The sequence below is a fragment of the Martinezella paranaensis genome (assembly GCF_014200235.1).
GTDB classification, from domain to species: Bacteria; Pseudomonadota; Alphaproteobacteria; order Rhizobiales; family Rhizobiaceae; genus Rhizobium; species Rhizobium paranaense.
Map to the genome: position 1 here is coordinate 114698 of NZ_JACHBI010000011.1, position 57466 is coordinate 172163.

Consider the following 57466-nt stretch of genomic DNA (forward strand, 5'->3'; position numbering starts at 1 on the left):
ACGATGCATCCCCAAACCGGCGAGTTCCTGATCGTCAAAAGGCAGGTTCAGATACCTCGCGACACGTCCGAGCTTGCATATAACGCTTCCAACCACCGTCACCTTCACCCTGCCATGAGCCTGTATCTTCAGGATTGTCTGACCGGCAAGGAGGGAACGCGCGGCCGCGATTTCAACATGCGTTGGCTCGGATCGGCAGTCGGAGAGCTCCACCGGATCCTGATCAGGGGCGGTGTGTTCTTCTACGCCGGCGACAAGCGACCCGGCTTTGAAAATGGGCGCCTTCGCCTGGTGTATGAAGCGAATCCGATCGCGTTCCTGATGGAGCAGGCCGGGGGGCGGGCCACCGACGGCACGACCGCCATCCTGGACAAGATCCCGACCTCTCACCATTGCCGCACGCCGCTGGTTTTCGGTTCGGCGACGGAGGTCGACGTGATCGCAAGCTATCTCAATTCCAATCCAACCAGCGAGTAACACGTCATGGCCAGGATTACTCTCCGCCAGCTGCTGGATGATGCCGCCGAACACGGCTACGGCGTCCCGGCGTTCAACATTAACAACATGGAACAGGCGCTTGCCATCATGGAAGCGGCCGACGGAACGGATTCGCCTGTGATTCTCCAGGCGAGCCGTGGGGCCCGAGCCTATGTCAACGACATCATGCTCAAGCACATGATGGAGGCTGTGACGGAAATCTATCCGCATATCCCCGTTTGCGTCCATCTTGACCACGGAAACGAACCGAGCACCTGCGTCACCGCGATCCAGCATGGTTTTACGTCCGTCATGATGGACGGATCGATCCTTGCTGACGGGAAAACCGCGGCGGATTGGGACTACAACGTCAAGGTCACGAGAAGCGTCAGCGACACGGCCCATTGGGCAGGGGTTTCGGTGGAAGGGGAGCTTGGCGTTCTGGGCTCGCTTGAGACCGGTACGGGCGAGGCGGAAGACGGTCACGGCGTCGAAGGCAAGCTCGATCCGCATCAGCTTTTGACCGATCCGGAGGAGGCGGCGAAATTTGTCGCGGAGACCAAGGTGGATGCGCTTGCCGTCGCAATGGGCACCAGCCATGGCGCCTACAAGTTCTCACGCCGGCCGGACGGTGACGTGCTGGCAATGGATGTTATCGAGGCGATTCACCGGAAACTTCCGAATACCCATCTCGTCATGCACGGTTCGTCAAGCGTGCCGGAGGAGTTGCAAGAAATTTTCAATCGCTTCGGCGGGCGGATGAAGCCCACCTGGGGCGTGCCGCTCGAGGAAATCCTGCGCGGCATTCGGCATGGTGTGCGAAAGGTCAACATCGACACTGATTGCCGCATGGCAATGACCGGGCAGGTGCGCCGAGTGCTGTCCGAAGATCCGACAGAATTCGACCCTCGCAAATATTTGAAGCCTGCAATGACGGCGCTTTCAAAGCTGTGCCGCGAGAGATTCGAAGCTTTCGGAACGGCAGGACGCGCAAGCTCCATTCATGTTGTGCCGCTCGCGGAAATGGCGAAGCGGTATCGAGCCGGCTCGCTCTAGGTCGGCCAACATCCATTTGAACGCAAACGTGGTGAAGCGGCGATGACCGAGAAGAAAACCCTCTGGATTGGCACCAGCTGGAAGATGAACAAGACGCTTGCCGATGCCGCGCAGTTTGCGCACGGTCTCAGGGCCGCAGACATCACGTCCCATCCGCGCATCCAGCGCTTTGTCATCCCTCCTTTCACTGTTGTCCGGGAAGTGAAGACCACGTTGGCGGGCACGTCGGTGAAGGTCGGCGCGCAGAACATGCATTGGGACGAGGAGGGCGCCTGGACGGGCGAGATTTCACCCTTGATGCTCAAGGACTGCAACCTCGACATCGTCGAGCTTGGTCACTCCGAGAGGCGTGAACATTTCGGTGAGACGGACGTGACGGTAGGACTGAAAGTCGGGGCGGCGGTTCGCCACGGCTTGATCCCGCTCATCTGCATAGGGGAGACACTTTCCGAACGCGAGGCCGGGCGAGCCCGCGACGTCCTCGAGCGCCAGGTTCGCGGCGCGTTGGGAAGCCTTTCTACCGACCAGAAGCACAAACCGATACTGCTTGCCTACGAGCCTGTTTGGGCCATTGGCGTCGATGGGATCCCCGCGACAGCGGACTACGCCGACGCCCGCCAGGCCGAGATCATCGCGTTCGCGGAAGCCGTGCTCGGCCGGCGCATTCCCTGCCTTTACGGCGGTTCGGTCAACGCGGACAACTGCGAAGAGCTCATATCCTGCCCCCATGTCGATGGGCTGTTCATCGGCCGCTCGGCCTGGAAGATCGAGGGCTACCTCGACATCCTCGAAAAGTGCGCGGCCAAAATCTGAGGAGTGATGAAGATGAAAATTGCAGTAGCAGGCGACAGCGCGGGCGAAGGCCTCGCCAAGGTCCTCGCCGATTATCTCAAGGACCGTTTCGAGGTGTTCGAGGTCTCCCGGACGGACGCCGGTCTCGACGATTTCTATGCGAACCTCTCCGACAGGGTCGCCAACGGCGTGCTCGACGGCACCTATGACAAGGCCATCCTGGTGTGCGGCACCGGGATCGGCGTCTGCATTTCGGCAAACAAGGTGCCGGGTATTAGGGCAGCCCTCACACACGATACTTATTCCGCCGAGCGGGCGGCGTTGTCGAACAACGCCCAGATCATTACCATGGGCGCCCGCGTCATTGGATCGGAACTTGCGAAGACGATCGTCGACTCCTTCCTCGCCCAGAGGTTCGACGAGAACGGTCGCTCGGCCAGCAATGTTGCCGCCATCGACGAGGTCGATACGAAATACCACACCCGCTAGTTGGAAGGCTGGGCAAGCATTGCTCGCGGTCGACGCGCCAGGCGCAATCAGCCTGGCGCATTATCGTTTTCTGGCAATTTTCAGAACCCGGCGAATAGGCCGGGCGGCATACGGTATCCGGGCTTCGCGTCCGCCTTCAGATGCCGCCGGTGATGATCGCAGTGCGACCTGCGGGAAATGCAAGATGCGCCACGCCTTGACGTGATGCCCTGGCTGTCATTTCAGCAGGGATGTGCGGAAGTGTTCCATGTTTTCCTCGACGCTTTCGCGGCTGAGGTCACCGGTCTTTCTGTCCCGGATCATCTGAAACATGTGTTCGTGGAGATCGACTGCGCGCCATTTGCCACTGACCTCTAGCGATTTTTGCACCCAAGGCGCGACCATCGTCAGCACGAAGTCGGCGATCACGACGATCAACGGGTTTCCGGCAGCTTTGTATATTGCTCGGTGGAAATCGAGATCGGCCTTGAGGAGATCTTCGATCGCGGAGTTCGCATCCTCCGACAGCCTTTTTAGTCGGTCGATGCACTCTCTCATCGTGGCGAGGTCTTCGTCCGTACGCCGCAGCGACGCGAGTTCTGAACAGTTGCGGTCGAAAATGTATCGCAGTTCCATCAGCATCTCAGGCGTCGAGCTCTGAAGATAGAGCTGAAACATCGCGAGCGGCATCGCCGGAAGGCCTTCGTCCTTACGGATGTAATTTCCAAAGCCATGACGCGTCTCGACAAGACCCGAGACCGCGAGCGTTTTGATCGCCTCTCTGATTGGAGTGCGACTGATCCCGAGAAGCTGGGCCAGCTCTTTTTCATTGGGAAGTTTGTCACCAGGCCCGAGGTTGCCTTTGGCAATTTCGCCCGTAATGTAGTCGAGCGCTATGTCCAGCCGGCTTGGGATTTTCTTTGGGTCAACAGACAGCATTCCTGGTCACGCTCCAATCAGAAATCGAAAAGGTACGAGGTCATACCGCGTTTTACCGCTTGCGACAAATGCCGAACGTCGAACTGGCCACTTCTCCAGGTTATTCGCTGATTTGTCCCAGCCGCTTCGAGGCTTTTGGATCGAATGGGAACATGAGGCCAGCGGCCAGGAAGCCGCCGTCGACGTTCAGGGTGTGCCCCGTAATATAGGCAGCATCGTCGCTCGCCAGGAACACCGCGGCATCAGCGATTTCCGATGGTTCGCCATAACGGCGTTGCGGAACTAGCCGATGATAGGCGTCACGCGTTTCGACCGTGTGCATGACTTTCGAGACCTCGGTCAATATCGGGCCCGGTGCGATGTTATTCACGTTGATTCCCGATTCCGCGAGTTCGACCGCCATAACCTTCGTGAGGAGTTCGACGCCGGCCTTTGAGGCTCCATAGGCCGAACGTCCGACACCGCCCTTCTGACCGGACAGCGAAGCGATATTGATGATCCGCCCATAGCCTTTGGCGGCCATGATCCGAGCAAAGGCTTGCGCCACGAGGAATGTTCCGGTCAGATTGATCCGGACGACGCGTTCGAATTCCTCCCTTGAGCTTTCGAGAAACAGAGTGGTTGCGCCCACGCCCGCGTTGTTCACGAGTATGTCGACCGTGCCGAACCGGCCAATCGTTTCCTTAACGATCGTCTCAACGTCTTCGTTGACCGAAATATCGGCGCGGACGGCCAAAGCCCGCTCCCCAAGCCGCTCGGCGGCTTCGTTCGCCACTTCCAGATCGCGGTCGACGATAACGACATTCGCGCCTTCGCGAACATAGGCTTCAGCGATTGCCAGTCCGATGCCCCGGCCAGCGCCCGTCACCACGGCAGTGCGTCCAGAAAGTCTCATCTCGTCGTCCTCCAATTTTCTCGATATGAGGTATAAGGTATAAGGTATGACCTTGACAGAGTTATGAGCTGCTTCTATGAGTATTGTCAAGAGTGAAGCCCGGCTGATGTATGGAGGAAGATATCCTCGGCCGGGATATTGGGAGGATCCGATGACATCAGCTGGCAAGCTCAAGGCCGTGTTTTACGGCGACGACTTCACGGGTTCTTCCGAAAACCTGGCGCAGTTCCATCGCAGTGGTGTGAAGGGAAAACTCTATCTCGCACGCCCTTCAGCACGGACGGCGTCAACAGATTCTCTGTCTTATGATGTGCTTGGCTTCGCCGGTACCGCAAGGGCGTTGTCCGGCGTCGAGCTCGACGAGGAGCTTGACAGTGCGTTTTCGATCATGCGCACCCTCAACAGTCCGCTTATCCAATACAAGATCTGCTCTACGTTCGACTCATCGCCCACCGTTGGAAGCTATGGTGCTGTTCTGGCGCGCGCTGCGGCTCACTTCGGCAAGAGGGATGTTCCAGTCCTCGCCGCGACCCCGGACTTCGGGCGCTACACCTGTTTCGGAAATCATTTCGCGCGCTTTGCCGACAGGATTGAGCGGCTCGACCGGCACCCGAGCATGTCGCGCCACCCCAGGACGCCGATGCACGAGGCGGATCTGCGCATGCATCTGGCTGGGCAGACAGATAAGGAATTCGTCAACGTCACGCTTCCCGCAATCCGGAGCCGCTCGGCAATGGAGGAGCGTGTCTTCAAGGCCTTCCAAGAGGGGGCAGGGGTCATTTTCGATGGGCTCGAAAATGCGGATCTTGCGGCTGTCGCCGATCTGCTCTGGGCGCGGTATCCGACACGTCCGATGTTCGCGCTAGCAGCTCAAGGCTTGGCGCAACACCTCGGCGCTCTTTGGGCCCGCTTGGGCCTGCTATCGTCGGCGGAGCCCGTCAAGACGGAGATTGCCGGCGTCGAAAATCTACTCGTCTTATCAGGCAGTTGCGCCCTGCAAACCGGGCGCCAGATCGCGGTGGCCGAAGCTTCCGGGTGGAACCTTGTCCACTTGGATGTCTCGACAATCCGGTCCGATGATGATGCTGAGGCAGTTGCGCGGGAGGCTGCTTTGAAGGCGATCGAGAGCCTTGTGCGCGGTCGACCTACAATCATCTACACGGCTCGCGGGGAAACCGGCCGTCTGCCCGGCGGCGATGTTCCCGCGGAACGCTTGGGCGCCATCTACTGTGACGTTGCGCGTGCCGTGCGCCGCGCGGTTTCCTTGCCGCGGATCGTGTTTTCGGGCGGTGACAGTTCGAGCTATGCGGTGCGGACAATCGGCGCCGAAGCGCTCGAGATCGCCGTTTTTGACGAAGTTCAAAATTGCCATGTCTGCCGCCTGGATGCGCCGGGCGACGCCGAAGTCGATGGCCTCGAAGTCATGCTGAAGGGCGGGCAGATTGGTGCCGATGACTTCTTCCTGCGGGCAAAGGCGGGCACCTCTGGTTATCTGGCGGCGTAAGGAGCGAAAGATGCAAAAGAAAATCATCCTCGAAGCCAGGGTCAACGAGTACGCGCCGCGCACATCCAACCCTAATATCCCATACACCGCCGACGAGATCGTTGAGGCCGCCGTTGCAGCCCGCAAGGCGGGAGCGGCGATTCTGCACTATCATGCCAGGACAGCCGACGGCGGTGCGACAAACACCGTTGAGGCAAACGCCGAAATCATCCGCGAAGTCAGGCAGGCGACCGATCTACTCATCCTTCCCACGCTCGGCTTTATCTCGAATGATGCCGACGCCATGAAGCGCATCGACACGGTCGCAACCCTGGCATTGGACCCTGCTACGAAGCCCGATATTGCGCCCATCGATACCGGTTCGGCCAATCTCGAGCTTTGGGATGCCGAGACGCGCAGGTTCGAAAATCCAGAACGTTTGTATCTCAACACGACCGAAAGTCTCGCGCACTACGCGCGTACCTTGGCCGAAAAGGGCGTAAAGCCGAAGCTAGTTTCCTGGTCTGTTGGGTTCACGCGCCGCGCGATCGCCCTGATGGACGCGGGCCTTGTGAGGGGGCCCGCCTACTTTCTCCTGCACCTAACGGGAGGGCGATACATTACCGGGCATCCGCCGACCGAGGCGGGTCTCATGGCGCATCTTGCATTTCTGCCCGACGACCGGCCGATCGAATGGACGGTCAATTGCCTTGGGGGCAATCTGTTGAACATTGCTCCTGCGATCTGCCGTCTGGGCGGCCACATGGCTATTGGAATAGGCGACTATCCCTATCGCGAGTTCTGCACACCCACGAACGCGGAAGTCATATCGCGCGCTGTTGAGATTGCCCAAAAGGTCGGACGTGAGCCGGCTACACCCCAGGAGGCACGCGCGATCCTCGAACTGGACGGCGCGTAGAACCAATACGGCATGCGATCCGCACACACGCGGCATAGATTTCGATTTTACGAGGTATGACGTCATATCATGGTCAACGCAACTGAGAAGATAACAGTTCAGGGAACCGCGCAGTCGTTTTCGGCACGCGTGCTTCTGCGGGCCGAGGGCGTGGAAAAGTCGTTCAACGGCGTCCCAGCGCTCGTTGATGGCCGACTAACTCTAAAGGCCGGGACCGTCCATGCCTTGTGCGGCGGTAATGGCGCCGGCAAGTCGACATTCCTCAACATCACGATGGGACTGCTCCGCCGCGATGGAGGGATAGTGGAGATCGATGGCGAGCAGGTCGACTTCAAAAGCGCCGCTGACGCCTTGCGTCACGGCATCGCGATCATCACGCAGGAGCTTTCCCCCGTCCCCGAGATGACCGTCGCCGAGAACCTTTACCTTGGCCGCGAGCCGAAGCGACTTGGCGTGCTCGTCGATTTTAGCCAGATGCGCAGGGACGCCCAGGCATTCCTCGATGAACTCGGCTTTGAAGTCGACGCTGCCAAGAAGATGGGGGAGCTGAGCCTCGCCCAGATTCAGCTCGTCGAAATTGCGAAGGCTCTCAGCTATCGGGCACATATCGTCATCATGGACGAGCCGACATCTGCTATCGGCGAACACGAAGTCCATGTCTTGTTCAACGCGCTCCGCAAGATCACCGCGCGCGGTTCCGCAATTATCTACGTGTCTCACAAACTCACCGAAATCTTCGAGATCGCGGATGAGTACACAGTCTTCCGCGACGGCCGTTTCATCGAGACTGGAAACATCAAAGACATCGACCGCCGCCATCTTGTGACACAGATCGTCGGCCGTGAAGTCAAGCTGGTCGAGAAGGGCAAGCCTCTCGAAGACGCGCCAATCCTGCTTTCGGTCTCGAACTTGGCGCGCGGGCCTCATTTCCGAGACATCTCGCTAGACGTGGCGTCCGGCGAAGTGGTCGGGATCTACGGGCTGCTTGGGTCCGGGCGGACCGAGTTCCTCGAGACAATATTCGGGCTGCACTCACCAACGGGAGGCGAAGTTGTCTTCAACGGCGGTAAGGTCAAGCCAGGCAGTCCTAAGGACGCAATTCAACGTGGAATGGCGATGGTGACCGAGGATCGCAAGGACAGTGGTCTCGTGCTCTCGGCATCGATCGCCCACAACATCACGCTTTCATCGCTGGCCTTGATGGCCATCAGCGGTTTCATCCGCGGGGACAAAGAGCGCAGCGCGGTTCAAGACATGATCGTCTCGCAGAGGATCAAGTCGGCGTCGCCAGATGTTGCCGTCGAAACTCTGTCAGGGGGCAACCAACAAAAAGTCGTGCTGGCCCGGTGCCTTCTGACAAATCCAAAGCTTCTCATTTGCGACGAACCGACGCGTGGCATCGACGAAGGTTCCAAGCAGGAGATCTACGCGTTCCTGCGAGACTTCGCGGCGAAGGGCAACGGCGTCCTCGTGGTCTCCTCGGAGGCACCGGAGATCATGCAGCTCAGCGACAGGATCGCGATTTTCAAACAGGGGCAGCTCCTCAACATCATCGCCGGTGCCGAAGCAACGCAACAGACGCTTATGGACATGGCGAGCTGATGAGCGGTCATAGCCCCATTCACGGGAGGACTTGAGTAATGAATACCATCGCTGCGGCGAAGCCCGGAAACTTCCGCGCCGGGGAAATGATCAGGCAGTTCAGCATCGTTCTCGTGTTTTTCCTGATCGTCGCGTTCTTCGCGTTCGCGAACCAGTACTTCATGACATGGTTGAATTGGCTGAATCTCGTTCGCCAGTCGTCGATCAACGGCATTCTGGCGATCGGAGTGACCTTCGTCATCCTTACTAAAGGCATCGACCTATCGGTCGGCTCCGTAATGGCGCTCGCGGGCATGATCGCCGCCAGCCTCGTAACGGAGACCAACGAGCAGTTCGTGCTTTTCGGTATCTTTGCGGGCCTCGCGGCGGGAGCCGGCCTCGGCTTGGTGAACGGAGTGCTTGTTGCCGCGGTCAAGGTCCCGCCGTTCGTAGTGACGCTTGGCATGTTGAGCGTGGCCCGCGGGCTCACCTTGATCTTTTCGGAAGGACGCCCCATCCCGAATCTGTCGGATCCCTTCAAGTGGATTGGCTCCGGGCAGATCATGTATATCCCGGTACCGATCGTCATCCTGTTCGTCGTCTTCCTGATTGGATGGACCGTTCTAAACTATACGACTTTCGGCCGTTATGTGTACGCAGTTGGCGGCAACGAGAAGGCGGCTCGCACGAGCGGCATTTCCACCAAGGTGATCGTCGGTGCGACCTATGTGATCTCGGGCCTCCTGGCTGGTCTTGCGGGGCTTGTCCTGACGGCTCGCACTACCGCTGCGCTGCCGCAAGCGGGCATCGGTTATGAACTCGATGCGATCGCCGCCGTCGTGATCGGCGGGACGAGCCTTGCGGGCGGCCGCGGATCGCTGCTCGGCACACTGATCGGCGCGCTCATCATCGGCACGATCAACAACGGCATGGACCTCATGGGCGTGTCTTCATACTACCAGCAGGTCCTCAAGGGCACGATCATCGTGGTCGCGGTCATCGCCGACCAAATCCGCAAATAAGACCAATCCCGAAATTGCCGCCGGGGAAGGCCGGCGACAATGTCCGGCCCAGCGTGTCGCGTCCGGACGTATCTTAAACCAGAGGAGAATATGAAATGCAGATGTCTAGGAGGAACCTGCTCAATGCGGGTGTGGGTATGGCAATCGCCGTAGCGACGTTGGCTGGCGGGAACTTCGCCTTCGCGCAGGACAAAATTCGGATCGCGGCTCTCTCGTTCGGTGAGTCCGGCGAGTACATGAAGGCTTGGTCGACGGAAATCCAGAACCATCCCGCCGTCAAATCGGGCGAGGTCGAGATCACCGTTTTCGACGGCAAGTATGATCCACTGACACAGGCGAACCAGATCGACACAGCGATCACCCAACAATTCAACGCGATCATCATGTCACCGTTCGACCTCGAGGCCTCGGCACCGCCGATCGAAAAGGCCGCCGAAGCGAAAATCCCGCTTATCGTGTCGGCGCTCAAGACCAAGTCGACGAAATACACCGCGTCCATCATCGTTAACGATACCGAAGGCGGCCGGATCATCGCTGAGGAACTCGCCAAGCGCCTTCCGAACGGCGGCAACGTCGTCCTCATGGAGGGTCCGATCGGCCAGTCGGCCCAGATCGAGCGCCGCGCAGGCATCGACGCTGGTCTCGCCAAGTTCCCGAACCTCAAGCTCATCGAAGACAAGACAGGCAACTGGAGCCGCGCCGAGGGTCAGGCGCTCATGGAGAACTGGTTGCTCGCGCACCCGGGTGAGATCAACGGCGTCCTTGCGGAAAACGACGAGATGGCGCTTGGCGCGATCGAAGCCATGAAGAGCGCCGGCATCGATCTCAAGACCGTTCCCGTTCTTGCGATCGACGGCATCCCGGACGCAAAGCGCGCCGTGAAGAAGGGCGAGATGGCGGTCAGTCTCTACAAGTACGCCCGCGCCGAAGGCCAGGGCGCGGTCGACCTCGCACTGCGGGCGATCAAGGGCGAGAGCTACAAGCCACAGTCCGAAATCTGGGGCTCGCTGATGGAATGGAAGGGCGGCACCGAGAAGGACTACGTCGTGCCGTGGCTCGTGCTCGATTCCACCAATGTCGAGAAGTACATGTAATCGGACAACGGCGGACGGCCCATACGGCCGTCCGCCTTACACCAGGGAAATAGGATCGACCATCATGTTGAAGAGAAAAGTTGGAAAGACCGATGTGACGCTGACCTCGCTAGGGCTGGGTACCTCGCCGCTCGGCGGGTGCAATGTCGATGTGAGCTTCCAGACTTTCGAGGCGGTCGTCCTCAAGGCATACGACTTGGGTGTCCGCTATTTCGACACCGCGCCCCTTTACGGCCTTGGAAAGTCCGAGCATTCCCTCGGCCATGTCCTTCGCAACAACGATCTCATCGGCAAGGTCGTGGTCAGCACCAAGGCGGGGCGGATACTCAAGCCGGAAAGCCGCGCAAAGCGCGCCGAGAGCCTTTACGGCATCGACTGGGTGAAGGCGCTGCCATTCGTCGATGACTACGACTATTCCTATGACGGCATCATGCGCGCTTTCGAAGATAGCCAGCAGCGCCTGGGTATGGACCACATTGACATCCTCTATCTCCACGACGTGAGCGGCGAATGGCACCGCGAGGCGTATAGCACCCACCTTTCGGCGCTGAGATCGAGCGGTTACAAGGCGTGTGACGAGCTGCGCAGCACAGGCTCCGTGAAGGCCATCGGCCTCGGCGTCAATGAAACCGCGTCGGTCCTGCAGGTGGCAGAGGAATTTGATCTCGACTGCTCCATGGTCGCCGGGCGCTACACCCTGCTCAACCACGGCGCTCTCGATCATTTCTATCCAGAAATGCAGCGTCGCGGCATCGGTATCATTGCGGCTGGCATCTACAACTCCGGCATCCTCGCCGAGGGTAGCAAGTCGATGACAACCACCCGCACCTACGATTGCCAGCCCGCGCCTGAAGCGATCGTCCGCAAGGTCGAGGCGCTCGAAGCCGTCTGCGAGCGCCATGGCGTCTCGCTTGCGACTGCAGCGACACAATTTGTCTACGCACATCCTGCAGTGACCGCGGTGGTTCAGGGAGCGCTGGCGCCCGAACACGTCGCCGCAAACGTCGCCGCGATCTCGACGCCGGTTCCGGCTGCGTTCTGGGCCGACCTGAAGTCGTCCGGCCTCATCCCTGAAGCCGCGCCAGTTCCGGAGGCATGATAGCGATGGATCTGGCTCAGCGCAGGCCCTCGGACATTCTGGTCACCTATCGGATTGAGACCGCCGGGAGCGCTGAGGCCTTGGCGGTCAAGATCGGAAGCGACCAGTCGACGGGTACATTTGTTGACCTGCCCGGAGAGACGCCGCAACTGAAGGCGCGCGCGGCCGCGCGCGTGGTCGCTTTCGAGAAACTGGACTCTGTTGAGGTTCCCTCGCTCCCTGCAGCGGGCGAAGTCTTCAACCGAGCGGAGACAACAATCGCCTATCCCCTGGAGGCTGTCGGAACTGACCTCGCGGCAGTCACCACGGTTGCATTGGGCGGGGTCTGGTCGATCAAGGAATTCACCGGGCTGAGGGTCATCGGCCTGCAGCTGCCTCCAGAGTTTGAAGGCGTCTACCCGGGGCCTCAATTTGGGATCGAAGGCTCCCGGCGTCTGACAGGCGTCTACAATAGGCCAATCATCGGCACGATCATCAAGCCCGCGCTCGGCCTCACCCCGGACGAAACGGCGCAGGTGGTTGCTGAACTCGTCGCGTCCGGTGTCGACTTCATCAAGGACGACGAGAAACTGATGTCGCCACCGTACTCCTCGTTGGAGGCGCGGGTGAAAGCGATCATGCCGATCATCCGGGATCAGGAGCAGCGCACCGGCAAGAAGGTGATGTATGCCTTCGGCATTTCCGACGTCGATCCCGACGAGATGGTTCGCAAGCACGACCTGGTCGTGCGCGAGGGTGGAAACGCCGCTGTCATCAACATCAATTCGATCGGCATGGGCGCTTTTCTGTTCCTGCGTCGGCGGTCGTCCCTTGTCTTGCACGCCCATCGCAACGGCTGGGATCTTCTCACCCGACATCCTGGTCTTGGGTTCGATTTCTCGGTCTACCAACAGCTTTGGCGACTTCTCGGCGTCGACCAATTCCAGATCAACGGCATTGCCGCCAAATACTGGGAGCCGGACGCGTCTTTCGTTCAGTCGTTCCATGATCTCCAGAAACCGATCTTCAGTGATGCCGACCGCCCGTTACCGGTCGTTTGTTCGGGTCAATGGGGTGGACAGGCGCCTGAGACCTATCGAAGGACGGAGCAGACGCTTGACCACCTTTACCTTTGTGGTGGTGGCGTCGTCAGCCATCCCGGCGGGCCGTCGGCGGGTGTCAGAGCGGTTCGTGCGGCCTGGGATGCCGCGGTCGCCGGAATCGATCTCCATGAATATGCCAAATCTCATCCAGAGCTGGCGCAGTCGCTCGCCAAGTTCGGCTCTAAAACCGTATCAGAAGGAAGATGACAGATGGAATATCGTCGGCTTGGCCGGTCAGGTCTCAAAATTTCGCAACTGGTTCTTGGTTGCATGAGTTTCGGCGTCGCCGATCGCGGCAACCATGCTTGGACCTTGTCCGAAGACGACAGTAGGCCATTTATCAAAGAGGCACTCGAACAGGGCATAAACTGCTTCGACACGGCCAATGCCTACTCGGACGGCACCAGCGAGGAGATCATCGGCAAGCTGCTCAGGGAGATGGTGCAGCGTGATGAGGTTGTCATTGCCACCAAGGTCTACGGCAAGATGCGCAACGGAGCGAATGCGGTCGGACTTTCCCGCAAGGCAATCATCGCGGAGGCTGAGGCCAGCCTCAAGCGGCTGGCGACCGACTACATCGACCTCTACCAAATTCATTTCTGGGACAATTCGACCCCGATCGAAGAGACGCTGGAAGCGCTGACCGATCTCGTTCGAAGCGGCAAGGTTCGCTACATCGGAGCCAGCAATTGTTACGCATGGCAATTTGCGCGCGCGCTCTACAAGTCGGACGCTGCCGGATGGTCGCGTTTCGTTTCGATGCAAGCTCAGATGAACCTCCTTTATCGCGAGGAAGAGCGGGAGATGTTGCCGCTCTGTAAAGCTGAAGGGGTGGGGATCATCGCGTTCAGTCCGCTGGCTCGCGGGCGCCTCAGCCGGCCTTGGGAGGAAAGCAGTTTGAGGTCCGAGACCGACAATGTCACCGCTCGGTTCTACGGTCACGCGGACGAGGCGGATCGCCGCGTCGTAGACGTCGTCGCAAAGATTGCAGACGACAAGAACGTCCCACGATCCCTCGTTGCGATGGCGTGGCTTAACACAAAGGCGGGCGTGACGGCTCCTATAATCGGCGCAACGAAGCTACAGCATCTGAAGGATGCCGTCGCTTCCTTGGCCGTCAAGCTAAGCGACGACGAGGTCCGCGAACTCGAGGAGCCATACGTGCCGCATAGCGTAGTCGGCTTGAACTGAGTTTGGCTCAGCGGGGACGACGTTGAGGCTGTCAGGAGGCACGCCGAACCGGGCCTCCTGAGCCAATGGCTTTGGTCGTATCGATCTCTGCTCCCTTCCAGAACCAGCGCGAGGAAAAAAGATGACCACCACCCGTCATTTTGACGTCAGCGACAGCGCGATTGAAGCTGCCGCCCGGCTCATGCGAAATGGCGAAGTTGTCGCGTTTCCGACGGAGACGGTTTACGGGCTCGGCGCGGACGCCAGCAGCCCCGCCGGGATCGAGCGCATCTATGAAGCCAAAGGACGCCCGCGGCATAATCCCCTGATTATCCACGTTTCGGACGTGGAAATGGCGCGCAGGATGGCACATTTCAATCCGGAGGCAGAGTTGGCTGCTGCCAGCTTTTGGCCGGGACCTCTGACATTGCTCCTGCCAAAGCGGGAAGACGCGGGGCTCGCAACCGCAGTTACCGCGGGCATGAAAAATGTCGCAATCCGATTTCCCTCGTCGAGTGTCGCCCAACGGCTGATCCGGGCCGTCGGATTTCCGGTGGCAGCGCCTTCAGCCAATCGTTCCGGGAAGGTCACCTCGACCCGCTTCGTGGAAGTTGTCCGCCAGTTGGACGGACGGATTTCGGGAATCGTGGAAGAAGACATATGCGATCACGGCCTGGAATCGACTATTCTGTCTTTGGTCGGATCTCCGATCATTCTACGCCACGGGTCAGTTCCGCGGGAGGCACTGGAAGCTTTACTCGGCCCGATTGACGAGGACACTGGGCCCCAAAAAGTCTCGGCACCAGGCCAGCTAAAGAGCCATTATGCTCCGGAAGCCGCCGTTCAGATGAATGTCGACCGTCCTGCCGCCAATATGGTCTGGGTCGGTTTCGGACCGGAGTGCGAGGGCTGTCAATTGACGCTGTCTTCTTCCGGTGACCTTCAGGAAGCTGCCCGCAACCTCTACACCGCCATGAGTGAAGCCGACGCCTTGGCCGGCGCGAGTGACATGATTGCATTCGCCCCTGTGCCTCTGATTGGCCTTGGCAGGGCAATCAACGATCGGCTGAGACGAGCTGCCGCGCCCCGTTGCGCGTAGGCGGCATTTTTAAGCAATTCGCAAAATGCGGATGGCGGCATGCAAAAAACGCTTGCCTCTATAGGTATGACCTTATACCTTACACCTTGCCGATTGAGGAGTCAGGCCACGGAGGTCCATCAAGCATTTCTGGTGTGGTTGGCGGCAGACGCCGGCGACATGACACGCATTTGGGACACGGGCTTTACCCGAACAATGACGGCATGGCGGAAGCTACATCGCTTCGACGCCTCCTATCGACATCTAGGGATGATCACATGACCGAACTTGAAACTAGGCCGCTCGGAAAAAGCAAAGTGCAGGTAACTTCGCTTGGGCTAGGCACAGTGCCGCTCTCTGGCTTCAACGCCGATGTCTCCTACGACGAATTCGAAGCGACCATCCTCGCCGGGTATGCGGCCGGCATCCGCTATTTCGATTGCGCGCCGATGTATGGATTCGGCAAGTCGGAGCATTATCTTGGCCATGCCCTCAGGGCGAACAAGCTGCGCGAAAACGTGGTGGTAAGCACCAAAGTCGGACGCGTATTGAAGCCCGCAAGCAGGACGAAGAAGTTAGAGACCGTCTACGGCATCGAGTGGATCGACCCGCTTCCGTTTCTCGATACCTACGATTACACCTATGACGGCGTGATGCGCGCATTCGAAGACAGCCAACAGCGCCTCGGCCTAGACTATATTGACGTTCTTCTCGTGCATGACGTTGGTCGGGCATGGCACGGCGACCAGAGCGAATTCTATTGGAACCAGTTGCGGGCCTCCGGTTACAAGGCACTGGACGAACTTCGCTCCAGCGGAGCCGTATCGGCCATTGGTCTGGGTGTCAACGAGGCCGAGTCTGTCGTGGGTGTCGCCCGTGAATTTCCGATCGACTGCTCGTTGATCGCCGGCCGCTACACCCTTTTGAATCATGCCCCGCTTGAGGCCGCGTTCGACGAGTTGCTCCAGCGGAACGTCTCCGTGATCGCCGGCGGGATCTTCAATTCCGGGATCCTCGCGACCGGCGTAAGCGGTCCCGCGGCCACTTACGATTACGGCAAGGTTCCGGCGGCCGTCGTCGAAAAGGTCAAGGCCATCGAGAGCATTTGCTTAAGATATGCGGTGAGCTTGCCTGCAGCGGCGATGCAATTCGTCTATGCGCATCCGGCAGTGGCCACGCTGGTCATGGGTGCAAAGAGCGCATTGGAAGTCGAGCAGAACGTCAAGGCGATCAACGAGACAATACCCGGTGCATTTTGGGACGCTTTGACTGAGGCGAGCCTTCTTCCGTCAAACGCTCCGCTGCCGACGGCTGTACGATGATGGCCAGCGGAGGCACCGTTTTCGGCGGCTTCCGCTGTGAAGCGCTCGTGGGTTCGGTTCCATCGCCGGAGGCGCGCGCATGCCTCGAGGCGCTCGTCAGGACATATGGCGAGCTCCTCGCGATCTACTCCTTCATGCATATGGCATTGAGGGAGAAGAGCATGCGCCTCTTGATTGGAGAACTCGCCAATCGCGCCACAGAGATAAAGCGATCCGTCCGTTCCTCGCTTGCGGGCTTGCGCGGTCTCGCGGGGCAGGGCCACGCACTCTCCCATCTTGGACGGGCAGATGGCCTGCTTGTCGAGGCGGAGGAGCACCTGCAGCGCGGTGTCCTGGTTTCAGATGCACCCCTGCTGGGGCTGCTTTCAAATGCGGCGATCGAGCTGAAACGATCGGCCGCCATCTTAGGCACGTCGACCTTCGACACGACAGCATGCTGTGGAGGGTCCCTACTTGGACATGGGGAGGAAGACCATGGGAACGCATTCGATCTGGGTGCTTGAATACTCTCGAAGCCCGGTGCACCCGGTCAGCGGGGTTTTTTACGGCGCCCATAATCAGGGCACGATGAACCTGCCGTTCGCATACATACTCATCAAGTCAGGAGATGCAGTCGTTCTGGTCGATGCCGGTCACGACGTCGCCGATTTCGGAGGCCAGATCGCCAACTCAATCGGCGTTACCGGTTGGACGCCTCCGGAAATCGTTCTCGGGGAATGCGGGATCAGGCCCCAAGACGTCACGCATGTCATCCTCACGCACGCGCACTTCGATCACATTGGCGGCCTAAAGTTCTTCCCAAATGCTAAGATTTTCATTCAGAAGAAAGAATTGGAATCCTGGATGTGGATTCTGGCAAAGGGTCGGCGCTTCCGTTCATTGCAGGCCGGACTGAATCCGGCGGATATCCTCTATCTGACCCAGGCAAATATCGAAGGCCGCCTGGAACTGGTGGAGGGAGAGCGGGAAAACCTAGTGCCAGGCGTTCATGTCTATCCGGCATTCGACACCCATACCGCAGGATCGCAATATGTGGTGGTGGAGACGGGCGGTGGAGACGGCAAGTTTGTCCTGTCCGGCGACGTCATCTACACCTACAGCAACCTCACGGGTGAGGACGCCACCGATCCCTGCTTTGTGCCGCCGGGCCTTGCCAATGGCAGCCAGACACGTCTGATCGAGTCCGCCGAGGAGATGCTCAAAATCGTTGGTATGGACGAACGACGAATCGTTCCCATGCACGAGGAGCAGCTGTCAAAAATCTATCCGTCGCGCCTGACGGATCGCCAGCTCATGCTCGTCGAGATTTGTGTGGCCGACGGAGACGTATCAAGAGTTTGATCGATTTGAAGCAGCGCGAACACCAAGCTGCATCGTTCACAATCGTCCTTCCAAGGCGATAAGCAGAGAAAAGGCCGGGTGTCAGTGACACAGGCCTTTTCCAAACACCTTGCCCGCTGCGGTGATCTGCCCGGTGAAGAAGCCCTATATTCGCGCCCGCTTTGATGACGGCCCGGTAGCCCACGATGTTGACCATGGAGGACAAGGCCTCCATCTTCCGTGCGCGGCTGACGCGCGGGACCATCTCCATGGCGATGACATTTGCGCTTGAACCCCCAAACCATCCTGTTTCGTTACAAAATGAGCGCCTTCGGCCATGCATGGAGCGGTGCAATCGCGCCATCATGCGTCTTCACGTGTCCCAGTATGCCAGCAGCGTCAGTGGCGTTGTCGAATAGAGCAAGACAAACTAACGAAAAATGATGTTTGCATGTGATTTGTAGCGGCGGATCTTGATGTTAAAGGATCGGATTAGTGCGCCGGAGGACTAAAATATGAAGAGAGATGATCGGAGGCAGGCCATTATGGACCTGTTGGTCGCGCAGAGGGTGGTGGATCTCGACGACCTATCCGATCGGTTCGCTGTATCCAAGATGACCATCCACCGGGATCTGGATGATCTTGAGCAGGCAGGGATGCTTCGCAAGGTCCGTGGCGGGGCAACGATCGAGGCAGGAGGCCATTTCGAAAGCGATTTCCGGTTTCGCCAGCAGCAGGAGGGCGAGGCCAAGCGCCGGATGGCCGAGGCCGCCCTTGAACTCGTCGAGCCCGGCATGACGGTGATGGTCAACGACGGATCTATGGCGTCGGTGCTCGGGGAATTGCTGCCACAGAGGAGGCCGCTGACGGTGATCACCAACAATGCGGCGGTCATCGATCGGCTCAAGACGGAATCAGGGATCAACCTGATTGCGGTCGGTGGACGCTATTCGATGAAGTTCAATGGTTTTTTCGGCGTCGTCGCCGAACAGGCACTGTCGCGTCTCAGCGCCGACATCGCCTTTATCTCAACGCCGGCAGTTTCTGGATTGCGCGTCTACCATATGGATGATGACGTTGTCCGCTCGAAGCGAGCGATGATTGCAAGCGCCGCGCGTCGCTGCCTGCTCTTAAACCATAAGCGCTTCAATCATACCGCTCTTCATGTCCTGGCCACCATTGACGAGTTCGAAGTTATCATCACCGACCAGGAACCGTCAGTCGACGTCCGCGCGGCTTTGGAAGGAGCCAATGTGCCACTTCGAGTGGCATCGCAGGAGAGCAAGTGAATATCGCCATCCTTCGGATAGATGCCGCGCAAGGCGGCACCTGTCCATCTCAAGCTGGGCCCTCCGATTGGGGGGATCCCTTCTACAGTCTTCTCCTATGGACGTCTCCTACGGACGTCCAACGCGATATCTCAGATGGACGGAGCCGAGGCCAGCGGCTTCGGCGCTGATAAACGTGAGCCTCGCCCCGCCGGCAAGCCCATCCTCACCGCCCTCGAATATGGCCGGTGTATTCGACTTGCCTCCGATCGCAGGGAAGATGACTAGGCTGACCTCGTCAACAAGACCCTCATTCAAGAAATGGCCATTGGTTTGCGCCCCGCCTTCCAGCATCAAGCGCTTCACACCGAATTCGGTGCCGAGAACATCGAGCGCGTTTTTCAGATCGACGCCATCTTTCTCCGATACGATATAGGAAACGCCAGCCTGGGTGAGGCCCGCCAGGTAAGCATCATCCACGTCAGATCCTGTCAGGACGATAAGTTGAGCACCCTCAATGTCGTTCTTGTCCCAGCGTAGCCGACCGTCCTTATCAACGATAACAGCGAACTCGTTGGCATCCGGGTTGGCGTTATGGATCGGCCGCGGTGCTGTGCCGGTTGTTTCATAGGGACGGTCGACGGCGTCTGCGAATTCCTCGCCTGTCGCTCTTCCCGAAAGCCAGGCGTCGGCACCAATCTTCTCATGCAGGTCGTCATAGACCTTCACGAGTTCCTCCACCGAATGGCCGGTCGCCTCGGCCCAATCATTGACGATCAATCGACCGTCCAGTGGCGACATCATGTGACAGATTACATGGGGTCTGGGCATTGGATTACTCCTCTACAAACATTCCACCGTCAGTGGTCTGCCTTCAACCAGGCTGCGAATTTATCCATCCAGTCGGGGTGCCAGCGTGAAAGCGCCGGCCGGTTCAGGATCATGTCGTCGGCCGCCCAGCGGATCCGTCTGGCATCGATCGCAGACGTGACCGCGTTATCAGGACAAATGATGTAAAAGTCCTCGTCGAGCAGACGGGCCAGGAAGTATTCCACCAGCTGCTCTGCGGTCCATGCCTCATCGGGCATGGCAGCGCCCTTCGGCTTGAGTGCGATGTTCATGGGTGTCCACGTGTAGCCAGGGACGAGGAGATGAGCCGATACACGACCTCCCGTCTCCTTCAAAAGCGCGTGCGACAGCTGTTCGGTCAGCACCTTGACAGCTGCCTTTGCCACCGAATAGGCGGCATTGCCTGGAGGAGTTGTAATTCCTTCCTTGGAGCCGAGGTTGACGACCGCCGATGGTCGGGCTGCCTTGATCAGGTAGGGCACGAAGACGTGTTGTGCGGCTAGAACACCTCCGAAGTTTACATCGATCTGGCGTCGCCACTTTACAGGATCATCCCAGGGGCCGGCTCCTTGCGTAATGCCCGCGTTGTTTACAAGGATGGCCACGTCGCCAAACCGAGAGAGCGTTTCGTCCTGCAACCTCGTCAGTGTCGATAGATCCGAGACGTCGCCGCTCACAACCAGAGTGTCCGTATCGAGTGTCGAGGTAACATCATCAAGTGCGTGGGTGTCGAGATCCAACAATGCGAGCTTCATGCCGCGGGCCGCGAGAGCCCTCGCGATTGCCAAGCCGATGCCCTTCGCAGCTCCCGTGATGACCGCAACGCGGCCAGGAGCAACGATACTGTTCATTCTCTCGCTCATCTTTGTCTTTCCCGTCATTGGACGTCACCGCTGGAAGGTGTGCCGGACACGCCGTCGCGGTGGATTTTCTCAGCCGAAGGCACCAGCGCAAGAAGCGCACCAGCGCTACGCGGGCGCTTGTGTGGTCGGACCATATCTGCTGGCTGCGAACGACAGCTCATCCTCCTAACAACATAGGCCACTCCGCCGACCACTTGAAGTGAGCTGGATCGCACGCACCGATGAGGGGTGTTCACTCTTGGGTGCCTTCGTGACGTCGGGAATGCCTCGTCAATTTGGCTGCGGACGCGACCAAAAGGTCCCTCACTCCTGGTATCTGCCAGATCGGTGGTTGATTTTTGCTCACCGCCCCGATCGATTTTGCTCATGTAACCAACCGGCTCCACGGGCATTAGGTCACCGGCGCCTCGAGGCGATCGTGGTGCTGATAAAACCAAAGGAGTGAAATCATGACTGGTAATAAACCACTCGCAATGGTCACGGGCGGCTCATCTGGAATAGGCTTCGAGCTTGCCAAACAATTCGCCAAGAATGGATTTGACGTTGCTATTTCAGGCTCAAGCGACAAGGTAAACGAGGCCGCCGATGCGCTACGAAGCCTTGACGCCGAAGCGTATCCGTTCAAAGCGGATGCCTCGACATACGATGGCGTTGAGGGGTTCTGGACCTTCACGGAGGGGCTGGGGCGCCCACTGGAAGCCGCGGCTCTGAACGTGGGTATCGGTATCGGCGGCGCCTTCGTCGATAACGATCTCGAGGATGAGTTTCGCCTGCTTGCAATCAATGTCACTGGGACCGTCCATATGGCCAAACGCGTCGTCCAACATATGGTCAAGAACGGCCGCGGCAGGATCCTCATCACCTCCTCGGTTTCGGCGACCCTGCCCACGCCATACGAAACCGTCTACGGCCCGTCGAAGGCATTCGGTTACATGTTCGCGGAATCTCTGCGCGAGGAGTTGCGCTCGACCGGGGTCACGGTGACGGCACTCCTTCCGGGCGCCACCAACAGCGACTTCCACGCGCACGCTGGGATGGGCGATACGAAGCTCGGTGGCCAGCAGAAAAACGACAAGACGCTCGTCGCCAAGCAGGGCTTCGAGGCCCTCATGAACGACATCGACCATGTCGTCGGCGGAGACCAGAAAACCAAGCGGCAGGTGTTGGAAAACCGGACAACCCCAGAGCCTGTTAAAGCCGCCCGGCAAGCCGAACTGACCCAACCGCAGTGAAGGAGCACATCATGGCACATCTGAAAGACAAGGTCGCAATCGTCACGGGAGCTTCCTCGGGCATTGGAGCAGCGACCGCCAGAGGATTGGCGGAAAAAGGTGCGCGCGTCGTCCTTGCCGGCCGCAATGAGGAACGCCTCAGTCAGATTGTCGAAGACATCGCCGGTTCCGGAGGTATTGCCAGCTACAAGGTTGCCGATGCCACGGATTTTGAGAGTACCAAGGCCCTCGTCCCGTTCGCCACGACGACGTACGGCCCGGTCGATATATTGGTCAACAATGCGGGCCTCATGCTCTTTTCCTATTGGAAGGATGCCGCGGTCGGCGATTGGAACAAGATGATCGATACCAACCTGCGTGGCTATCTACATGCGATTGCCGCCGTGCTGCCGTCGATGTTGGAGCGCCGGTCCGGCCGCATCCTGAATATGAGCTCTATCGCCGGCGTTCATGTCGGCGAGGCGGCAGGCGTTTATGGAGCCACGAAGTTCTTTATACGCGGTATCACCGAAAGCCTCAGAAAGGAGGTGGGCGTGGGAAGTGGGATCCAGGTGTCTATGATCAGCCCTGGCGTGATCGATACCGGCTGGGCCGACAAGGTTCATGACGAGACGGGCAGAAAGATCGCCGGAGAGCTCAACAAGCAAGGTATTCCGCCGTCGTCGGTGGCTGAAGCCGTGGTCTATGCCCTAGATCAGCCCCCGGAGATCACGATCAACGACATTGTCGTCCATCCAACCCGGCAGGACTGGTAGCCGGCGTTTTCGAAAGCTCAGAACTTGAACCTCCGGGACCGTCAGGCCGCCCGCGCGGAGGTGGTATCCGTTCCAACCGGTGCCGTCTCTCGTGGCTGTGGACAAGATGATCTTCATTGCATGACGATTAATCCCGGAGGTGCTATTATTCAACGACCCGGCCCATCTCCCGTCGTAGCTCCCCGAATCCGACATGGATCAACTAATGTCAAATTTTTGACTGCTTCCGTGGTCATCACATACCAAAGCCAGGTTAGTTGAATAAGGATTGAAGATACCAGCCGTCTGAAGCAAGGTCGGCGTCGGCCAGGACGATCTTATTCAGTCGAAGTGGGAGTATCCATAACTCATGGTATCCACGCGGGCCGATCTGGCCGACCTTGAAACTTTCGTCGCGATCGCGAGGGCGGGGGGGTTCCGAAAGGCGGCCGCGCTTCGCGGCGTTTCCGGCTCCGCTCTCAGCCACTCGATCAGGGGTTTGGAGGCCCGTCTCGGCGTCCGTCTGTTTCATCGGACAAGCAGGAGCATCAGTCTCACCGCCGCCGGCGAAGTACTGCTTGCCGAACTAGAGCCCCGTTTCCTCGGCATCCAGGCTGCGATGGATCTCCTGGACAGTTTCAGGAGCGGTCCTACGGGCAGGGTGAGAGTGACCACGCTGCGTGACGCCGCCGAGCTGTTGATCGCTCCTCGACTGCACAGTTTTCGCAGCAACTACCCCGATGTCGAGATCGAAGTCAGCGTCGAGGATCGCTTTATCGATATGGTCGCCGAGGGTTTCGACGCGGGCATCCGCTATGGAGGAACAGTTCCCGAGGGGATGATCGCGTCGCGTCTGACTGCCGAACTTGAATGGATCGTCGTCGGCTCTCCAACCTATCTCAACGAACGAGGGCGGCCGGAGCGGCCGGAAGATCTCTTGACGCACGAGTGCATCCGGATCCGAACCGGTACAGACCACGTCTGCAAATGGGAACTTGGCGACGGAGACCGCATGGTTACCCTAGACGTCCCTGGACTGCTCACGCTCGGGGATTCAGAACTGTCCATCCGCATGGCGCAGGAGGGGGGCGGTCTCTTTTACTGCCTGCGCGCACGCGTCGAGGACAAACTGGCGGCTGGTCTGCTCGAAGTGGTGCTGCCGGACTGGTCGTCTACTGGGCCGGGTTTTCATGCATACTACGTTTCGCACCGACAGGTGCCGTCCGCGCTCCGGACGTTTCTCGACCACCTTAAGGCGCCGCTTCCGGACGATTGAAGGGACCTCGCGAGCCAGCTCCAAATTACGCAGATGCCTACATGGTATCCGAAACTCGTAGAGGTCTCGGCCTGCGCTTCAATGGATGCGTTAGCTTATACTATAACGAATTCAGATGAAAAAAGCTCATCTATTTTATGAAATATTGCGTTTGAAATAGGAGCTGAAAGCAGAGATGGTTCGATGCGTGGAGGGCATCTGAACCTGGATCGCCTTAGCGCGTAAGATGAGATGCAATACGGTTTACGAGGTCGCCGGACTAGGGCGAGGGAAGAAGTATTGCGCAGATGCCGTATTAGGAGGAGGGCCGAATGAGTTTCCCCGCTGGAAAAACTGTAGATAAACGCGACAATTCTATTCTTGCTGGTCTCGAACCGGCGATCTTCTTTGGCTTTTTCGAAGAGCTGAGTGCGATCCCGCGCGGTTCTTACAACGAGAAGCAGGTCAGCGATCACATCGCCGATTTTGCCCGGGCACGCGGCTTCGAGGTTTACCAGGACGAGATCTACAATCTCCTCATCAAGAAGCCGGGCACACCCGGCTACGAAAACTCGCCGACCGTCATTCTTCATGGGCATACCGACATCGTCTGCGAGAGCGACGAGGGTGTTGACCACGACTTTGAGAACGAAGGCATCAAACTTCAGGTTATCGGCGATTTCATCCATGGGACGGGGACAACCCTTGGGGCGGACAACACCGTTGGTGTGGCTTTCGCAATGTCGTTGCTGGCATCCGACGATATCCCGCATCCGCCGCTTGAAGTCGTCCTGACGGTTCAAGAAGAAGTCGGCAAGGGCGGCGCACAACACTTCGACGGCACAAAGCTTAGCGGTAAGCGCCTTCTCGACATGAACTGGCACGATCCCAAGTCGCTTTTCGCAGGCTGCGCTGGCGATATTTCAGTGCGCTTCAAGATTCCGGTTCAGTGCGAACCGCGCGTTTCGGGGCAGGCCGCCCTTTCGCTGCGGATCTCCGGCCTGAGCAGCGGTCATTCCGAATTCGACATCCATCTTGAACGCGCTAACGCCATCGTCCAGCTCGGACGGCTGCTCCGGATTGCCATCCGGGATGCTGGGGCCAGCGTAGCCGAAGTCAAGGGTGGCGTGAACCGTTACGTTATCCCGGGTGAGGCGGAGGCGATCATTTCGATCGATGCCTCGCGGATTGTCGATCTCAGACAGAGAATTGAAGCGGAAGCGGCTTCGATTGCGCTTGAGTACAAAGCAAGCGATCCCAACCTCAAGGTCACAGTCAGCGAGTCAGGGAGGCAGATTACTGAAGTCTTCTCGGCTCAGTCCGCCCGGGCGCTGGTCGATGCCCTGAACCTGCTTCCCAACGGCGTCCAGAGCAAAAGCCTTCAAGTCGAGGGCCTCGTCGAGAGCTCCAACACCGTGGCGTTGCTTTCAAGCGATAAAGAGGCCATCGAAATCGTCAATACGGTCCCAAGCGCCGTCAGCTCCCGTCGCTACAACATCGTCGACAAAATCCGGCAGCTGTCAGAACTCATCGGCAACGGCGCGAGCGTGGAGACATTCGCGGATTGCCCGGAATGGCCATACAATCCTCATTCGCGAATGCTCAACGCCGCCAAAGCCGCTTACGAGCGCGAGTTCGGCGAGCAGCCACATGTGGAAGTCTCTCACTCCAGTCTCGAGCTCGGCCTTTTTCGAAAGAAGGTTCCTGACATTGACATGCTGTCGATCGGACCGGAAGCGTTCGACGTCCACACCACGCGCGAGCGCCTCAACCACACGACAGTCGATCCGACCTGGCGGCTTCTCAAGTCGCTGCTCCGCGAACTCCGGACCTAAGGTACTAAAATGCCAAAACTGCCAAGCTACTTCGGCAATTTCCCACATCCGCCCAGCGAAAAGAAGCCGGTCCATCTGACGCGCGATAGCTACAAGATGTTCATCTATACGGGGACGAAGCCGTACTCGAGCGACCTCAACTACCTGCTCGCCAGCACGGACCAGCAGACCACTGGCATCTATCAGCTCGCGCCGGGAAGCAACTTCGACCCGGCCGACATTCACGCGGGTGACGAGGTGTACTATGTCCTCGAAGGTGTTGTGCATCTCCTAAACCCCGAAACCGGGCAGACAGAGGAACTCGGACCCGGTGACGCGGTGCTTATCCCCAAGGGCGCTCCGCATCGCGGCTATAACTTCAGCGACAAGGCTGCAGTTATCCTGTTTTGCATCGCACCGCGTATCTGGGACGAGAATGGCCCTCCGACCGGCTATGACGGGCCGACGCGCCTCTATAAGCACGAAGGGAGAGCGTGATGAGCCTTGAGAAACTCGGAGCCTATCCAGTAGACGGCGCTCAGGCGCGCAAGAGGGGCGACCTGGTGAAGGTCGCAAAAAGCGATCGTCTGAACATCGTCTCCGGCCGCGATCATCCCGTTCTCATCCAGTTCTGCGTCAGCAACGATTACATGCACGTCGGAGAGCTGACTATCCCTGTGGGTGGCGTTGGACCGCGCGCGAGCGAACCCGACAGCCATGGAGGGGACGCAGTCTTCTACGTTCTGCAAGGCCCCGCAACCTTCTATTTGGCGGATACCGACGAAACCTTTCACATCCGTGACGGCGAGTCTTTCTTCCTGCCCGGCGGCATCAGCTACCAGTGCCTAAACTACGGCTCCAACCCGATCCGGATGGTCTTCACGATCGCACCGGGACTGTAAGCCGAAGATTTGAATCTCAGATTGCCAAGCTTCGCCGCGGACCCGTTCCGCGGTTGGGAAAACTTTGTCTTGTCACCACCAGGGAGGATCATGTGACAATTTTCAGACGGACGTTAATCTTCGGTGCTGCTCTCGGGCTCACCGCTTCGCTTTCCTTCAGCCCAGCGCTTGCACAGCAGTTGGATTATTCGAAGGTGTTTCCTGGCATCTTGATGGACAAGGACATCAAGCCCACAGGCCAGGAAGTCAAACCCGCTAAGAAGGATAACCGCCCGCTCAAGGTCGGCTTCCTGCCGACGGCGATGGACACCTACTATCAGCGTGTTCTGGCTGGCGTGAAAGAAGAAATCGATAAGCGCGGTGGCGACGGCACTATCCAGCTTCTCGTGCAAGCTCCGAGCAGCCAGTCTGCCACGGACGACCAGATCAGGACCATGGAAGCCTGGATCAACGACGGTGTGGATGCGATCGCGGTTGCCTTATACAACGAAGGCGCGTTGCTGCCCTCCATCCGGCGCGCCACCGAGGCGGGCATTCCGATCTTCCTCTTCAATTCACCCGTCGCCGACAACCCATATTATGTCAGCGATATCGGCTACGACCAGAGTGACGGTGGTCGTGCGCAGGCGCAATGGCTGGTTGACACCTATGGCGACAAGGAAGTCAAGCTCGGGATCCTGGAGGGCCTGCCCGGTCCGCATACGAGCCAGCGCATGAAGGGTTTCAACGAGGTCATCTCGAAGCACCCCAACTTCAAAATCGTCGCTCAGCAGCCGGCTGGCTGGGTGCGTGCCCAAGGCCTGTCGGTGACTGAAAACATGTTCACCGCCAACCCCGATATCGAAGTCCTCGTCGCGCTCTACGACGAGATGGCCCTTGGCGGTCTGCAGGCTCTCAAGGCTAAGGGGCTGAACGGCAAGGTGGCAATCGTCGGCTACGAAAATATGAAGGAAGCCAACGACGCGATCCTCACCGGCGACTTTGCAGCAACGGTCGACACCGGGGCCAAGGAAGAAGGTCGCAACATCATTCGAGCGGTGGATGAGTTCGTGATGAAGGGCACCGCCCTGCCGAAGAAGATCTTCGTGGCGCCCAAAACCTACGATGCGAAGAACATCAAGACCTTCGATCAGAACGACTACGTCTACGTCCAGCAGAAGTAGATGTGACAGTACGCGGCCCCGCCTCGCGCGGGGCCGCCCACTCAAAAAGGGCGACCTGAATGACAAACGCTCCGCTGCTCGAGATGAAAGGCATTGCCAAACGCTTCGGCAACACGAAGGCGCTTGATGGCATCGAGCTCGTACTCAATCCCGGCGAGGTTCTCGGCCTGGTCGGTGAGAACGGCGCAGGCAAGTCGACGCTCATGAAAATCCTCTCTGGTGCATATGCACGCGACGAAGGCACCATTGCTGTCAGAGGTAAGGTGGTCGATCTGAACAATCCCAAAGACGGGTCCAGGGCCGGCATCGCGATCATCTACCAGGAGCTGAGCCTGTTTCCGGACTTTGACGCCGCCGAAAATATATTCGCGGGCAGGGAGCTGCGCCACGGGCGTGCAAGTGCATCACCGCTTGACCATCCGGCCATGCGGGCAGCCGCCTCGCGTATCCTGAAGGGCGAGTTAGGCGTCGACGTACCTCTCGACAGGCCAGTTCGAGAGCTTAGCCTCTCGCATCGGCAGATGATCGAGATCGCCAAAGCCATTAGCAGCAACGCCGACATCATCATCATGGACGAGCCGACCGAAGCGCTCGAGGAGGTCGAACGCAAACAGCTGTTCGCCATCATTAAGAAGCTTCAGCAGGCCGGTAAAGCTCTCATATATGTGTCTCACCGGATCCAGGAACTCCTCGGCATCGTCAGCCGCGTGATGGTCTTGCGCGATGGCAGCGCGGTCGCAGACCTGCCCGTATCGGAGCTCGACGTAGACAAGGTCGTCAGTGCGATGATCGGCGGCTCTCTCGCAAAACAGTTTCCTCCCCGCGTCCCGGCAAGGTCCGAACCCTCGTTGGACGTTCGCGGTTTGACGAAAAGTGGTGTCTTCGAAGACATCACCTTCTCGGTAGCCCAGGGTGAAATCCTCGGCGTCACGGGTCTCGAAGGATCAGGCAAGAGCGCGCTCCTGCGGGCGATCTTCGGGCAGATCCCGCATGAGACCGGCTCGATTCTGATCGACGGAAAGCAAGCGGCGATTTCGGACCCGACGGACGCTATTCGTCAACACGTCGCCTTCTTGCCCGCCGAACGTAAAACCGAGGGGATTTTTCCACAACACAATGTCGGCTGGAACCTCTCTATCGCCAACCTTCGAACGCTCGGCAAAATCACGTTGATGCCGAAAAAGGAGCGCGAGATTGCCTCCGGCTACATCGCCAAGCTCGGCGTGAAATGCGACGGCCCCGGTGCCGACATCACATCGCTGAGCGGCGGTAACCAGCAAAAAGTCATGCTTGCTCGCTGGCTGCTCACCCGGCCAAAGGTGCTCATGCTTGAGGAGCCAACGCGTGGCGTCGACGTGCGTGCCAAGGCCGAGGTCTACACCCTCATCCAGGCTGCTGCGAAAGACGGCTGTGCTGTCATCGTGGTGTCCGCCGACAACGCGGAACTTCTTGGACTGTGTCACCGGGTCGCGGTCATGTTCGAAGGACGGATCTCGGCGGTCGTCGATGCGGCGACCTCCAAGGAAGAAACACTCGCTCTTCATTCGGTGAGGCCGCCGCAAGGCCATCATCTTCAGGGAGGTATCCATGGCTGATATTGCAGCTACACGCCCGCGCTCGCCCCTTACGCTCGCACGCAGCGGCGGCAATGCCGGCGTTTATCTGGCCTTCGTCGTTCTTCTGGTGGCGCTCGGCTTTGCCGCTCCGCGGTTTTTCACCTTCGGCAACTTGACTGACGTTCTTCGTCAGGCGGTCCCTATTGCCGTAATCGCGTTTGGAGCGACCTTTGTGATCGGGATGCGGGGCATCGACCTCTCCGTCGGTTCGACACTCGCGCTGAGCGGTCTTGTGACCGCAAACCTGATTGTGCTTGGCTATCCCGTTCCTCTGGCATGCGCAGGCGGGATTGCGGTCGGTGCGGTGATCGGACTGGTGAACGGCATCCTGATCACCAAGGTCGGGATCACGGACTTTATCGCCACAATGGCCATCATGGTCATCAGCCGCGGTATCGTGATGGTCTACACTCAGGGTATTCCGATCGTCGGAGCCTCCGACCCCGCCTTCCGAATGATCGGCCAGAGCTATGCCGGCGGTGTTCCTGTTCCGGTCATTCTGACCGCCATCGTCTTCGCGATCGCCTTCTACCTTCTCTATTACACGCGTTTCGGCCGTTTCGTTCTCTCGATCGGCAGCAATCCGGACGCTGCCCGGCTGGTCGGCATCCCCACGGACAAGGTCAAGATCGCCGTTTACGTGCTGGTCGGGGTCCTCTCGGCCTTCGCGGGCGTTCTGCTCACCTCGCGCCTTGAAGCCGCCATGCCTGAAGCCGGCCAGGGGTACGAGCTGGATGTCATAGCTGCCGTGGTTATCGGCGGAACGGGTTTGTCCGGCGGGCGCGCCACTCTTTTTGGAACCGCCGTAGGTGCCGTTTTGATGGCGGTCGTCCGCAACGCGCTCAACCTGCTCAACGTGAACACCTTCTGGCACCAGGTCGTCATCGGCACGATCATCCTGATCGCCGTGGCAGCCGATCGTTTCAGTCGCCGCCAAAAGGTCTGAGGAGACGATGATGAAATATTCCGAGCTCCGCAAGTCCGTTCTTGATGCAAATGCCGCGCTCTACGATAGCGGCCTTGTCATCTCGACGTTCGGTAACGTCAGCGCTATCGACCGCGAGAAGCGTGTTGTCGCCATCAAACCGAGTGGCGTTTCCTATACGGCAATGCAGGTCGCAGATATCGTTGTAACCGACCTCGATGGCAATATCCTAGAGGGCACGCTGCGACCATCGTCTGATCTCGATACGCACCTGGAACTCTACAAAAGCTTCAAGTCTATCGGTGCCGTGGTCCACACGCACTCGTTCTTCGCGACGGTGTGGGCCCAATCCGGCCGGGGTATCCCTGCCATGGGAACGACCCATGCCGACTATTTCAACGGAACGATCCCCGTTACTCGCAAGCTGCGCGACGACGAAATCATAGACGGTTACGTCCGCAACACCGGCAAGGTCATCGTCGAGGCACTCGGAAACAATGCGCCGCTCTCCGTCCCCGCAGCCCTGGTTAACGATCACGGTCCCTTCTGCTGGGGCAAGGACGCAGCCGACGCCGTTCATAACGCGGAGATGCTCGAGGCTGTCGCCAAGATTGCCTTCCACGCCCGGCAACTGAACCAGGACGATCCAGAAATTTCCGACGCTTTGCTGGACCTCCACTATCAACGCAAGCACGGCCAGTCGGCGACCTACGGCCAGCCAGACAGTTCCAAGTAGGATTATCATGTCGATTGTAGCAGGAGTTGATTTCGGAACTTTGAGCGTGCGGGTAACGCTGGCTGATTCCGAGAAGGGTTCCCTTGGAACCTGCGTCGCGGAATATCCTCTCGAGCGGCGTCGTTCCGATCCCGACCTGGCAACGCAGTCCCACGTAGATCATATGGAAGCGCTTGTGCTGGCGATGCATCGAGTGATCGACGAATGCGGCGTAGATTCCAAGGAGATCCGTGCGATTGCGGTCGACACGACGGGGTCCTCGGTGTTGCCTGTCGACAAAAATATGCAGCCTTTGGGGGACTACTACCTCTGGTGTGATCACCGCGCCAAAGCGGAAGCCGAAGAGATAACGGCGATGGCGCACGACATGCACATTGAAGCAATTGAATGGTGCGGCGGAACCTATTCCCACGAGTGGGGCTTTGCCAAGCTTCTCCACTGGATGCGCCACAATCCCGACCAGCGCGAGCGCTTTGGGACCGCCGTGGAACATTGCGACATGGCGGCCGCGGTCCTCACCGGAGTGACCGACACGGCTCGCATGGTGCGCAGCGTCTGCGCCATGGGACACAAGTGGATGTGGAACCCGAAATGGGGTGGCTTGCCCTCGCAGGCTTTCTTGTCCCGCGTCGATCCGCTTTTCGACGGCGTGCGCGAGAAGATTGGCGGAACATATCAGACCTCTGCTTCGATCGCAGGTGGGCTCAGCACATACTGGGGCGAACGACTCGGCCTGACCCCCGGGATACCAGTTCCCACGGGTGCGTTTGATGCCCATTGGGATGCAATTGGCGCTGGCTGCCGTCTGGGGGACGTCGTCAATGTGATCGGTACGTCGACCTGTATCATTGCCGTTAGTGAACGTGTGAAGCTAATCCCCGGTGTTTGCGGCGTCGTCCCAGGGAGTGCACATCCAGACCTTGTCGGAGTTGAGGCAGGCCTGTCTGCGACAGGCGACCTGTTCGATGCAATAGCACGACGTGCCGGCACGACGGTGTCCAGGCTCGCTGAAGGCCTGGAAAGCATCGAAGGCGGAAAGACCGGTCTGATGCGTCTCCCCTGGGACAACGGGGACCGGACGGTTCTCGTCCGCTCCGACCTTGGTGGAATGACGCTTGGCTGGCATCTCGGCCATACAGCGCAGGACGAACTGTATGCCGCGATTGAAGGTACGGCTTTCCACACACGGGTTGTCCTGGAGCGGATGGAGCAGCACGGCGTTCCAGTCAACCGCGTCATTAATGGGGGAGGTATCCCGCAAAGGAACGACATCCTCAACCAGATCTACGCCAATGTTATAGGCAAGCCCATATTGGTCCCCGACGGTATTCCGACCGGTCTCGGTTCGGGAATATTCGCCGCTCTTGCATCCAAAGATCATGGATCAATCGAGAGCGCTCAGGCAGCCATGTGCGTGGGCTACAGAAAGTTTGAGCCTGATCCGAGCACGCGCGGACGTTATGAGACCCTCTATCAGCTGTTCAAGCAGGTCTATATGGGCTTTGGCACCTCGAGCCTCGCAAACTTCTCGCAAGTTCTCGGAGACATCAAGCGGATTGCTGCAGGTGAGAGTATTCGGTCCGAGTTTGGCCACCGTGCCGCGCGCAAGGTAGCATTGCTATGACCCGCTGTGCTCTTAGATCAGATGTCTATGGATCGAGAACGTGATGACGTCACTTCCATCCATTCGTGCAATACAGTCGTTCGTCGCAGCCGGCAGAAAGGGTTCATTTCTCGAGGCTGCTGCTCAGCTGCAGCTTACTCCGTCGGCGATCAGCCACCAAATCAGGCTGATGGAAGACGACCTTGGGGAAAAACTCTTTCACCGCATTGGAAGGAACGTGTCGCTCACCGAGATTGGCGAGCGATACCACCGTGATCTTTCAGAAGCGCTTTCGATGATTGAGCAGGCGACCGATGAGGTGTGCCGGCGCAACAGCGTCGACGTCCTGAGCGTCGGCTGTGCTTCAAGTCTGGCTTCGCTATGGCTTATGCCAAGATTGCCTCGGTTCGAAGAATTGTATCCCTCGATCGAAATCAGGCTTCTGTCTACATCGGATCCTGCAAAATTGTCCGATGGCTCGGTCGATGTCGATATCTGCTACGGCAGCGCTCCTCGACTGGGCTCTATCGCGGCGGAGGAGTTCCCCCTTGAGACAATCGTCGTAGCCTGCTCTCCCGAGGTGGCGAATGGCGAGCGGCCCATACGCAAGCCATCGGATCTGGTGGGCCACACCTTAATCAAGTCGGAGCAGACGCTTTACAGCTGGCAACAATGGGCGAAGGACCACGGCTTGGCGATTGACGTCAATCGCGGCGCTCGATTTCGCGATGCGTTTATGGCGATTGCGACCGCTGTCGAAGGACGCGGCGTGTGCCTGGAGAGCTACCGGCTTCTTGAACGGGATGTGGAAAGAGGTAACCTCGTCCTTCCGTTCGGGATGACAGGCCCCAACCTTCGTTGCCACACGCTCACATATGTCCGCTCGCGGCTCAGATCAGAAAAGGTCAACGCGTTCAAGCAATGGCTCGAAAACGTATGGCTTGAAGACACTGCCTCGGCTGAAATGCGGGCGCGAGGCTGATCGAACCTCTGACGGGCAGCAAGATCGTCCGGCGTTCTTTGAAACGCCGAGACAGCAATATGCGTGATGCCCAACCTTCTCTTAGCCATGCCTCGAGATTTTTTGAAGTTTTTGCGATTGCGAGGCGAGCGGCCACCGAGCACGATATGCGCCGTCTACTGTCCTTCTCACCAGTCTCTGCGCTGACGACTTCAAGGCCATAGCTGTAGGACCGTGTCAGATCGCGCTCCCGGCGGCGCTATCCGCGAGTTAAGAGCCCGCAAGTCTATGGCTGTCAGACACGACGAGCAGGCAAAGCTGTCGCGAAGAGATCAACTGAGACTGGCAGCTCTCAGACAATCTGGATTGATATTAAGAGCGAATGCCTCCATATGTAGAGAATGATTTAGCGCGGCGTGAGCCGATTACAGGTGTTGGCGGGCGATGCAGACGGACCTACAGATATCCAGACAAAGTGCGACTTTGCGCGTAAAAGTTGAGGAGACTCTGCGTCAGGCGATAGCCAGTGGGCGATTTAAGCCCGGCCAGCGACTGGTAGAGCGAGAACTTTGCGAAATGCTGGGCGTCGGCAGGACCTCGGTTCGCGAGGCAATGCGACAGCTCGAAGCTGAAGGCATCATCACAAGCTATCCCCATAAGGGGCCGGTCGTCAGTACGATCACTTACGAGGAAGCGCAGCAACTCTATACTGTTCGGGCTCTTCTTGAAGGATTCGCGGGTCAGCAGTTCGCTGAGCATGGCACTGCCGCGGACATAGCGAAACTTCAAGCCGCAGTGGTCGAATTCGAAGCCGCTGCCGAAAGTGGCGTCGGTGCGCGCCTCATAGATGCGAAAAACGCGTTTTACAACTGTTTGATGGACGGCAGCAAAAACGTGTTCGTAAGGCAAATGCTGACAGCTCTGCATAATCGGATAAATCTCCTTCGAATGACAACCATGACGCAACCGGGACGGCTTGCGCATAGCATTGCCGAAATTAGGGATATTGCGAACGCAATCCAGAATCGCAACGGGCCGTTGGCGGCGGCGGCCTGCAAATTCCATATCGACCAGGCTGCCAAGGTCGCACTTGAATACCTCCGGAAGAACGCAGCGCCAGAAACTTAAAATTTCGATTGACAGATTGTCTGATAATCTTTTTAATCCTCTCTGAAGGAAGGCGGGTTTCATTGCTCGCACGCGTCCGGAGGAAAAAATGCCATCGACACTCAACGCAACGCGCGTGGCCTTTATAGGGCTGGGCGCGATGGGCCAACCTATGGCTCAACATCTCATTTCGGCGGGCTTCGATGTCGTCGGTTTCGACCTCTCGGAAGACGCCAAGATAAAGCTCGCTGATGCGGGCGGGCGAGCCGCCGAAACGATTTCTGACGCCATGGTCGGGGCCAGTTTCGTGATCACCATGCTTCCGAACGGCAAGATCGTGCGCGAGGCGCTGCTGGCCGAAAACGCCTGTGGCGGCCTGAAGCAGAATGCCGTCGTCATAGACATGAGTTCGTCTGCTCCAAACGACACAAGGGAACTCGGTCTCGAACTTGCTTCTCGTGGCCTTCGGCTGGTTGACGCCCCGGTCTCCGGAGGCGTCAAGCGCGCCGTTTCCGGCACCTTGACAATCATGGCCGGTGGGGAGGATGCTGATATCGAGGAGGCCGAGCCGCTGCTGAAGGCAGTGGGACAACAGGTGTTCCGGACGGGGCCAGTTGGCTCGGGTCACGCGATGAAAGCGATTAACAACTTCGTATCCGGTGCAGGTGTGCTGGCGGCGATCGAGGGTGTCCTTCTTGGACGTGCCTTCGGCCTGGAGCCGGCGACGATCGTCGATATTCTCAACTCGTCGTCTGGAAAGAACAACGCCACCGAAGTGAAGATGAAGCAGTTCATCCTCTCTGAGACGTTCGGGTCGGGATTTGCCATTGGCCTGATGGCCAAGGATATCCGCATCGCCGCCGATCTCGCCAAGACGCTTGGTCTTCGCCTCGATGCTCTCGCCAGCACGGCAGACGCCTGGGATGCTGCACAGAAGGCGCTAGGCCCATCCGAGGACCACACCCGCATCATCCGATACGTCGAAGATCACAACTAGCCCCGGAAACTCGCGAATTCGGGCGAAACAGACAGATTGTCGGACAATCAGTTGATCTTGTCATAGACAGTAAAGCTAGGAGCGTTGTCGAATGACCGCCACGAAAGAAACGAAAGTGAAAACACACGGCAAGGAGCGGCCTGTCCCTTCGAAACAGTTCGCTCAAGGGCTGGCGACGCGTCGTGAAGTCATGGGCGATGCCTATGTCGACGCAGCACTCGGTAAGGCGACCGACTTCACCTGGCCTATGCAGCAGCTCGTCACTGAGTATTGCTGGAACGAGATCTGGAATCGACCAGGCCTCGACAGGCGCGCGCGGTCCATTCTGAACCTTGGCATGATCTCCGTTCTCAATCGTCCGCATGAGCTCAAGGGGCACGTGCGCGGCGCGATCAACAACGGCCTCACCAAGGAGGAAATCCAGGAGATTTTCCTGCAGGTCGCGATCTACGCCGGCGTACCGGCGGGCATCGACAGCTTCCGAAACGCCCAGGAGGTCTTCAACGAAATGGGCATCTGAAGCCGCCGCCGCTGGGCGTGGCGGAAAATTTTGAAAGGCGTGGATCGGCCGCGCCGTTTTAACCAGGGAGGAGCCGAACTTGGCCATCGATCTCGAGAAGTTCAAAAAACTGGCGCTGGAGGACTTCGAGTTCAAGCGCGAAACCCGTTATCTCAACGGCATTATCAAATGCGATTTTCCTAGCCGCAGCGTCGCACTCCACTTCGAAGACGGCAAGATGGTGAAGGTCGAAGAAGCCGCCTACGACGACGAGAAGTGCAAGATCGTCATCCGGGGCACGGGTGAACAGTGGGACGCGCTTCTCCAGAAGAAGCCGCGGCCGTTTTATCAGTGCCTGCAGTCGTCAAACATCAAACACGGTCTGTTCCTTAGCAACAATAACGAAACCTTCGCGTATCTCCCTGCGCTCAATCGCATGACGAACCTGATGCGCGAAGCCCGCCCGGAAGGAGTAGCAGCATGACCAGGCATGATCCAATCACGGGCCGTTACGTCTACCTGACGATCGAAGGCATCGAATATCGCGTCTATTACGAGGAAGCCGGAGAGGGCATTCCCTTGCTTGTCGGTCATACGGCGGGCTCCGACGGCCGCCAGTACCGCCACACGCTCTGCGACGAAGACGTGACCAAGAACTTCCGCGTCATCGCGTTCGACTTGCCCTATCACGGGAAGTCTCTTCCTCCACACGGCGTTCGCTGGTGGGAGAAAGAGTACAACATGACCAAGAAGTTCATGATGGATTTCCAACTGGAACTCTCTAAAGCCCTTGGTCTGGACCGCCCCGTTTATATGGGTAGCTCGATGGGCGGACATCTTGCTATCGATCTGGCGTCGAATTACCCCGACAACTTCCGCGCTACCATCTCCGTCGAAGGGGCACTGCGCTCGGCTGCCGAATATGTCGATGTCGGCATGGCAGGCATTCGGAAAGAATTCGACAACCCAAACGTGAACCGCACCTCCATCGGCGCGGCCATGATGCTCAATATCTCGCCCTACTCACCAGAAGCCAATGTCCGCGAAATCCAGTGGGAATATAGCTGCGGCGGTCCGGGCGTCTTCGCAGGTGACCTCTATTACTACTACTACGACCACAATGTCTCACCCGAAGAGGCGAGCAAGATCGATACGTCGAAGTGCATGCTGTACTTCCTGACGGGCGAATACGATCCGAATACCTCCCCGGCCGACACCAAGATCGCCGCCGATCTCGTCAAGGGCAGCAAGTTCTGGACGATGGAGAAGCTCGGTCATTTCCCGGTCACCGAAGACTACACCGAGTTCAGAAAATACCTGCTGCCGATCCTCGAGGAAATCCGGCAGGCATCCGCAACCAGGGCGAAAGTCGCCTGAAACAATCTCTTGGGAGGAGCATCCAATGAGACGGAGTTTAACCGGAACCATGGGGGCGCTGATCGCGGTCAGCGCCCTGACGACCACGGCCTGGGCTGACGGCGTCGACCAGCTCCCCGCCAACGAGAAGAAAATCTACGAGGTCGTCGACCCGCAGGTTCCGCTCGGAGCGAGTGCCTACAAGGACTTCAAACCGAAGAAGGGACCGCCCTGGAAGATCGGCTACGCCAGTAGCTATGCCGGCAATACGTGGCGCGCAGCGGCCCTCGATGCCGTCATGAATGACCTCTTGCCGCGCTCCAAAAAAGCGGGGCTCGTATCTGAAGTCGTGGTCACCCAGTCCGACCTCAAGGACGCCGTCCAGATCCAGCAGATGCGCCAGATGGTTGATGATGGTGTTGATGCCATCATCATCTGCTGCTCGAACGTCACCGCTCTCAACCAGACGATTGAGTACGCCTATAAGGCAGGCGTTCCTGTCTTCTCGTTTTCAGGATACGTGACGTCGCCTTACGCGATCAACGGCGCTGCCAATCACGCGCAGGGCGGGGGCCAGATGGCCACCTGGCTCGCAGACAAGATCGGCAAGAAAGGCAACGTGCTTCTCGTGTCGGGCATCCCTGGCTTCGCCTCATCCGACAGCTTCGACAAGGCCGCCAAAGACGCGCTGGCAAAGTATCCCGACATCAAGATTGTCGGCGAAGTGGCTGGCAAGTGGACCGACCAGGTAGCACAGGTCGAGGTGCAGAAATTTCTGGCGACGAACCCCATCCAGATTGACGGTATTCTGACACAGGGCGCGCAGGAGAACGGCGTGTTGAACGCCATGCTCCAGTCGGGCCGCGACATGGTGCCGATTACGCTGGGCGGCGAGGCTTCGGCGGCATGTTACTGGCGCAAGAATCCGGAATGGATTGATGCCGGCTTCCATATCTGGCCGCCGCGCCGCGAGATGCAGCAGATGTGGGAGATCATGCTCCGCACGCTCGAAGGGCAGGGGCCAAAGGTGCAGTCCTTCCTGCGCCCAGTCCTGCCGTTCACAATCGATGACGTTCGCGCTGCGATCCCCGAGGATTGCGATTTGAACTCGACTGATTTCGTCGAACCGAAGGCGGACGGATGGTTCCCAAGTGCGATTGCCGACCAGTACTTCGAGCGTCCTGCCGATCCCTGGAAGCCGGTAGCCCAGTAAGCCGGATCCGCCCGGTGGCTTAACCGCCGGGCGGGACCTTGGATGATCGTAAAAGCCGCCTTGGCGGACGTTGCGGGTGGGAGGTCTGCGATGGGCAGCGAGATAACAGTCAGAATGATAGATGTCGCCAAGGCGTTCGGGGAGACGAGGGCACTCAAGAAGTGCGACTTCGAGGCCCGCGCCGGAGAGGTGCACGCCATCGTCGGCGAGAACGGCAGCGGCAAGAGCACGATGACCAAGATCATGTCGGGCGTTTTGCATCCGGACGCAGGCAAAGTCACGATCCTGGGTGAAAAGGTTGCCTCGCCCGTCGACGCCAAGCGGGTCGGCCTGACCACCATCTTCCAGGAAGTCCTGGTTGCCGACGAGGCCAGCGTGTTCGAGAACCTCTATGTCGGTCGTGACGGTGTCTTTCGTTCGCAGTCGACCGGCGATCGGCGGACAGAAGCGGCTGAAATCGTGGCGCGGCTCGTCGGAAAACCCGTAGACCTCGATCAGCTGGCAGGCAGCCTCCCACTCAGCATCAAACAGTGGATCGTCATCGCCCGGGCTATCCTTCGCAAGCCGCAGGTGCTGATTCTCGACGAATCTTCGGCCGCGCTCGACCTCGACTCGACCCTCCGGCTCCATGCGGAAATCGACCGCCTTCGTGCCGAGGGCGCGACGATCCTCATCGTCACCCACCGGATCGCCGAACTCGTGCGTATCGCCGACCGTGCGACGATCCTGCGTGATGGGATAACTGTCGGTACGCTCGGAAAGGACGAGATTACCGAGGAAAACCTGCTGTCCATGATGACGCCGGCAGATCGGCGCGCCAGCGATGCGACAGAATACGCCTCCCGAATGAAGGCGCTCTCGGCCCCTCTAATACTAACTGCGACAGGTCTCGCCGCGCACCGGTCGGCGCGCCTGTTCGATTTCGACCTTCCCAAGGGGAGCATCGTCGGCGTAGCCGGGCTTGATGGGCAGGGGCAGGACGCTTTTATCCGCGCCTTGGCCGGCATCATCCAGCCGTTCGGTGGCGAGGTGAAGGTCCGCTCGGTGGATACGGACAAGATGGTCCCGCTGCGATCGCTCGACGATGCTGCAAACCTCGGTGTTTCCTACGTCTCCGGGGACCGCAAGCGCGAGGGTATTTTCCCGCAACAAAGCATCTTCGAAAACCTCGCCATCGGTGTCTACAGGAAGAAGCTCGGCCCCCTGGGTGTAATCCGCAAGCCCACGCTGAAACCGATGTTCAAGCGCGAGGTGGATCGTCTGCGCATCAAGATCGGCAGCCCGTCGAACAGGATCACCTCACTGTCGGGTGGCAACCAACAGAAGGTGCTCATCGGGCGCGCCTTCGCAAACGATCCCCAAGTCATCCTCCTGAATGACCCCGCCCGCGGCGTCGATCTCGGCACCAAGCGCGACCTCTACCGCGAACTCCGCCTGTTTGCTGAAAAAGGCGGCAGTGTCATCTACCTGTCGACTGAGATCGAGGAGTTCATCGGGTTTGCCGATCGCGTCGACGTGTTCTTTGGGGGAACGTTGTTTCGATCCCTGACCGGCGAGGAAATCGCCGAGGCACCAATCCTCGCCGCTATGTTCGGGAAAGCCCGGGACGCTTCCGTTGATTTCGATCTGGAAAGGACCGCATGATGTCTGCAACCGCTTTCCGTCAAGTCACGCAGGACCGCTCGCTGTACGTTCCGGCCGGGCTTTTCCTTGTCCTCCTTTGCGCCGTCGCCTTCCGTGGCCAAGGTCTGTTCACGAACAATGGTCTGGCCGGAGCCATTCTGGTTGCAACGCCGCTGATCCTCACCGCGCTCGCGATAACACCGATCGTCATGGCGGGCCGCGGAGCCGTGGACCTTTCCGTCGGACCGCTGATGGGCTTCATCAACGTCACGCTCATTACGTGGCTGGTCGGCAACGGCATCACGCACCCTGTCGCCATCATTGCCTGGGCGGTGGGATTGGGAGCGGCGTTCCAGTTGGTGCAAGCGCTCGTGATCATCTACGTGCGCGTCGCGCCCATCATCGTCACGCTCTCCGGTTTCCTCGTTCTGTCGGGCGTCAACCTGATGGTCATGTCGCGTCCCGGCGGTGTCGCTCCAGACTGGATGCTAAGCTGGGGCGCGGGAACGAGCGTATTTTCGCCTGTCCTGTTGCTTCTGCTCGGCGCTTTCGCAATCTGGGGCGTCCTGAGGGGCACGATGTTTTACCGCAACCTGCGGATGACAGGCGCTGACGAGCGGATGGCCTATACCAGCGGTGTGCAGGTCGACGTCGTGCGCATCATCGCCCATATGGTCGGCGGCGTTTTTGCCGGGCTCGCCGCATTGAGCTACACCGCGCTGATCTCATCCGGCGACCCGACCCAGGGCAGCACCTACACGCTGCAAGCAGTCACGGCGCTGGTCCTTGGTGGCGCCAGTCTCTCCGGGGGGCGCGGCGGTGCGCTCGGCTCGACGCTCGGCGCGATCAACATGTTCCTCATCTCGTATCTTCTGTCCACTTTCAACTTCGGTACGGTTTCGGGCTTCGTTACGCAAATGGCCTTTGGCCTGATCCTCGTTGGATCACTTCTCGTGAACGTCTTCGTCATCAGCCGCCGCACTGTCGCGTGAGGGAGTAAGGAAATGATCTCCACTGTCTTGAACACAGAAATCGGCGCGGCCCGTGGCGCCAGCCCTTTGCGCAAGCACAAGAGTATTTCGATCGGCTTTTGTCTCCTTGCATGTCTGCTCATTCTTGGAGCGCTGCTCGTGCCGGGCTTCGTGTCGCCGCAGAACGCGCGATCGATCCTCCTGCTCGCCGCCTTCCTGGGGCTGGCGTCTGTCGGGCAGACGCTCTGCGCGCTCGTTGGAGCGCTGGATCTTTCCATCCCATACATCATCGGTGGCGCCAATATCCTGCTTCCAAGCCTCATGGTGGCGGGTCTTCCGGCGCCCGTCGCCATGATCGTCGTGCTCGTCCTTGGCACTTTGGTCGGGGCTTGCAACGGCGCCCTCAGCTTCCGGCTGCAGGGTCAGGCGCTGATCATGTCGCTCGGCCTGGGTTTCGCGGCCGTCGGGGCGGTCCAGATCTACACCTCGCTCGGATCGCAGTTCGGCGGTACCGTCTTTGCGCCCGTCCCCGGATGGCTTCGCAACCTTTCGGCGTTCAACGGCAAGTTCTTCGGTCTGCCGTTTCCACCGGTTATCGTCATATGGGCTTTCATCGCCGTCGCCCTGGGCTGGATAATGCACAACACCTGGTTTGGCCGGAGCCTCTATGCTGTTGGCGGGAGCCGCACGGCCGCCGCCCGCCTCGGAATCTCGGAATTCAAGATCTGGACAGTGATCCACAGCGTCAGCGGGGCGATGTCGGCACTCACCGGAATGCTGCTCCTCGGTTTCTCCGGCGGCGGTTTCGTCGGGGTCGGTGATCCCTATCTGTTCACCACCGTGGCGGCGGTCGTTATCGGCGGAACATCTCTTCTAGGTGGTGCCGGCGGGTATGGAGCGACGGTCCTCGGCGTCCTCGTGCTTACTGTCCTGACCTCGCTTCTCGTCGGCCTGGGGCTCAGTTTCCCGGCACAACAGGCCGTCGTAGGGCTGCTGATCGTCCCCATGGTCGCGATCTACGCCCGCTCACCACACATCCGTAATCAGATTTGAACGTTGCATCGAAAGGAATATCAATGGCTATCTCCACCGCTCTACTGGATCGCCTGAAAGACCCCTCCCTGGTACGCGAGGAAATGCTGGTAGGAGGCGACTGGCGAAAAGAGGGCGCGAGCGGCAAGACGATCCAGGTCCACAATCCCTCGACTGGGGACGTGATTGCGAGCCTCCCGAGCGCAGGACTCCAGGACGTCCGCGAAGCCATCGACGTCGCCAAACTCGCCCAGAAAAAGTGGGCCGCACGATCGGGCAAGGAACGTGCCGGCGTCATGCGGAAGTTCTTCGACCTCGTCACGGCCAACACCGAGGACCTCGCGATCATCCTGACGTCCGAGATGGGCAAGCCTCTGGCCGAGGCACGCGGCGAGATCGCCTACGGCGCTTCCTACATTGAATGGTTCGGGGAAGAAGCCAAGCGTGTTTACGGGGACACCATTCCGGGGCATCAGGCCGACAAGCGCCTAGTAGTCATCAAACAGCCCGTCGGCGTGGTGGCGGCCATCGCGCCCTGGAACTTTCCTTCCGCCATGGTCTGCCGCAAGATCGCCCCGGCGCTGGCATCCGGCTGCGCCATCATCTTCAAGCCGGCCGCCGAAACCCCATTGTCGGCCCTTGCTCTTGCCATCCTCGCTGAGCGTGCGGGAATACCCGGCGGCCTGTTCAGCGTCCTGCCGACAGACAACGCCCGGATGTTCGGTGAAGAAGTCTGCTCGAACCCCGTCGTCAAGAAGCTGACCTTCACAGGGTCTACCGAGGTCGGGCGCATCCTGATGGCGCAGGGCGCACAAAAGATCATGAAGCTCAGCCTCGAACTCGGCGGCAACGCTCCCTTCATCGTCTTCGACGATGCCGACCTCGACGAGGCCGTGGAAGGAGCGATGCTGTCCAAGTTCCGCAATGCCGGCCAGACCTGCGTTTGCGCCAACCGTCTCTACGTCCAGAGCGGGGTTTACGACCGCTTCATAGAAAAACTGGCGGCGCGGGTTTCTGCGCTCAAGGTCCTTGACGGGTTCGAGGATGGAGCCACCATCGGTCCGCTGATCAACGAGGATGCAGTAGCGAAGCTCTACAGCCACATCGATGACGCTGTCGGTAAGGGTGCGAAGGTCGTTGTCGGCGGTGCAAGGGACGAGCGTGGTGGCACCTTCGTCCAGCCGACGCTTCTCTCGGAAGCCACAAAGGAAATGAAGGTCGCACGAGAGGAGACCTTTGCGCCGCTCGCCCCGGTCTTCAGGTTCGAAACGACAGACGAGGTCATTGAACTGGCCAACGACACCGAGTTCGGTCTCGCTGCCTACTTCTACGCCAACGACCTTCGAAATGTCTGGAAGGTTACGGAGGCCCTGGAGTACGGGATGGTCGGCGTCAACACCGGCCTGATCTCGACGGAGGTGGCACCGTTCGGCGGCGTCAAGCAGTCGGGGTTCGGCCGCGAGGGCTCAAAATACGGCATGGATGACTTCCTTTCGATGAAATACGTCTGCATGGGCGGCATACAGTCGTAGTCCAACGGTTGGTGGCGCGTCTTAAGGCTCGCCACCCGCAATGTTTTAGCTGGTCACGGAGGCCCGATGACACATTCTGCAGTAGGCGGGGAAACTCTTGGTCAAGACCGCGCCGACAGCCTTCAAAAAGAGGCGGTCGACCGCGAGCAGGACCCGGCCGATCACGCTGCCCAGGCGAACGTCGAGGGCAGAACGGCAATGGAACGTCGGAACGTGCGGAGAGAGGCAGGCGCTAGACTCACCTTTGTGCTGGGTCTGTCTGCTTAAGGCTCGCGTTGACGCAACGTCTGATGACCCATCTCGATAGTTTCGTAGGTATTTTTCGACGGGACGAGGACAGCGCGCCACCGGCCGCTCGCTGGCAAGATCATCACCGGTTGTCTGGCATTTTCCTGGTGGCACGTTGACGCAAGGCGCACGTGTCGGGACGCTCGTGCCTGCCCGCCCCAGTGCTCTTATGACTAAAGGGCAGCATCAGTTGAACCTCACTTCACATTTGCAGATTCTGCAATGGCTTGCGGCCGTCAACTGCCGCAAGGCCCTGATGCGGCGGTCACAGATCGCCGAGAAACTGCGCCGTCGCAGACTAATATTTTGACCTGGAAGAGCTCACTCTCGTTACCGCGACTTGGTCGCGTTGCAATGATGAAACGGTGTTGCGCCTCACACCTGCGTTCCAGAGTGTCCGGGCGAGACCGTGACGACCACGGCCCCGCCGGACGTTGCCTTGGGAGGCTGACTTCTGGACAATGTTCGTGACGAGAGCTTAGTGCTTCATGCGCAGGATCGGCTTGATGACCTTGCCGCTCTCGGAATCGGCCATTGCCTCGTTGATCTGGTTGAGATCGTAGAACTGGACGAGCTTGTCGAACGGGAACCGTCCCTGCTGCCAGTATTCGATGAGCTCGGGTATGAATTTGGAGGGAATGCTCTGGCCTTCGACCACACCGACGAGCGTACGGCCGAACAGAAAGTTGCCGATATCGACGATCCCTTCCGTTCCGAGTGCGGACGATCCGACCAGTCCACAGGTTCCTGGGGTGCCGAGGCAATCGACCGCTTGGCGAAACACCTTCGGCGAGCTCGTGCATTCGAGACTGAAGTCTGCGCCTTCGGGAATGATTTCCCTGATTGCCTTGACGCTATCCCCATTTCGGGCGTTTATGATGTGGGTTGCACCCAGTTCAATCGCCAGTTCGAGACGTTCATCGTTAAGGTCGATCACGATGATGGTCGAGCATCCGGCGATCTTCGCCGCCATTACGGCTGCCATGCCGACCGCACCCGCGCCGAACACTGCAATGGAAGATCCCGGTTGGGGCTTGAGGCAGTTGAGAACCGCTCCGGCGCCCGTTTGCAGCCCGCAGCCCAGCGGTCCCATGAGTTCGAGCGGAACATCTTTGGAAACCTTGACCGCATTGCGCTCGCTGGCGATGGCGTAGGTGGCGAAAGAAGACTGCTCGAAGAAGCACCCGCTGATCTGGGTACCGTGTGAATCATGTAGCGGGCAACTGCCATCCGGCCGGGTGCCACGGAAATTTCTGCCGAAAAAGTCTTCACAATAATAAGGCGTGCCTCCCCGGCACTTCTCGCATTTCCCGCAATATGCGTAGCTTAGAGCCACGTGGTCACCGGGCGAAAGCCCTTTTACATCGGCCCCGACCACTTCCACGACGCCGGAGCCTTCATGGCCGAGAACCACGGGCTGCGGTACGTCATATCCTTGGTCGCGAACAACCATGTCGGTGTGGCAGACACCGCTCGCCACGATCCGGACGAGGATTTCGTCGGGGCGAGGTTGATCGATCCCGATGCACTCCAGAACAAGAGGCTTTGCCTTTTCGCGCGAAATTGCAGCGTATGCTTCTTTCATAAAATGACTCCTTCAGTGCGCGCTCGGCCGGTGGGTGACACTTGTAGGAGTTAGCAGACAATCAGTCAATTATCTTTAGTGAACGAAATGCTCGCTGGGGCCATGCCAGCGCGCTACACGACACATAAAGAAACAAAGCAATGTAATATCAATTGCTTCCTCAGGGCAATGCGGCCGACTAGATCTTGGTCCGAATTGGGGGCTGTCTGAAAACTGGAATTCACCTGACAGATTGACTGAGTCTGACGTGACGTTCATCGAACGCTCCGGCTGACGGTGGTGCCCATATTTCCTGCCTCGCAGCCTCGTTTTCCGGGCAATGGTAGCGATCATGGCGCCAAACTTCCTTTTCATGAACCTCGCTGGCGAGGCGCGGTCTCCTCTGTTTCCTCTTGCGCGCTCTTGGGGTGAGGTGACGGACGGTTGCTTTGTCTTATTGCTATATCGAACCGAGCCGCAATAAAAGAATAACTAAATCAGCGTGATAACACAGACGACACGTCGAAAAGCCGAAATTCAAGATAGTTTATTGACAGATTGTCTGCTTATTCATAATGATGCGATCTGCCGTTTGGGGAGAATTCGGCGATGGCTGGAAGATAACGGCGCTCCAGGTCGCAGACAAAATGGCCGCGTTGGGTGGCAAGAGGAGGAGACTTCTGATGAAAAGACGTACATTCCTGCAGACGGGCAGTGCCTTGATTGCAGCGGGCGCGTTCGGAATACCGGGCATCCTGCGGGCAGACGATACGATCGCCCTGCTGCCCGACACTTGGCCGTCCGAAGGGGAAAACCCCGTCGTCGAAGCTGGTAAGTTCGCCAAGGCAGGTCCCTGGAAGATCGGTCACAGCCACTATGGCCTGGCCGGTTCAACGCACACCTATCAGACCGCGTTCGAAGCCGAATACGAGATTAGCAGGAACAAGGCCCGTGTCGCCGACTATCAATTCCGAAGCGCCGACCTCAACGCCTCAAAACAGGTCGCCGACATCGAAGATCTGATCGCACAAAAAGTCGATGCAATCATCATTGCGCCGCTTACAACAGGCTCGGCCGTGGAAGGCATCAGGAAGGCAAAGGCCGCCGGCATTCCGACGGTCGTCTATCTCGGTCGCGTCGACACCGAGGATTTCACGGTGCAGGTCCAGGGCGACGACTTCTATTTCGGTCGGGTGATGGCTCAGTTCCTGGTCGACAAACTAGGCAACAAGGGAAAAGTGTGGGTGCTGCGCGGCGTCGCCGGGCATCCGATCGATGCTGATCGTTACGCCGGGGCGATGGAAGTCTTCAGCAAGTCCGGTCTCCAAATCACCTCAACCCAGCACGGCAGCTGGTCCTACGAGGACTCAAAGAAGATCGCCGAAAGCCTCTATCTCTCTGATCCCGATGTCGCCGGGGTCTGGACTGACGGCGCAAATATGTCGCTCGGGGTCCTGGACGCGCTGCAGGAAGCCGGGGCTTCCACCATTCCACCGATCACGGGAGAAGCCCTGAACGGATGGATGCGTCGTTGGAATGATGAAAAGCTCTCTTCGATTGGGCCCATTTGCCCTCCGGCTCTTTCGACGGCAGCCCTGCGGGCGTCCTTCGCGCTTCTCGAAGGCAAGCCGATCCAGCGCAACTGGACCAACCGGCCCAAGCCGATCGTCGACGAAAATCTTGCACAGTTTTACCGCTCCGATCTCACGGACGCTTACTGGGCCCCGACAGAAATGCCGAATGAGAAGCTCCTCGAGTACTTCAAGGCCTGACGCATGGAGGGCGCGGACAAAGCGCGCCCTCTTCACCCTCGCAGATGGAAGTGTTCATGAGTATGCTTGTCGAGATGGTCAGCATCAACAAGTCCTTTGGTGCGACCAAAGTCCTGTCGAATGTTCAATTTTCGCTTGAACGCGGCTCCGTCCACGCGTTGATGGGCGAGAACGGGGCGGGAAAATCCACGCTGATGCGAATTCTGGCCGGCGTCTATCAACAGACCGCTGGACGCATCCGTCTGCGAGGAGAAGAGGTGACCTTCCGGTCCCCCAAGGAAGCGCGTCTCGCCGGGGTGTCGACAGTGTTTCAGGAGTTCACCCTGATCCCCAATCTCACGGTCGCCGAAAACATGTTTCTTGGACACGAACCGCGGCGTGCCGATGGGTCGATAGACACCGCCGAGGTCGTCGAGCGATCCCGCAAGCTGCTTGCCGACGTTTTCCCTCAACTGGACGCGACGGCGATTGTGGAAACGCTGACGGTTGCCCAGCAGCAGGCAGTGGAAATCGCCAAAGGCCTGACATCCAATGCCGATGTCTTCATTTTCGATGAACCGACCGCGGCACTAAACTCAACGGACGTCGCTCATCTCTTCAAGGTCATCCGCGATCTGAAGGCGCAAAACAAGGCTGTCGTCTACATCTCGCATCGGATGAACGAGGTGTTCGAACTGTGCGACACCATCACCGTCATGAAGGACGGGGCTTGGGTAAAGACAGCCAGGGCAGAAGACTTTAATCTCCAAACGCTCGTGGCAACCATGGTTGGACGCGAACTTCAGAGTTTCTTTCCGCCGAGGGCACAGGCCATTGGATCGCCGATGCTCGTCGTGGCAGGGCTTCGTCTCAATGACCATGGCCCGCCAGTCGGTTTTTCCGTACGCACGGGCGAGATCATCGGGCTCGCCGGGCTGGAGGGCCAGGGGCAGCGTGAAATCATGCGTGCGGTCGTCGGGGTCGAACCCGCCGCAGCTGCGAGCGTCCAGCGTCGCCGCGACGACAGCATGATCGATGTGAACGTATCCTCAGGCTTTTCGAGTGCCATCTCAGCGGGCATTGGTTTCATTCCTGAAGACCGCAAGCAGGAAGGCCTGTTTCTTCGGCTTCCGATCTACGACAACATCGCACTTGGCAAGCAGTTGAACCGGAACATGGCGAGCGTTGCATGGCGTTCCATCTCCAGGGTTCACGATGTCATAAAGTCGCTCCGTGTTGCGGCTGCCGACCCCGCCTCGCCCGTCGGCAAACTTTCGGGTGGAAACCAGCAAAAGGTGCTTCTGTGCCGCTGGCTGCTTTCGGGGGTCGATATCCTTGTCATCGAGGAGCCGACACGGGGCGTCGATGTCGGCGCGAAAGCGGAAATCTACAAGCTGCTTCGCGATTTTGCCGATCGTGGCGGTGCAGTGATCGTCTCGTCGCGCGAGCACGCCGAACTGATCGGGCTGTGTGACAACATCCTGGTCGTTCACGACAAAAAGATCGTCGGGCAGATGCCCGCGCTCGATGCCACAGAGGAAACCATCCTGGGAACCGCACTAGGTTCGAACTTCGCGCACGATCCGCGCGCCGCTGTTCATTGAGGAGGATACATGAATACCATCGCAAACTTCCTGAAGACTCCTTACCGGGCGGGTGCGATCCGGCTGTCGATCGGGACGCTATTCGTGCTGGTGGTCGCCTCGGTCATCCTGCTTCCAGAATTTCTGGCGCCGGAGAATCTGTCGAACCTGCTGGCCCAATCTACTGTTCTTGTCATTTCTGCGCTCGGCCAGACCTTTGTGATCCTGACGGGCGGCCTGGACGTTTCCGTTGGTTCGATCATCAGCGTGACGACCACGATCATGACACTCGACATGCCAGAGGTTGTCCGTGTCGTGCTTTGCATTGCGGTTGCGATCGCATTCGGACTGGCCAACGGATACGGCGTAGCCAGGCTTAACGTCCACCCGATCATCATGACCCTGGCAACCATGGGGATCGGCCAGGGACTGGCGCTTATCATTCTCCCGATCCCCGGCGGGAAGGTGCCTGATTGGCTGTCGGCGTCAGTCGCGGGTTCGGTCGGGCCCGTGCCAAACTCGCTGCTCTGGCTGATCGCCGCCACCGTCGTTGCTGCCTGGATGCTTTATCGCAGGCCGTTTGGCCTTTACCTGTTCGCTTCGGGGGGTAACGATTTCAATGCCCGCATGAATGGCGTCCCGGTCGAGCGCACAGTCATTAAAGCCTACATCCTGTCGGCGCTATTTGCTTGTGCTGCCGGGATGTTCCTCGCGGGCCGCCTTGCCTCGGGCGATCCCAAGGGGGGTGCTACCTTCGGAATTGAATCCGTTACCGCAGCAGCGCTCGGGGGTGTTCACCTAGCTGGCGGTATCGGTAGCATCCTCGGCACTGTCGCCGGCGCGGCTATCCTCGGCATCGTCAACAACGTGATGAACCTCGCCAACGTCTCGGCATTCCTCCAGTCGGTCGTGAAGGGCCTTCTGCTGCTGGCACTCGTCGTTTCGCAGCGTCGCAAAACGATCGGACTTTGAAAGAGATGGACCTCTCGATGACCACAGCAGATGCGAAAATTGAGACGCCATCCCGCACTCTCACCGCCAAGCGCACACTTTCCTGGGTGCTCGGCTTGCCCCCGGCATATTACGTGCTCGCAATCCTGATCGCTTTGGCCCCCGCGGTAAGTGCGACGCTGATCAATCCGAACTATTGGTTCGTGATCCTGAAACAGTCAGCGCCGCTCGGGATCGCGGTGCTGGCGCAATCTCTTGTCATGCGGGTGCGTTCTATTGATCTCTCGGTCAGTGGCGTGTTTGCTTTTTCGATCTATCTCGCCAGCTCCGGGCTCCTCAACAGTTACCCGCCCTTCGTCACGGTCCTGATGACGATCGTCATCGGCCTTGCCGTCGGTCTGATCAACGGCGCCCTCGTGGCCTATGTCCGCGCCTCCGCGGTCATCGCGACGCTGAGCGTATCGGCGATCCTCATCGGGATCGTCCAGTTCATGAGTTCCGGCCGTGCACCGGGTTCGACACCAAGCTGGCTTCGCGTCCTGACGAGCGGGAACATCTACGGCCTGTCTTACTCCGTTATCGTCTGGATCGGGATTTCCGTGGTCGTCGCACTAGCGTTCCGCTTCCTGATCCTCGGGCGCTACTTCCGCGCTGTCGGCGACAATCCGAGGGCGGCGGAGATAACAGGCATACCTCTGGCTCGAACGATTTTTGTCTCGCATACGCTGGCGGGCACGCTGACGGGCATCGCCGCCCTGGTTCAGGTGTCTGCGCTGGCCGTTGGAACGATCAAGCCCGGCTTCGACACCTTCATGAACGCTCTCGCCGCGACGATTCTCGGTGGGGTGACGTTCGGCGTCGACCGCGGCGGCGTCGCGGGGCCTTTCGTGGCGGTCGTCGCCTTCAGTTTCCTATTTGCGATGTTGACCGTGTTCGGCATCCAGGAGCCCGGCAAGCTTATCGTCCAGGGCGGGATCATCGCTCTTGCGGCGATCATTTACGGCGCACGTGTCGGTCGCGTCTAGCCCGCACAGGATGCCAGACAGGTCATTCCCGGTGTCAACGCGGGAGAATGCAGGAGAAAAGCATGGTGAAGATAACGGCGGCTGTGGCCGTAAAACCGAAAGCTCCGCTGGAGTTTCGTGAACTTGAGCTGGCGGATCCCGAAGGCAATGAAATTCTTGTGCGAACGGTCGCGACGGGCATCTGCCATACGGACCTGTTGCTCCGTGATGGGATTTTTGGGCCTCCCGCCCCGGTCATACCGGGACATGAAGGTGTTGGCATCGTCGAAGCCATCGGGGCGGACGTCCAGGGTTTAAGAGTGGGCGACCACGTTGCGCTCAGCCAGAGTTCATGTGGCTTCTGCGGCGATTGCCGGCGCTCTCACCCGATGAACTGCCAGAACTACACCCAGTACAATCTGACGGGGCTTCGTCCGAACGGCAAAAAGGCCTTGCTTTGTGATGAAGTCGGCATCGGCAGCAACTTTGTCGGCCAGTCATCCTTCGCGACCCACATCCTGGCGACTGAGAACAACGCCGCGCAGCTTCCCAAGGATTTCGACCTGACGAATGCGGCCCCGCTCGGTTGCGGCATGGCAACGGGGGCAGGTACCGTCATCAACGCCATGAAGCCGGAGATCGGACAAACCATTGCCGTGTTCGGCGCCGGAGCAGTGGGCATGGCTGCGGTGATGGCCGCCAAGGTCCGGCGGTGCAGCAAGATCATCATCATCGACCTGAACGAGCAGCGTTTGGCGATGGCCAAGACGTTGGGCGCGACCCATGCTATCAACGGCAGGGACCCAGACGTCGTGGAGCAGATCCACGCCTTGACGGGCGGCGGTGCCGATTTTGCGATCGATGCCGTGGGTATCATTCCCGTCATCCTGAATACGATCAAATGCACGCGGGCAGGGGGCCATGTCGTCCTCCTCGGGCTCGACGCGCTCGGCAAGGATATTCCAATCCCGCTGGACCTCATGGTCTTCAACCGGAAAATTCAGGGTGCCATCCTCGGAGACCAGATCCCCCAGCTCTTCATTCCCCAACTGGTCGAGCTGAACCAGGCCGGCCTATTCCCGTTCCAGAAGCTGATCACAAAGTATCCGTTCGAGAAAATCAACGAGGCCGTCGCCGATGCCGAAGCTGGCCGCGTGATCAAGCCCGTCATCGTCTTCAATTAGGAGCTTCCCACATGCCATCGAGCAAGTCCGACGAACAGCATCTCATTGTTGAGTTTAAAACATCGACGCGTAACCGGGACCGTGTCAACACACTGCTCCAGGAGTTTGTCGGCCCTGCCCGCGAGGAAGAGGGCTGCCTCTACTACAATCTCTACCAGCGCTCCGACGAGCCGAATACGTTCTTCATTCTCGATGGTTGGGCAAACGAGGAGGCAGCCGCGCGTCACGGAGAATCTCCGAACGTCAAGCGTGTTCTCGAACCGTTGCTTCCGTTGCTGGAAAGCCCCCCTTCCATCATTGTGAGCAGTCGCATCAGCGACTGAGCTTGCGATTGTGCAACACCGAAAGACGCGCTTGATCCGAGGCGGGTTTTTTCCAAAGGCTCGCGGGAGGACGAAATGGAGCATCGAGTTGTCATCGTGGGAGGCGGTTTCGCCGGCCTCCAATTGGCCAAGGATCTCAAATGTCCAAACCTCTCGATCACGATCATCGACAGACGCAATCATCACCTGTTCCAGCCGCTGCTCTATCAGGTCGCCACGACCGTCCTGGCGACCTCCGAGATTGCCTGGCCCATTCGCGCAGTATTTCGTGGAAGGAAAGATGTCACGACGCTTCTTGGCGAGGTCGTGGGCGTCGATGTCGAGAAGCGGCTCGTCTCGCTCAAGGGCGGCCATGCCATTCCCTACGATACCCTTGTTCTCGCAACGGGGGCCCGTCACGCGTATTTCGGCCGGGATGAATGGGAGCCCTTCGCGCCCGGACTGAAGGCGTTGGAAGACGCCACCACGATCCGCCGTCGCCTTCTCCTGGCGTTCGAAAAAGCGGAGCTGGAAACCGATCCCCAAGCGCGGGCGGGGCTGCTGACCTTCTCGATAATCGGCGCCGGGCCGACAGGCGTCGAAATGGCCGGGATCATCGCCGAACTGGCTCGAAGGACGCTTGTCGAGGAATTCAGAAACATCGATACGACTTCGGCGCGCATTCTTCTTGTAGAGGCAGGGCCGCGTATTCTGCCTGTTTTTCATTTGGCGTTATCGCAATACGCCGAGCGATCCCTTGCGTCGATGGGCGTCGAGGTTCGCACGGGAAGGCCCGTGACCGACTGCACCGAGGAAGGCATATCGATTGGGGACGAGTTTGTCCCGAGCCGCACGGTCATATGGGCGGCGGGCGTGCAGGCATCCAAGGCCGCCGTGTGGGTGGGGGCGGAGACGGATCGAGCGGGGCGTGCTATCGTGCAGCCCGACCTCACGGTCTTCGAACACCCGGACATCTTCGTTGTCGGCGATACCGCTAGCGTTAAGACCGGCGAGGGAATGCTGGTTCCTGGTATCGCGCCCGCCGCAAAGCAGCAGGGAAAATACGTCGCCCAAGTGATCAAGGCCCGCCTCAAACAGCGCTCAGCGCCGCCTGCCTTCAAGTACAGGCATCTTGGCAATCTTGCGACCATAGGACCAAGCTCCGCGGTGATCGATTTCGGCAGGCTGAGGCTCAAGGGCACCATCGCCTGGTGGATCTGGGGCCTTGCCCACATCTACTTTTTGATCGGAACAAGGAGCCGTATGGCGGTCGCGCTAAGCTGGCTTTGGGCATTTACCTCCGGCCACCACTCTGCTCGCCTCATTACCCAGAAGGAGACGCTTAAGGACGAGGTCTAGCCGCAGGGGCTGCAAACGATATTCTTCAGCTTAGAACCCAGCTTGTACAGCCGGCGGTCAAAGTCAATGCCCCGTCTGCCGATCATGACCGCTCTGAAGCGCAACCCAGAGCCGATTGGCCGGTGGTCAGTTGAGTTCAAGCAACGAATTTTGGCCTTCCCGTCTATGAGTATCAACTAAATTCCTAACGCCTCGATCGAGTACGAGATGGTAGTTCGACAATGACAACATGGAACCTTTGTCCTCTCCAGATGGCATCCTTGCGATGGCTGGCACGAGGGAAGACGATTGCTGTGATTGCCCAAATAGAGGGCAGGAGAGTAGACGATATCGAGCGCTGCTTGAACGATGCCTTGTTGCTGCTCGGAGTGGAGACCCTTGACGACGCTTTTCGAAAGATCGAAATAGCTCGCTGTGACCGAACTTAAAGCGATTTTAGCGCATTGACGGTATTTGGAATTGCCCGAGGGCGATTGTTCCATAATAGAACTTATCTGAGTTTCTGTTGTAGCGGCTATTTAGTAATGCGACAGTTGGGCCAGTTAGAGATGCGACAGTCTCGCCTCTCGACGCACTGGTCAAAGCCACCGTTGGGAGCAAGGATGACGATCTTCAGCCTGGTCGAGACCAGGAGCGGTCGGAGTCGTCATGTCCTTTATGATCACCATGTCGCAGAAAGAATTACATCGCCTCGAAGTCATCCAGAAGATCCGTAACCAACGCCTGAGCGTCGTACAGGCCGCCGAACTGCTCGACCTCAGTCGAAGTCAGGTCCACAGGCTGCTGCAGGCCTATGATCAGGATGGTCCGGCCGGCCTTGTTTCAAAGAAGCGATCACGACCAAGCAACCGGCGCCATAGCGAAGAGTTTCGCAATGCGGTGCTGGATCTGATCCGCGAACGCTATCTGGATTTCGGTCCGACGCTGGCACGCGAGAAGCTGCTCGAGTTGCACCGGATCTCGGTCGCCAAGGAGACGCTGCGGCAATGGATGACCGAGGCTGGTATCTGGATTTCGCGTCGTGAACGCAAGAAACGGGTTTTCCAACCACGCGGCCGGCGCGGCTGCTTTGGCGAACTGGTGCAGATCGACGGATCGCATCACTGGTGGTTCGAGAACCGCGGCCCCAAATGCGCCCTGCTCGTCTATATCGATGACGCCACCGGCAGGCTATTGCACCTGCGTTTCGCCGGATCGGAGAATACGTTCGACTATCTGCATGCGACAAAGGATTATCTGCAGCAGTGGGGCAAGCCGTTGGCTTTCTACAGCGACAAACATGGTGTCTTTCGATCGACGCATCCGTCGAAGAAGGACAGGACAAGCGGTCTGACGCAGTTCGGCCGGGCGCTTTATGAGCTCAACATCGATATCATCTGCGCCAACACCCCTCAGGCCAAGGGTCGGGTGGAACGTGCCAACCAGACATTGCAGGATCGGCTTGTGAAGGAATTACGGCTTCGCGGCATTGATACGATCGAAGCTGCCAATTCCTATGCGCCTGAGTTCATTGCGGATTTCAACACTCGCTTTGGCAAGCAACCACGCAATCCAAAGGACATGCACCGACCGCTGGCCAACCACGAGAACCTCGATGGTGCCATGTGCCGGAAGGAAGTCCGCACGCTGTCGCAATCTCTGACGCTACGCTACGACAAGATGTTGTTCATTCTCGATCCGACCGAGATTTCCAGGCCACTGGCTGGCCAGAAAGTGATCGTCTGCGACTATCCGGACGGTCGGCTCGAGATCATGCACGAGAGCTTTTCCCTGCCCTACAAGACCTTCGATACGTTGCGCTCGGTGCATCGTGCGGAGGTCGTCGACAACAAGCGGCTGGACGACATGCTGTCGATCGTCGCCGAGTTGCAAGCCGGCCGAGAACAGCAACGCAGCAAGAGTGGTCCCCGACGCACCGGGCAGAAGGATCATATGTTTGGCATTCGGGACGGTAGCACAGCCAACGGCTATCAGAAGCGGGGACGCAAGCCGAGGACAGATTACATGAACGATCCGGCGGTGATTGCACGGCGAGAGAAAGCGTTATTGAGGCAACCAGCGGCGGAATAAAGATCGTCAGTGCACGCCGATGTCGCTTTGCGTATCCGATTCCAGCTGCAGGCATGCGGACCAAAGCGGTGTCTTGTGGAAGGATCCGTCCTGGAAGAGTGTGAGGCCCTCTCTTGCTTCATAGAGCAAGCCGAGCCAGCACAAGCGCCGTAAGACGCCATATTGGAGATCGGATTTCAACTCCCAGGCTTCTATGGTCATTTCGGTGTGTGACAGAGGCGCCAAGTCTGGATAGAGGATCTTCACAACGTCCATTGGCGTGCAACCTTCCCTGGCCTTGATATTGAGAAGATTGAGGAACATGCGCCACCAGCGTAACCGCGCGCGGACCTTTTCTTCCCGCTCGGTGGCGTGGACATACGAATAGAGATAATCCGTGGCGACCACATCGAAGAAGGCTTGCGGATTCACCAGAAACTCCCGCCCGCGTCTGGTTGGCAGCAGCACATCCTTTTTCCGGCGAAGAAGCTTCAGGTGGCGGGTCATGTCGCGCACGACCCAAAGCGGCGGCATGTCGCTTTCATTGAGCACCTTGTTCATGCTGTAGAGGTCCTCGGCTGTGAATCCGGGCCAGAGGAAGTGCACAGCGGCCCAATGCACGAACTTGCGGTTCATGGCGCCGGTCGCGGTCAATCCTATGCCACCCTCACCGTCAGCATAGGCAACCGAAAGAAGCATGCCGCGAAGAAGTGGTGACAGCGCGGCGATGTCGACGTCACCTTGCAGGTTGATTTCCGGAAGCATCGTGCGGCTTTGATCCCCAACTGCGCCATGCAAGTGCTAGCGAGTATCGAGCGGTAAAAGAACAATTGCCAGTGAGAAAGCTAAAGCCGAAGGGGAATGTTATCACCCGCCCCCGCTCCGCCCTTTCAACCCGGCCCAGCCGGCCGGATCGGGGGCTGATTGTCAGAGCCAGTGTCGCATTTCTAACTGGCTGACAATGTCGCGCGTCTAGCCAGCTTTGACATCTGTAACCTAATGGAATTATTATATAATCTTGTAAAACGGACTTATAAATGTTCCACAGCAAGAGATTTCATGTCCAAACAGGAACATAGCCTGTCCGCTGAAAAAGTCGCGCCCCCAGGGTGTCCCCACATCCGACAGCGTCGAAATGCCGTCATACCTGTGAGTTGAGACGCGATCTTCAGAACAGGGGAGTTCTGAACTTTAGGATAGTCGGGCCTTTTTCGTGGAGCGGCTCTCTAACCTGCTTCGAGCCCTGCAGTTTCCGCTATCGGAATAGGTCAAAACCGCGAACAGGCTTGGGCCGCCTTTCATAATTGTACCGCTGTCGAAATATCTCTGGAACGAACGATCTCGTTTCCTCAGCACCGATTGGACGGTATTCAAACCTGATGG

The 57466-nt window shown here is 58.8% G+C and carries 53 protein-coding genes and 1 pseudogene (1 of these 54 only partly in view); 47 read left to right on the forward strand and 7 right to left on the reverse strand.

Annotated elements, in window-relative coordinates; genetic code table 11:
- The 4 genes in view from GGD50_RS23765 to derI are tightly spaced (at most 42 nt apart) and all read left to right on the forward strand, a layout consistent with a single transcriptional unit that may run on beyond the window.
- Positions 1-477, forward strand: the 3' portion of a protein-coding gene (locus GGD50_RS23765) for a class 1 fructose-bisphosphatase (protein ID WP_004129787.1). 546 nt of this gene lie to the left of the window's left edge; only the last 477 of its 1023 coding nucleotides appear in the window; its start codon lies beyond the left edge, outside the window; it ends in the stop codon at positions 475-477.
- 6 nt (positions 478-483) lie between these two features.
- Entirely contained in the window at positions 484-1533 is a 1050-nt protein-coding gene (gene fba / locus GGD50_RS23770; RefSeq protein WP_004129785.1) for a class II fructose-bisphosphate aldolase, read from the forward strand.
- A 42-nt stretch (positions 1534-1575) separates the two neighbouring features.
- Entirely contained in the window at positions 1576-2346 is a 771-nt protein-coding gene (locus tag GGD50_RS23775; protein ID WP_037155982.1) for a triose-phosphate isomerase, read from the forward strand.
- 12 nt (positions 2347-2358) lie between these two features.
- The gene (derI, locus tag GGD50_RS23780) at positions 2359-2814 is read left to right on the forward strand and encodes a D-erythrulose-4-phosphate isomerase (RefSeq protein ID WP_013984669.1); all 456 of its coding nucleotides are present in this window, start codon (positions 2359-2361) and stop codon (positions 2812-2814) included.
- A gap of 216 nt (positions 2815-3030) precedes the next feature.
- On the opposite strand, the gene GGD50_RS23785 is transcribed toward derI, so the two are convergent.
- The gene (locus GGD50_RS23785; protein WP_004129783.1) at positions 3031-3732 is read right to left on the reverse strand and encodes a FadR/GntR family transcriptional regulator; all 702 of its coding nucleotides are present in this window, start codon (positions 3730-3732) and stop codon (positions 3031-3033) included.
- A gap of 100 nt (positions 3733-3832) precedes the next feature.
- Positions 3833-4627: an SDR family NAD(P)-dependent oxidoreductase gene (locus GGD50_RS23790; protein ID WP_004129782.1), complete on the reverse strand. Its 795-nt coding sequence runs from the start codon at positions 4625-4627 to the stop codon at positions 3833-3835.
- A 151-nt stretch (positions 4628-4778) separates the two neighbouring features.
- Between GGD50_RS23790 and GGD50_RS23795 the strand changes: the two genes are divergently transcribed.
- The 12 genes from GGD50_RS23795 to GGD50_RS23850 all read left to right on the forward strand — a co-directional run bounded on the left by GGD50_RS23795 (position 4779) and on the right by GGD50_RS23850 (position 17818).
- Entirely contained in the window at positions 4779-6131 is a 1353-nt protein-coding gene (locus tag GGD50_RS23795) for a four-carbon acid sugar kinase family protein (protein ID WP_004129781.1), read from the forward strand.
- 10 nt (positions 6132-6141) lie between these two features.
- Positions 6142-7029 carry a beta-keto acid cleavage family enzyme gene (locus GGD50_RS23800; RefSeq protein ID WP_183939832.1) on the forward strand — a complete coding sequence of 296 codons (888 nt, stop codon included), beginning with the start codon at positions 6142-6144 and terminating at the stop codon, positions 7027-7029.
- Positions 7030-7098: 69 nt separating this feature from the next.
- Complete coding sequence (locus GGD50_RS23805) at positions 7099-8631, forward strand: sugar ABC transporter ATP-binding protein (RefSeq protein ID WP_004129779.1); 1533 nt, start codon at positions 7099-7101, stop codon at positions 8629-8631.
- 38 nt (positions 8632-8669) lie between these two features.
- The gene (locus GGD50_RS23810; RefSeq protein ID WP_004129777.1) at positions 8670-9632 is read left to right on the forward strand and encodes an ABC transporter permease; all 963 of its coding nucleotides are present in this window, start codon (positions 8670-8672) and stop codon (positions 9630-9632) included.
- Between the two features lie 95 nt (positions 9633-9727).
- Positions 9728-10726 (forward strand): substrate-binding domain-containing protein, encoded by a 999-nt coding sequence (locus tag GGD50_RS23815; RefSeq protein ID WP_004129775.1) that lies wholly within the window; start codon positions 9728-9730, stop codon positions 10724-10726.
- A gap of 64 nt (positions 10727-10790) precedes the next feature.
- Entirely contained in the window at positions 10791-11825 is a 1035-nt protein-coding gene (locus GGD50_RS23820; protein WP_013984674.1) for an aldo/keto reductase, read from the forward strand.
- Between the two features lie 5 nt (positions 11826-11830).
- A complete protein-coding gene (oiaX, locus tag GGD50_RS23825; protein ID WP_013984675.1) occupies positions 11831-13114 on the forward strand; it encodes a 3-oxo-isoapionate-4-phosphate decarboxylase OiaX in 1284 nt (427 codons plus the stop codon).
- Between the two features lie 3 nt (positions 13115-13117).
- Complete coding sequence (locus GGD50_RS23830) at positions 13118-14098, forward strand: aldo/keto reductase (RefSeq protein ID WP_004129768.1); 981 nt, start codon at positions 13118-13120, stop codon at positions 14096-14098.
- 121 nt (positions 14099-14219) lie between these two features.
- Positions 14220-15176: an L-threonylcarbamoyladenylate synthase gene (locus GGD50_RS23835; protein ID WP_004129766.1), complete on the forward strand. Its 957-nt coding sequence runs from the start codon at positions 14220-14222 to the stop codon at positions 15174-15176.
- A gap of 257 nt (positions 15177-15433) precedes the next feature.
- Entirely contained in the window at positions 15434-16477 is a 1044-nt protein-coding gene (locus tag GGD50_RS23840; RefSeq protein WP_037155979.1) for an aldo/keto reductase, read from the forward strand.
- Positions 16478-16638: 161 nt separating this feature from the next.
- On the forward strand, positions 16639-16980 hold the full coding sequence (locus tag GGD50_RS23845) for a hypothetical protein (protein ID WP_245314367.1): 342 nt from the start codon (positions 16639-16641) through the stop codon (positions 16978-16980).
- Complete coding sequence (locus GGD50_RS23850; protein ID WP_004129760.1) at positions 16952-17818, forward strand: N-acyl homoserine lactonase family protein; 867 nt, start codon at positions 16952-16954, stop codon at positions 17816-17818. Before GGD50_RS23845 ends, GGD50_RS23850 begins: the two co-directional genes overlap by 29 nt.
- A 105-nt stretch (positions 17819-17923) precedes the next feature.
- Here GGD50_RS23850 and GGD50_RS32855 read toward each other — a convergent pair.
- Positions 17924-18089 (reverse strand): annotated as a pseudogene (locus GGD50_RS32855) (Re/Si-specific NAD(P)(+) transhydrogenase subunit alpha); the annotation flags it as partial.
- A gap of 223 nt (positions 18090-18312) precedes the next feature.
- Here GGD50_RS32855 and GGD50_RS23855 point away from each other — a divergent pair.
- A complete protein-coding gene (locus GGD50_RS23855; RefSeq protein ID WP_037155973.1) occupies positions 18313-19086 on the forward strand; it encodes a DeoR/GlpR family DNA-binding transcription regulator in 774 nt (257 codons plus the stop codon).
- 108 nt (positions 19087-19194) lie between these two features.
- Here GGD50_RS23855 and GGD50_RS23860 read toward each other — a convergent pair whose 3' ends face one another.
- Complete coding sequence (locus GGD50_RS23860; RefSeq protein ID WP_004129756.1) at positions 19195-19896, reverse strand: RibD family protein; 702 nt, start codon at positions 19894-19896, stop codon at positions 19195-19197.
- A 29-nt stretch (positions 19897-19925) separates the two neighbouring features.
- Positions 19926-20777 carry an SDR family NAD(P)-dependent oxidoreductase gene (locus GGD50_RS23865; protein WP_004129754.1) on the reverse strand — a complete coding sequence of 284 codons (852 nt, stop codon included), beginning with the start codon at positions 20775-20777 and terminating at the stop codon, positions 19926-19928.
- 449 nt (positions 20778-21226) lie between these two features.
- Here GGD50_RS23865 and GGD50_RS23870 point away from each other — a divergent pair, with 449 nt between their 5' ends.
- From GGD50_RS23870 to GGD50_RS23975, 22 genes are all read left to right on the forward strand, one after another.
- Entirely contained in the window at positions 21227-22009 is a 783-nt protein-coding gene (locus GGD50_RS23870; RefSeq protein ID WP_004129752.1) for an SDR family NAD(P)-dependent oxidoreductase, read from the forward strand.
- Positions 22010-22020: 11 nt separating this feature from the next.
- Positions 22021-22764: an SDR family oxidoreductase gene (locus GGD50_RS23875; protein WP_004129750.1), complete on the forward strand. Its 744-nt coding sequence runs from the start codon at positions 22021-22023 to the stop codon at positions 22762-22764.
- A 349-nt stretch (positions 22765-23113) separates the two neighbouring features.
- Positions 23114-24019, forward strand: coding sequence for a LysR family transcriptional regulator (locus tag GGD50_RS23880; RefSeq protein ID WP_004129742.1), 906 nt, complete (start codon positions 23114-23116; stop codon positions 24017-24019).
- A 311-nt stretch (positions 24020-24330) separates the two neighbouring features.
- Positions 24331-25833, forward strand: a complete 1503-nt coding sequence (locus tag GGD50_RS23885; protein WP_004129739.1) for an aminoacyl-histidine dipeptidase — start codon at positions 24331-24333, stop codon at positions 25831-25833.
- Between the two features lie 9 nt (positions 25834-25842).
- Positions 25843-26310: a cupin domain-containing protein gene (locus GGD50_RS23890; RefSeq protein ID WP_004129736.1), complete on the forward strand. Its 468-nt coding sequence runs from the start codon at positions 25843-25845 to the stop codon at positions 26308-26310.
- Positions 26310-26714, forward strand: a complete 405-nt coding sequence (locus GGD50_RS23895) for a cupin domain-containing protein (RefSeq protein ID WP_004129732.1) — start codon at positions 26310-26312, stop codon at positions 26712-26714. Before GGD50_RS23890 ends, GGD50_RS23895 begins: the two co-directional genes overlap by 1 nt.
- 92 nt (positions 26715-26806) lie before the next feature.
- On the forward strand, positions 26807-27877 hold the full coding sequence (locus GGD50_RS23900; protein WP_004129729.1) for a sugar ABC transporter substrate-binding protein: 1071 nt from the start codon (positions 26807-26809) through the stop codon (positions 27875-27877).
- Positions 27878-27936: 59 nt separating this feature from the next.
- Entirely contained in the window at positions 27937-29472 is a 1536-nt protein-coding gene (locus GGD50_RS23905; protein ID WP_004129726.1) for a sugar ABC transporter ATP-binding protein, read from the forward strand.
- Positions 29465-30439 carry an ABC transporter permease gene (locus GGD50_RS23910; RefSeq protein ID WP_013984689.1) on the forward strand — a complete coding sequence of 325 codons (975 nt, stop codon included), beginning with the start codon at positions 29465-29467 and terminating at the stop codon, positions 30437-30439. Before GGD50_RS23905 ends, GGD50_RS23910 begins: the two co-directional genes overlap by 8 nt.
- 10 nt (positions 30440-30449) lie before the next feature.
- Entirely contained in the window at positions 30450-31154 is a 705-nt protein-coding gene (araD, locus tag GGD50_RS23915; RefSeq protein WP_004129720.1) for an L-ribulose-5-phosphate 4-epimerase AraD, read from the forward strand.
- A gap of 7 nt (positions 31155-31161) precedes the next feature.
- Positions 31162-32778 (forward strand): ribulokinase, encoded by a 1617-nt coding sequence (locus tag GGD50_RS23920; protein WP_004129717.1) that lies wholly within the window; start codon positions 31162-31164, stop codon positions 32776-32778.
- Between the two features lie 43 nt (positions 32779-32821).
- Complete coding sequence (locus GGD50_RS23925) at positions 32822-33739, forward strand: LysR substrate-binding domain-containing protein (protein ID WP_013984691.1); 918 nt, start codon at positions 32822-32824, stop codon at positions 33737-33739.
- Positions 33740-34162: 423 nt separating this feature from the next.
- On the forward strand, positions 34163-34846 hold the full coding sequence (locus GGD50_RS23930; RefSeq protein WP_013984692.1) for a GntR family transcriptional regulator: 684 nt from the start codon (positions 34163-34165) through the stop codon (positions 34844-34846).
- A gap of 88 nt (positions 34847-34934) precedes the next feature.
- The gene (locus GGD50_RS23935; protein WP_037155965.1) at positions 34935-35822 is read left to right on the forward strand and encodes an NAD(P)-dependent oxidoreductase; all 888 of its coding nucleotides are present in this window, start codon (positions 34935-34937) and stop codon (positions 35820-35822) included.
- 91 nt (positions 35823-35913) lie between these two features.
- Entirely contained in the window at positions 35914-36342 is a 429-nt protein-coding gene (locus GGD50_RS23940) for a carboxymuconolactone decarboxylase family protein (RefSeq protein WP_004129705.1), read from the forward strand.
- Between the two features lie 79 nt (positions 36343-36421).
- Positions 36422-36805 (forward strand): hypothetical protein, encoded by a 384-nt coding sequence (locus GGD50_RS23945; protein WP_004129699.1) that lies wholly within the window; start codon positions 36422-36424, stop codon positions 36803-36805.
- The gene (locus GGD50_RS23950) at positions 36802-37698 is read left to right on the forward strand and encodes an alpha/beta fold hydrolase (protein WP_004129697.1); all 897 of its coding nucleotides are present in this window, start codon (positions 36802-36804) and stop codon (positions 37696-37698) included. The genes GGD50_RS23945 and GGD50_RS23950 overlap by 4 nt, the downstream gene beginning before the upstream one ends.
- Positions 37699-37723: 25 nt before the next feature.
- Positions 37724-38890: an ABC transporter substrate-binding protein gene (locus GGD50_RS23955; protein WP_004129694.1), complete on the forward strand. Its 1167-nt coding sequence runs from the start codon at positions 37724-37726 to the stop codon at positions 38888-38890.
- Between the two features lie 90 nt (positions 38891-38980).
- On the forward strand, positions 38981-40534 hold the full coding sequence (locus tag GGD50_RS23960; protein WP_037155962.1) for a sugar ABC transporter ATP-binding protein: 1554 nt from the start codon (positions 38981-38983) through the stop codon (positions 40532-40534).
- The gene (locus GGD50_RS23965) at positions 40531-41505 is read left to right on the forward strand and encodes an ABC transporter permease (RefSeq protein WP_004129689.1); all 975 of its coding nucleotides are present in this window, start codon (positions 40531-40533) and stop codon (positions 41503-41505) included. Before GGD50_RS23960 ends, GGD50_RS23965 begins: the two co-directional genes overlap by 4 nt.
- A gap of 12 nt (positions 41506-41517) precedes the next feature.
- Positions 41518-42537, forward strand: a complete 1020-nt coding sequence (locus GGD50_RS23970) for an ABC transporter permease (RefSeq protein WP_004129685.1) — start codon at positions 41518-41520, stop codon at positions 42535-42537.
- Positions 42538-42560: 23 nt separating this feature from the next.
- The gene (locus GGD50_RS23975; RefSeq protein ID WP_004129672.1) at positions 42561-44048 is read left to right on the forward strand and encodes an NAD-dependent succinate-semialdehyde dehydrogenase; all 1488 of its coding nucleotides are present in this window, start codon (positions 42561-42563) and stop codon (positions 44046-44048) included.
- Positions 44049-44814: 766 nt separating this feature from the next.
- Here the strand turns inward: GGD50_RS23975 and GGD50_RS23980 are convergent.
- On the reverse strand, positions 44815-45921 hold the full coding sequence (locus tag GGD50_RS23980) for an NAD(P)-dependent alcohol dehydrogenase (RefSeq protein ID WP_004129670.1): 1107 nt from the start codon (positions 45919-45921) through the stop codon (positions 44815-44817).
- A 662-nt stretch (positions 45922-46583) separates the two neighbouring features.
- Here GGD50_RS23980 and GGD50_RS23985 point away from each other — a divergent pair.
- From GGD50_RS23985 to GGD50_RS24020, 8 genes are all read left to right on the forward strand, one after another.
- Positions 46584-47672 (forward strand): ABC transporter substrate-binding protein, encoded by a 1089-nt coding sequence (locus tag GGD50_RS23985; protein WP_004129668.1) that lies wholly within the window; start codon positions 46584-46586, stop codon positions 47670-47672.
- Positions 47673-47728: 56 nt separating this feature from the next.
- Positions 47729-49255 (forward strand): sugar ABC transporter ATP-binding protein, encoded by a 1527-nt coding sequence (locus GGD50_RS23990; protein ID WP_028753489.1) that lies wholly within the window; start codon positions 47729-47731, stop codon positions 49253-49255.
- A 9-nt stretch (positions 49256-49264) separates the two neighbouring features.
- Entirely contained in the window at positions 49265-50206 is a 942-nt protein-coding gene (locus GGD50_RS23995; protein ID WP_004129665.1) for an ABC transporter permease, read from the forward strand.
- Between the two features lie 5 nt (positions 50207-50211).
- Entirely contained in the window at positions 50212-51210 is a 999-nt protein-coding gene (locus tag GGD50_RS24000; RefSeq protein ID WP_004129662.1) for an ABC transporter permease, read from the forward strand.
- A 62-nt stretch (positions 51211-51272) separates the two neighbouring features.
- Positions 51273-52373 (forward strand): NAD(P)-dependent alcohol dehydrogenase, encoded by a 1101-nt coding sequence (locus GGD50_RS24005; RefSeq protein WP_004129660.1) that lies wholly within the window; start codon positions 51273-51275, stop codon positions 52371-52373.
- 11 nt (positions 52374-52384) lie between these two features.
- Positions 52385-52696 carry a putative quinol monooxygenase gene (locus GGD50_RS24010; RefSeq protein WP_037155958.1) on the forward strand — a complete coding sequence of 104 codons (312 nt, stop codon included), beginning with the start codon at positions 52385-52387 and terminating at the stop codon, positions 52694-52696.
- Between the two features lie 75 nt (positions 52697-52771).
- Positions 52772-54034 (forward strand): NAD(P)/FAD-dependent oxidoreductase, encoded by a 1263-nt coding sequence (locus GGD50_RS24015; protein ID WP_004129653.1) that lies wholly within the window; start codon positions 52772-52774, stop codon positions 54032-54034.
- 648 nt (positions 54035-54682) lie between these two features.
- Complete coding sequence (locus GGD50_RS24020) at positions 54683-56104, forward strand: ISNCY family transposase (RefSeq protein ID WP_004118201.1); 1422 nt, start codon at positions 54683-54685, stop codon at positions 56102-56104.
- A 6-nt stretch (positions 56105-56110) separates the two neighbouring features.
- On the opposite strand, the gene GGD50_RS24025 is transcribed toward GGD50_RS24020, so the two are convergent.
- Positions 56111-56848 (reverse strand): hypothetical protein, encoded by a 738-nt coding sequence (locus GGD50_RS24025; protein ID WP_004118203.1) that lies wholly within the window; start codon positions 56846-56848, stop codon positions 56111-56113.
- Between the last annotated feature and the right edge of the window lie 618 nt (positions 56849-57466).

Excerpts from the sequence above, each read along its gene's own strand:
- GGD50_RS23835 (WP_004129766.1), top strand. The coding sequence starts at position 14,220 with ATGACCACCACCCGTCATTTTGACGTCAGCGACAGCGCGATTGAAGCT.
- GGD50_RS23950 (WP_004129697.1), top strand. The coding sequence starts at position 36,802 with ATGACCAGGCATGATCCAATCACGGGCCGTTACGTCTACCTGACGATC.
- GGD50_RS23875 (WP_004129750.1), top strand. The coding sequence starts at position 22,021 with ATGGCACATCTGAAAGACAAGGTCGCAATCGTCACGGGAGCTTCCTCG.
- GGD50_RS23890 (WP_004129736.1), top strand. The coding sequence starts at position 25,843 with ATGCCAAAACTGCCAAGCTACTTCGGCAATTTCCCACATCCGCCCAGC.
- GGD50_RS24015 (WP_004129653.1), top strand. The coding sequence starts at position 52,772 with ATGGAGCATCGAGTTGTCATCGTGGGAGGCGGTTTCGCCGGCCTCCAA.
- GGD50_RS23815 (WP_004129775.1), top strand. The coding sequence starts at position 9,728 with ATGCAGATGTCTAGGAGGAACCTGCTCAATGCGGGTGTGGGTATGGCA.
- GGD50_RS23845 (WP_245314367.1), top strand. The coding sequence starts at position 16,639 with ATGCGCCTCTTGATTGGAGAACTCGCCAATCGCGCCACAGAGATAAAG.
- GGD50_RS24010 (WP_037155958.1), top strand. The coding sequence starts at position 52,385 with ATGCCATCGAGCAAGTCCGACGAACAGCATCTCATTGTTGAGTTTAAA.
- GGD50_RS23980 (WP_004129670.1), bottom strand. The coding sequence starts at position 45,921 with ATGAAAGAAGCATACGCTGCAATTTCGCGCGAAAAGGCAAAGCCTCTT.
- GGD50_RS23965 (WP_004129689.1), top strand. The coding sequence starts at position 40,531 with ATGATGTCTGCAACCGCTTTCCGTCAAGTCACGCAGGACCGCTCGCTG.
- GGD50_RS23970 (WP_004129685.1), top strand. The coding sequence starts at position 41,518 with ATGATCTCCACTGTCTTGAACACAGAAATCGGCGCGGCCCGTGGCGCC.
- GGD50_RS23990 (WP_028753489.1), top strand. The coding sequence starts at position 47,729 with ATGAGTATGCTTGTCGAGATGGTCAGCATCAACAAGTCCTTTGGTGCG.
- GGD50_RS23975 (WP_004129672.1), top strand. The coding sequence starts at position 42,561 with ATGGCTATCTCCACCGCTCTACTGGATCGCCTGAAAGACCCCTCCCTG.
- GGD50_RS23960 (WP_037155962.1), top strand. The coding sequence starts at position 38,981 with ATGGGCAGCGAGATAACAGTCAGAATGATAGATGTCGCCAAGGCGTTC.
- GGD50_RS23885 (WP_004129739.1), top strand. The coding sequence starts at position 24,331 with ATGAGTTTCCCCGCTGGAAAAACTGTAGATAAACGCGACAATTCTATT.
- GGD50_RS23920 (WP_004129717.1), top strand. The coding sequence starts at position 31,162 with ATGTCGATTGTAGCAGGAGTTGATTTCGGAACTTTGAGCGTGCGGGTA.
- GGD50_RS23820 (WP_013984674.1), top strand. The coding sequence starts at position 10,791 with ATGTTGAAGAGAAAAGTTGGAAAGACCGATGTGACGCTGACCTCGCTA.
- GGD50_RS23940 (WP_004129705.1), top strand. The coding sequence starts at position 35,914 with ATGACCGCCACGAAAGAAACGAAAGTGAAAACACACGGCAAGGAGCGG.
- GGD50_RS23905 (WP_004129726.1), top strand. The coding sequence starts at position 27,937 with ATGACAAACGCTCCGCTGCTCGAGATGAAAGGCATTGCCAAACGCTTC.
- GGD50_RS23850 (WP_004129760.1), top strand. The coding sequence starts at position 16,952 with ATGGGAACGCATTCGATCTGGGTGCTTGAATACTCTCGAAGCCCGGTG.
- GGD50_RS23810 (WP_004129777.1), top strand. The coding sequence starts at position 8,670 with ATGAATACCATCGCTGCGGCGAAGCCCGGAAACTTCCGCGCCGGGGAA.
- GGD50_RS23910 (WP_013984689.1), top strand. The coding sequence starts at position 29,465 with ATGGCTGATATTGCAGCTACACGCCCGCGCTCGCCCCTTACGCTCGCA.
- GGD50_RS23785 (WP_004129783.1), bottom strand. The coding sequence starts at position 3,732 with ATGCTGTCTGTTGACCCAAAGAAAATCCCAAGCCGGCTGGACATAGCG.
- GGD50_RS23840 (WP_037155979.1), top strand. The coding sequence starts at position 15,434 with ATGACCGAACTTGAAACTAGGCCGCTCGGAAAAAGCAAAGTGCAGGTA.
- araD (WP_004129720.1), top strand. The coding sequence starts at position 30,450 with ATGAAATATTCCGAGCTCCGCAAGTCCGTTCTTGATGCAAATGCCGCG.
- GGD50_RS23855 (WP_037155973.1), top strand. The coding sequence starts at position 18,313 with ATGAAGAGAGATGATCGGAGGCAGGCCATTATGGACCTGTTGGTCGCG.
- GGD50_RS23995 (WP_004129665.1), top strand. The coding sequence starts at position 49,265 with ATGAATACCATCGCAAACTTCCTGAAGACTCCTTACCGGGCGGGTGCG.
- GGD50_RS23795 (WP_004129781.1), top strand. The coding sequence starts at position 4,779 with ATGACATCAGCTGGCAAGCTCAAGGCCGTGTTTTACGGCGACGACTTC.
- GGD50_RS23880 (WP_004129742.1), top strand. The coding sequence starts at position 23,114 with ATGGTATCCACGCGGGCCGATCTGGCCGACCTTGAAACTTTCGTCGCG.
- GGD50_RS23865 (WP_004129754.1), bottom strand. The coding sequence starts at position 20,777 with ATGAGCGAGAGAATGAACAGTATCGTTGCTCCTGGCCGCGTTGCGGTC.
- GGD50_RS23805 (WP_004129779.1), top strand. The coding sequence starts at position 7,099 with ATGGTCAACGCAACTGAGAAGATAACAGTTCAGGGAACCGCGCAGTCG.
- GGD50_RS23985 (WP_004129668.1), top strand. The coding sequence starts at position 46,584 with ATGAAAAGACGTACATTCCTGCAGACGGGCAGTGCCTTGATTGCAGCG.
- GGD50_RS23790 (WP_004129782.1), bottom strand. The coding sequence starts at position 4,627 with ATGAGACTTTCTGGACGCACTGCCGTGGTGACGGGCGCTGGCCGGGGC.
- GGD50_RS23930 (WP_013984692.1), top strand. The coding sequence starts at position 34,163 with ATGCAGACGGACCTACAGATATCCAGACAAAGTGCGACTTTGCGCGTA.
- GGD50_RS23955 (WP_004129694.1), top strand. The coding sequence starts at position 37,724 with ATGAGACGGAGTTTAACCGGAACCATGGGGGCGCTGATCGCGGTCAGC.
- GGD50_RS24020 (WP_004118201.1), top strand. The coding sequence starts at position 54,683 with ATGTCCTTTATGATCACCATGTCGCAGAAAGAATTACATCGCCTCGAA.
- GGD50_RS23925 (WP_013984691.1), top strand. The coding sequence starts at position 32,822 with ATGACGTCACTTCCATCCATTCGTGCAATACAGTCGTTCGTCGCAGCC.
- GGD50_RS23800 (WP_183939832.1), top strand. The coding sequence starts at position 6,142 with ATGCAAAAGAAAATCATCCTCGAAGCCAGGGTCAACGAGTACGCGCCG.
- derI (WP_013984669.1), top strand. The coding sequence starts at position 2,359 with ATGAAAATTGCAGTAGCAGGCGACAGCGCGGGCGAAGGCCTCGCCAAG.
- GGD50_RS24000 (WP_004129662.1), top strand. The coding sequence starts at position 50,212 with ATGGACCTCTCGATGACCACAGCAGATGCGAAAATTGAGACGCCATCC.
- GGD50_RS23860 (WP_004129756.1), bottom strand. The coding sequence starts at position 19,896 with ATGCCCAGACCCCATGTAATCTGTCACATGATGTCGCCACTGGACGGT.
- fba (WP_004129785.1), top strand. The coding sequence starts at position 484 with ATGGCCAGGATTACTCTCCGCCAGCTGCTGGATGATGCCGCCGAACAC.
- oiaX (WP_013984675.1), top strand. The coding sequence starts at position 11,831 with ATGGATCTGGCTCAGCGCAGGCCCTCGGACATTCTGGTCACCTATCGG.
- GGD50_RS23775 (WP_037155982.1), top strand. The coding sequence starts at position 1,576 with ATGACCGAGAAGAAAACCCTCTGGATTGGCACCAGCTGGAAGATGAAC.
- GGD50_RS23870 (WP_004129752.1), top strand. The coding sequence starts at position 21,227 with ATGACTGGTAATAAACCACTCGCAATGGTCACGGGCGGCTCATCTGGA.
- GGD50_RS24005 (WP_004129660.1), top strand. The coding sequence starts at position 51,273 with ATGGTGAAGATAACGGCGGCTGTGGCCGTAAAACCGAAAGCTCCGCTG.
- GGD50_RS23895 (WP_004129732.1), top strand. The coding sequence starts at position 26,310 with ATGAGCCTTGAGAAACTCGGAGCCTATCCAGTAGACGGCGCTCAGGCG.
- GGD50_RS23935 (WP_037155965.1), top strand. The coding sequence starts at position 34,935 with ATGCCATCGACACTCAACGCAACGCGCGTGGCCTTTATAGGGCTGGGC.
- GGD50_RS24025 (WP_004118203.1), bottom strand. The coding sequence starts at position 56,848 with ATGCTTCCGGAAATCAACCTGCAAGGTGACGTCGACATCGCCGCGCTG.
- GGD50_RS23830 (WP_004129768.1), top strand. The coding sequence starts at position 13,118 with ATGGAATATCGTCGGCTTGGCCGGTCAGGTCTCAAAATTTCGCAACTG.